Annotated in this window: 62 protein-coding genes and 1 pseudogene (2 of these 63 cut by a window edge); 29 read left to right on the top strand and 34 right to left on the bottom strand. The window is 46.6% G+C overall.

What is annotated here, in order from left to right; translation table 11 throughout:
- A protein-coding gene (locus tag ACE1OE_RS19275) for a c-type cytochrome (protein ID WP_102470923.1) crosses the window boundary here: on the bottom strand, positions 1-166 show its start. Its footprint begins 452 nt before the window's first position; only the first 166 of its 618 coding nucleotides appear in the window; the start codon lies at positions 164-166; its stop codon lies beyond the left edge, outside the window.
- A gap of 197 nt (positions 167-363) precedes the next feature.
- Here ACE1OE_RS19275 and yihA point away from each other — a divergent pair, with 197 nt between their 5' ends.
- Complete coding sequence (yihA, locus tag ACE1OE_RS19270; RefSeq protein ID WP_198593073.1) at positions 364-1044, top strand: ribosome biogenesis GTP-binding protein YihA/YsxC; 681 nt, start codon at positions 364-366, stop codon at positions 1042-1044.
- A gap of 456 nt (positions 1045-1500) precedes the next feature.
- Here yihA and ACE1OE_RS19265 read toward each other — a convergent pair whose 3' ends face one another.
- From ACE1OE_RS19265 to hemB, 4 genes are all read right to left on the bottom strand, one after another.
- Positions 1501-1548, bottom strand: coding sequence for a hypothetical protein (locus ACE1OE_RS19265; RefSeq protein WP_438356636.1), 48 nt, complete (start codon positions 1546-1548; stop codon positions 1501-1503).
- 192 nt (positions 1549-1740) lie between these two features.
- The gene (polA, locus tag ACE1OE_RS19260; protein ID WP_449211986.1) at positions 1741-4536 is read right to left on the bottom strand and encodes a DNA polymerase I; all 2796 of its coding nucleotides are present in this window, start codon (positions 4534-4536) and stop codon (positions 1741-1743) included.
- 615 nt (positions 4537-5151) lie between these two features.
- Positions 5152-5604: a GNAT family N-acetyltransferase gene (locus ACE1OE_RS19255; protein WP_449211985.1), complete on the bottom strand. Its 453-nt coding sequence runs from the start codon at positions 5602-5604 to the stop codon at positions 5152-5154.
- 60 nt (positions 5605-5664) lie between these two features.
- Positions 5665-6702 (bottom strand): porphobilinogen synthase, encoded by a 1038-nt coding sequence (gene hemB, locus ACE1OE_RS19250; RefSeq protein ID WP_449211984.1) that lies wholly within the window; start codon positions 6700-6702, stop codon positions 5665-5667.
- Between the two features lie 184 nt (positions 6703-6886).
- On the opposite strand from hemB, the gene ACE1OE_RS19245 reads away from it, so the two are divergent.
- Complete coding sequence (locus ACE1OE_RS19245; protein ID WP_449211983.1) at positions 6887-7648, top strand: TatD family hydrolase; 762 nt, start codon at positions 6887-6889, stop codon at positions 7646-7648.
- A 658-nt stretch (positions 7649-8306) separates the two neighbouring features.
- Here the strand turns inward: ACE1OE_RS19245 and tatC are convergent.
- From tatC to ACE1OE_RS19170, 15 genes and pseudogenes are all read right to left on the bottom strand, one after another.
- Positions 8307-9059 (bottom strand): twin-arginine translocase subunit TatC, encoded by a 753-nt coding sequence (gene tatC / locus ACE1OE_RS19240; protein ID WP_372062771.1) that lies wholly within the window; start codon positions 9057-9059, stop codon positions 8307-8309.
- Positions 9060-9139: 80 nt separating this feature from the next.
- The gene (tatB, locus tag ACE1OE_RS19235) at positions 9140-9523 is read right to left on the bottom strand and encodes a Sec-independent protein translocase protein TatB (protein ID WP_102470919.1); all 384 of its coding nucleotides are present in this window, start codon (positions 9521-9523) and stop codon (positions 9140-9142) included.
- 3 nt (positions 9524-9526) lie between these two features.
- The gene (tatA, locus tag ACE1OE_RS19230; protein WP_102470918.1) at positions 9527-9796 is read right to left on the bottom strand and encodes a Sec-independent protein translocase subunit TatA; all 270 of its coding nucleotides are present in this window, start codon (positions 9794-9796) and stop codon (positions 9527-9529) included.
- A 47-nt stretch (positions 9797-9843) separates the two neighbouring features.
- Positions 9844-11478 (bottom strand): ubiquinone biosynthesis regulatory protein kinase UbiB, encoded by a 1635-nt coding sequence (ubiB, locus tag ACE1OE_RS19225; protein ID WP_102470917.1) that lies wholly within the window; start codon positions 11476-11478, stop codon positions 9844-9846.
- The gene (locus ACE1OE_RS19220; RefSeq protein ID WP_449211982.1) at positions 11475-12125 is read right to left on the bottom strand and encodes a ubiquinone biosynthesis accessory factor UbiJ; all 651 of its coding nucleotides are present in this window, start codon (positions 12123-12125) and stop codon (positions 11475-11477) included. Before ACE1OE_RS19220 ends, ubiB begins: the two co-directional genes overlap by 4 nt.
- 11 nt (positions 12126-12136) lie before the next feature.
- Positions 12137-12919, bottom strand: a complete 783-nt coding sequence (gene ubiE, locus ACE1OE_RS19215; RefSeq protein ID WP_102470915.1) for a bifunctional demethylmenaquinone methyltransferase/2-methoxy-6-polyprenyl-1,4-benzoquinol methylase UbiE — start codon at positions 12917-12919, stop codon at positions 12137-12139.
- Positions 12920-12966: 47 nt separating this feature from the next.
- Positions 12967-14292, bottom strand: a pseudogene (gene rmuC / locus ACE1OE_RS19210) (DNA recombination protein RmuC); the annotation flags it as partial.
- A gap of 256 nt (positions 14293-14548) precedes the next feature.
- A complete protein-coding gene (gene fliJ, locus ACE1OE_RS19205; protein ID WP_449211981.1) occupies positions 14549-14983 on the bottom strand; it encodes a flagellar export protein FliJ in 435 nt (144 codons plus the stop codon).
- A gap of 42 nt (positions 14984-15025) precedes the next feature.
- Positions 15026-16381, bottom strand: a complete 1356-nt coding sequence (locus tag ACE1OE_RS19200; RefSeq protein WP_449211980.1) for a FliI/YscN family ATPase — start codon at positions 16379-16381, stop codon at positions 15026-15028.
- Positions 16374-17213: a flagellar assembly protein FliH gene (fliH, locus tag ACE1OE_RS19195; protein WP_449211979.1), complete on the bottom strand. Its 840-nt coding sequence runs from the start codon at positions 17211-17213 to the stop codon at positions 16374-16376. The genes ACE1OE_RS19200 and fliH overlap by 8 nt, the downstream gene beginning before the upstream one ends.
- A gap of 3 nt (positions 17214-17216) precedes the next feature.
- Positions 17217-18233 carry a flagellar motor switch protein FliG gene (locus ACE1OE_RS19190; RefSeq protein WP_449211978.1) on the bottom strand — a complete coding sequence of 339 codons (1017 nt, stop codon included), beginning with the start codon at positions 18231-18233 and terminating at the stop codon, positions 17217-17219.
- Positions 18199-19950, bottom strand: coding sequence for a flagellar basal-body MS-ring/collar protein FliF (fliF, locus tag ACE1OE_RS19185; protein WP_449211994.1), 1752 nt, complete (start codon positions 19948-19950; stop codon positions 18199-18201). The genes ACE1OE_RS19190 and fliF overlap by 35 nt, the downstream gene beginning before the upstream one ends.
- Before the next feature lie 3 nt (positions 19951-19953).
- Positions 19954-20310 carry a flagellar hook-basal body complex protein FliE gene (gene fliE / locus ACE1OE_RS19180; protein ID WP_102470909.1) on the bottom strand — a complete coding sequence of 119 codons (357 nt, stop codon included), beginning with the start codon at positions 20308-20310 and terminating at the stop codon, positions 19954-19956.
- Positions 20311-20322: 12 nt separating this feature from the next.
- Positions 20323-21678: a sigma-54-dependent transcriptional regulator gene (locus ACE1OE_RS19175; RefSeq protein WP_102470908.1), complete on the bottom strand. Its 1356-nt coding sequence runs from the start codon at positions 21676-21678 to the stop codon at positions 20323-20325.
- Entirely contained in the window at positions 21675-22562 is an 888-nt protein-coding gene (locus tag ACE1OE_RS19170; protein ID WP_449211977.1) for an OmpA family protein, read from the bottom strand. Before ACE1OE_RS19170 ends, ACE1OE_RS19175 begins: the two co-directional genes overlap by 4 nt.
- 543 nt (positions 22563-23105) lie before the next feature.
- Between ACE1OE_RS19170 and ACE1OE_RS19165 the strand changes: the two genes are divergently transcribed.
- The 19 genes from ACE1OE_RS19165 to ACE1OE_RS19075 all read left to right on the top strand — a co-directional run bounded on the left by ACE1OE_RS19165 (position 23106) and on the right by ACE1OE_RS19075 (position 39894).
- Positions 23106-23939 carry a FliM/FliN family flagellar motor switch protein gene (locus ACE1OE_RS19165; protein WP_372062782.1) on the top strand — a complete coding sequence of 278 codons (834 nt, stop codon included), beginning with the start codon at positions 23106-23108 and terminating at the stop codon, positions 23937-23939.
- Positions 23936-24304, top strand: coding sequence for a flagellar motor switch protein FliN (gene fliN, locus ACE1OE_RS19160; RefSeq protein WP_102470905.1), 369 nt, complete (start codon positions 23936-23938; stop codon positions 24302-24304). Before ACE1OE_RS19165 ends, fliN begins: the two co-directional genes overlap by 4 nt.
- A 66-nt stretch (positions 24305-24370) precedes the next feature.
- On the top strand, positions 24371-25102 hold the full coding sequence (fliP, locus tag ACE1OE_RS19155; RefSeq protein WP_449211993.1) for a flagellar type III secretion system pore protein FliP: 732 nt from the start codon (positions 24371-24373) through the stop codon (positions 25100-25102).
- 15 nt (positions 25103-25117) lie between these two features.
- Positions 25118-25387 (top strand): flagellar biosynthesis protein FliQ, encoded by a 270-nt coding sequence (gene fliQ, locus ACE1OE_RS19150; protein WP_102470903.1) that lies wholly within the window; start codon positions 25118-25120, stop codon positions 25385-25387.
- Entirely contained in the window at positions 25387-26163 is a 777-nt protein-coding gene (gene fliR / locus ACE1OE_RS19145; RefSeq protein ID WP_102470902.1) for a flagellar biosynthetic protein FliR, read from the top strand. Before fliQ ends, fliR begins: the two co-directional genes overlap by 1 nt.
- Positions 26160-27287: a flagellar biosynthesis protein FlhB gene (flhB, locus tag ACE1OE_RS19140; protein ID WP_449211976.1), complete on the top strand. Its 1128-nt coding sequence runs from the start codon at positions 26160-26162 to the stop codon at positions 27285-27287. The genes fliR and flhB overlap by 4 nt, the downstream gene beginning before the upstream one ends.
- A 70-nt stretch (positions 27288-27357) precedes the next feature.
- Positions 27358-29451 carry a flagellar biosynthesis protein FlhA gene (locus tag ACE1OE_RS19135; RefSeq protein WP_449211975.1) on the top strand — a complete coding sequence of 698 codons (2094 nt, stop codon included), beginning with the start codon at positions 27358-27360 and terminating at the stop codon, positions 29449-29451.
- On the top strand, positions 29444-30256 hold the full coding sequence (locus tag ACE1OE_RS19130) for a diguanylate phosphodiesterase (protein ID WP_449211974.1): 813 nt from the start codon (positions 29444-29446) through the stop codon (positions 30254-30256). The genes ACE1OE_RS19135 and ACE1OE_RS19130 overlap by 8 nt, the downstream gene beginning before the upstream one ends.
- Before the next feature lie 330 nt (positions 30257-30586).
- The gene (gene lafA, locus ACE1OE_RS19125; RefSeq protein WP_449211973.1) at positions 30587-31453 is read left to right on the top strand and encodes a lateral flagellin LafA; all 867 of its coding nucleotides are present in this window, start codon (positions 30587-30589) and stop codon (positions 31451-31453) included.
- Between the two features lie 424 nt (positions 31454-31877).
- Complete coding sequence (fliD, locus tag ACE1OE_RS19120) at positions 31878-33215, top strand: flagellar filament capping protein FliD (protein WP_449211972.1); 1338 nt, start codon at positions 31878-31880, stop codon at positions 33213-33215.
- A gap of 18 nt (positions 33216-33233) precedes the next feature.
- Positions 33234-33620: a flagellar export chaperone FliS gene (gene fliS / locus ACE1OE_RS19115; protein WP_102470896.1), complete on the top strand. Its 387-nt coding sequence runs from the start codon at positions 33234-33236 to the stop codon at positions 33618-33620.
- Positions 33604-33927 carry a LafD gene (locus tag ACE1OE_RS19110; protein WP_449211971.1) on the top strand — a complete coding sequence of 108 codons (324 nt, stop codon included), beginning with the start codon at positions 33604-33606 and terminating at the stop codon, positions 33925-33927. Before fliS ends, ACE1OE_RS19110 begins: the two co-directional genes overlap by 17 nt.
- 2 nt (positions 33928-33929) lie before the next feature.
- Positions 33930-35000, top strand: coding sequence for a flagellar hook-length control protein FliK (locus ACE1OE_RS19105; protein WP_449211970.1), 1071 nt, complete (start codon positions 33930-33932; stop codon positions 34998-35000).
- A 22-nt stretch (positions 35001-35022) separates the two neighbouring features.
- Entirely contained in the window at positions 35023-35499 is a 477-nt protein-coding gene (locus ACE1OE_RS19100; RefSeq protein ID WP_372060207.1) for a flagellar basal body-associated FliL family protein, read from the top strand.
- Between the two features lie 8 nt (positions 35500-35507).
- Entirely contained in the window at positions 35508-36236 is a 729-nt protein-coding gene (locus tag ACE1OE_RS19095) for a FliA/WhiG family RNA polymerase sigma factor (RefSeq protein ID WP_102470893.1), read from the top strand.
- A gap of 9 nt (positions 36237-36245) precedes the next feature.
- A complete protein-coding gene (gene motA, locus ACE1OE_RS19090) occupies positions 36246-37103 on the top strand; it encodes a flagellar motor stator protein MotA (protein WP_102470892.1) in 858 nt (285 codons plus the stop codon).
- The gene (locus tag ACE1OE_RS19085; RefSeq protein ID WP_102470891.1) at positions 37103-38092 is read left to right on the top strand and encodes a flagellar motor protein MotB; all 990 of its coding nucleotides are present in this window, start codon (positions 37103-37105) and stop codon (positions 38090-38092) included. The genes motA and ACE1OE_RS19085 overlap by 1 nt, the downstream gene beginning before the upstream one ends.
- Positions 38093-38266: 174 nt before the next feature.
- The gene (locus ACE1OE_RS19080) at positions 38267-38560 is read left to right on the top strand and encodes a hypothetical protein (protein ID WP_372060209.1); all 294 of its coding nucleotides are present in this window, start codon (positions 38267-38269) and stop codon (positions 38558-38560) included.
- Positions 38561-38853: 293 nt separating this feature from the next.
- Positions 38854-39894 carry a polysaccharide lyase family 7 protein gene (locus ACE1OE_RS19075; protein WP_102470889.1) on the top strand — a complete coding sequence of 347 codons (1041 nt, stop codon included), beginning with the start codon at positions 38854-38856 and terminating at the stop codon, positions 39892-39894.
- A 135-nt stretch (positions 39895-40029) separates the two neighbouring features.
- Here the strand turns inward: ACE1OE_RS19075 and aroQ are convergent, their stop codons facing one another.
- From aroQ to flgB, 13 genes are all read right to left on the bottom strand, one after another.
- Positions 40030-40566 carry a gamma subclass chorismate mutase AroQ gene (aroQ, locus tag ACE1OE_RS19070; protein WP_102470937.1) on the bottom strand — a complete coding sequence of 179 codons (537 nt, stop codon included), beginning with the start codon at positions 40564-40566 and terminating at the stop codon, positions 40030-40032.
- A 110-nt stretch (positions 40567-40676) separates the two neighbouring features.
- On the bottom strand, positions 40677-41723 hold the full coding sequence (locus tag ACE1OE_RS19065) for a flagellin (RefSeq protein WP_102470888.1): 1047 nt from the start codon (positions 41721-41723) through the stop codon (positions 40677-40679).
- 30 nt (positions 41724-41753) lie between these two features.
- Complete coding sequence (gene flgL / locus ACE1OE_RS19060; RefSeq protein ID WP_102470887.1) at positions 41754-42653, bottom strand: flagellar hook-associated protein FlgL; 900 nt, start codon at positions 42651-42653, stop codon at positions 41754-41756.
- Between the two features lie 9 nt (positions 42654-42662).
- On the bottom strand, positions 42663-44036 hold the full coding sequence (gene flgK, locus ACE1OE_RS19055) for a flagellar hook-associated protein FlgK (RefSeq protein WP_449211969.1): 1374 nt from the start codon (positions 44034-44036) through the stop codon (positions 42663-42665).
- A complete protein-coding gene (locus tag ACE1OE_RS19050; protein WP_102470885.1) occupies positions 44033-44578 on the bottom strand; it encodes a rod-binding protein in 546 nt (181 codons plus the stop codon). Before ACE1OE_RS19050 ends, flgK begins: the two co-directional genes overlap by 4 nt.
- Before the next feature lie 9 nt (positions 44579-44587).
- The gene (locus tag ACE1OE_RS19045) at positions 44588-45709 is read right to left on the bottom strand and encodes a flagellar basal body P-ring protein FlgI (protein WP_449211968.1); all 1122 of its coding nucleotides are present in this window, start codon (positions 45707-45709) and stop codon (positions 44588-44590) included.
- Complete coding sequence (gene flgH, locus ACE1OE_RS19040) at positions 45709-46383, bottom strand: flagellar basal body L-ring protein FlgH (RefSeq protein ID WP_102470883.1); 675 nt, start codon at positions 46381-46383, stop codon at positions 45709-45711. Before flgH ends, ACE1OE_RS19045 begins: the two co-directional genes overlap by 1 nt.
- A 29-nt stretch (positions 46384-46412) precedes the next feature.
- On the bottom strand, positions 46413-47198 hold the full coding sequence (gene flgG, locus ACE1OE_RS19035) for a flagellar basal-body rod protein FlgG (protein WP_102470882.1): 786 nt from the start codon (positions 47196-47198) through the stop codon (positions 46413-46415).
- A gap of 24 nt (positions 47199-47222) precedes the next feature.
- A complete protein-coding gene (locus tag ACE1OE_RS19030; RefSeq protein WP_102470881.1) occupies positions 47223-47954 on the bottom strand; it encodes a flagellar basal body rod protein FlgF in 732 nt (243 codons plus the stop codon).
- 10 nt (positions 47955-47964) lie between these two features.
- A complete protein-coding gene (flgE, locus tag ACE1OE_RS19025) occupies positions 47965-49167 on the bottom strand; it encodes a flagellar hook protein FlgE (protein ID WP_372060216.1) in 1203 nt (400 codons plus the stop codon).
- A 44-nt stretch (positions 49168-49211) separates the two neighbouring features.
- Positions 49212-49889: a flagellar hook assembly protein FlgD gene (gene flgD, locus ACE1OE_RS19020; RefSeq protein ID WP_449211967.1), complete on the bottom strand. Its 678-nt coding sequence runs from the start codon at positions 49887-49889 to the stop codon at positions 49212-49214.
- The gene (gene flgC / locus ACE1OE_RS19015) at positions 49889-50323 is read right to left on the bottom strand and encodes a flagellar basal body rod protein FlgC (protein ID WP_102470878.1); all 435 of its coding nucleotides are present in this window, start codon (positions 50321-50323) and stop codon (positions 49889-49891) included. Before flgC ends, flgD begins: the two co-directional genes overlap by 1 nt.
- A 2-nt stretch (positions 50324-50325) precedes the next feature.
- Complete coding sequence (gene flgB / locus ACE1OE_RS19010; RefSeq protein ID WP_449211966.1) at positions 50326-50688, bottom strand: flagellar basal body rod protein FlgB; 363 nt, start codon at positions 50686-50688, stop codon at positions 50326-50328.
- Between the two features lie 184 nt (positions 50689-50872).
- On the opposite strand from flgB, the gene flgA reads away from it, so the two are divergent.
- The 8 genes from flgA (at position 50873) to ACE1OE_RS18970 (ending at position 57192) form a co-directional block, all read left to right on the top strand.
- Positions 50873-51544: a flagellar basal body P-ring formation chaperone FlgA gene (gene flgA, locus ACE1OE_RS19005; RefSeq protein ID WP_241903157.1), complete on the top strand. Its 672-nt coding sequence runs from the start codon at positions 50873-50875 to the stop codon at positions 51542-51544.
- A gap of 184 nt (positions 51545-51728) precedes the next feature.
- The gene (gene flgM, locus ACE1OE_RS19000) at positions 51729-52010 is read left to right on the top strand and encodes a flagellar biosynthesis anti-sigma factor FlgM (protein ID WP_449211965.1); all 282 of its coding nucleotides are present in this window, start codon (positions 51729-51731) and stop codon (positions 52008-52010) included.
- Between the two features lie 75 nt (positions 52011-52085).
- Positions 52086-52541, top strand: coding sequence for a flagellar export chaperone FlgN (gene flgN, locus ACE1OE_RS18995; RefSeq protein WP_449211964.1), 456 nt, complete (start codon positions 52086-52088; stop codon positions 52539-52541).
- Positions 52504-53298 (top strand): lytic transglycosylase domain-containing protein, encoded by a 795-nt coding sequence (locus tag ACE1OE_RS18990; RefSeq protein ID WP_449211963.1) that lies wholly within the window; start codon positions 52504-52506, stop codon positions 53296-53298. Before flgN ends, ACE1OE_RS18990 begins: the two co-directional genes overlap by 38 nt.
- A 94-nt stretch (positions 53299-53392) precedes the next feature.
- A complete protein-coding gene (locus ACE1OE_RS18985; RefSeq protein ID WP_449211962.1) occupies positions 53393-54274 on the top strand; it encodes a DMT family transporter in 882 nt (293 codons plus the stop codon).
- Between the two features lie 129 nt (positions 54275-54403).
- A complete protein-coding gene (locus ACE1OE_RS18980; protein ID WP_449211961.1) occupies positions 54404-54802 on the top strand; it encodes a PPC domain-containing DNA-binding protein in 399 nt (132 codons plus the stop codon).
- A gap of 312 nt (positions 54803-55114) precedes the next feature.
- Entirely contained in the window at positions 55115-56386 is a 1272-nt protein-coding gene (locus ACE1OE_RS18975; RefSeq protein WP_449211960.1) for an NRAMP family divalent metal transporter, read from the top strand.
- 206 nt (positions 56387-56592) lie between these two features.
- On the top strand, positions 56593-57192 hold the full coding sequence (locus ACE1OE_RS18970) for a beta-phosphoglucomutase family hydrolase (RefSeq protein WP_372060225.1): 600 nt from the start codon (positions 56593-56595) through the stop codon (positions 57190-57192).
- A 21-nt stretch (positions 57193-57213) separates the two neighbouring features.
- Here the strand turns inward: ACE1OE_RS18970 and ACE1OE_RS18965 are convergent, their stop codons facing one another.
- Positions 57214-57671, bottom strand: the 3' portion of a protein-coding gene (locus tag ACE1OE_RS18965) for a mechanosensitive ion channel family protein (RefSeq protein WP_449211959.1). The gene runs 820 nt beyond the window's last position; the window shows 458 of its 1278 coding nt (coding positions 821-1278); its start codon lies beyond the right edge, outside the window; the stop codon is at positions 57214-57216.

The following is a 57671-nucleotide window of genomic DNA, read 5'->3' as shown; positions in this document are numbered from 1 at the left end:
TTGCATGCTGACCGGCGATTTTAGGGTACATCGCCAACTGACTATTACCGTCAGCACCATGACACGCAACACAGGTTTGAGATTTTGCTTTACCAGCTTCAATATTACCTTCAGCCCATACTGAACAGCTGGCTACAAGGCTCAAGATTAGCGCTAATTTTTTCATGACATTCCATTATAATTATTAAGCTTCCAGTACCACTATCCATCAGAGTTACGTCGTTATTATTATTCGTTTGACGAGCAAAATAAGGTAACTCGGGCAATTAACACCGTTCATGGTACAATGTGTGGCCATATGCCGAGCACGGTTATTTTACACAATTTCACAAAAAAGTAATCAATCGACTACACAAAGTCGAGATGGAGTTAACAGTGAGCGTAAAAATTCATTATCAAAACACGCATTTCATAACAAGTGCGCCCGATATCCGTCATTTGCCAGAAGATGAAGGTATCGAAATTGCGTTTGCAGGACGCTCCAACGCAGGTAAGTCAAGTTCGTTGAATCGACTCACCAACCAAAGAAGTTTAGCAAAAACCAGTAAAACACCTGGTCGTACTCAGCTTATTAACCTTTTCAAAGTGGATGAAGGGTGTCATATCGTCGATCTACCGGGTTATGGCTTTGCACAAGTCCCGTTGGAATTGAAAAAGAAGTGGCAGCGATCGCTAGGTGAATACTTACAAAAGCGTAAATCCCTAAAAGGATTGGTTGTACTCATGGATATTCGCCATCCAATGAAAGATCTCGACCAACAACTTATTGTTTGGGCCGTTGAGTCTAATATCCCTGTCCAAGTTTTGTTAACAAAAGCAGACAAGCTAAAAAGTGGGGCTCGCAACGCTCAGATACTTAAGATTCGAGAGCAAGCTGAAGCGACATTTGACGGCGATGTTCAGGTAGATGGATTTTCGTCATTAAAAGGCTTAGGTGTCGAACAACTACGTCGTAAGCTTGATACCTGGTTTGCGCCAGCATTTGAGGTGATAGCAGAGGATGAAGAATTAGATCAAAACGAAGCGTCGCAATCAGAAGATTGAAGCGTGTAAAAAGCACAATGCGAACAACGTATTTTGCGAAGTAAACCCATACGATAGAAACAAAACGCCCCGCCGTCCTGGCAGGGCAATGGGAGAGAGAAGATTTAGTTATTGTTTGATGCAAGAGTCCATCAAAATAGCTATTTATTCAATTCAAAGGTCTGCAAAGTGTGACCTCTTCAACTCTCCCTATTTACATCCTGCCTTTATCAAACTCAAAAAATAAAAACTTATTTCAACATATTCAATGCGTTAATAATTTAACCACTAAAAATCACGTAACTTGATTTCAATCTGAAATTATTAAAAGTGTGAAGGTTGTTTAATTACAGGAATAACTGAGCTTGTAAAAGGAGATGAATAGTAAAACAAGGTGAAGGCATGAAAGATAATGGGATTATTTTTCTTTCGCACAAGAAAAAACGCCCCAGTCAAATGCTGACTGGGGCGGCTGAATCAGCCTAATCCAATAACGTGAAACAAAAGGTCTGAAAGATAGAACATCTTACCTCTGTACCCTACGCAACCAATGTACAACAACTGATCTAAAAATGAAACTAATTTTGTAGTTTATTTTCATTATAGTTTTATTAACACACCGAATATTTTCTCTTTAAATAACTTTATTATTGATAGAAAAAAGCCAGCGTTTGTGCGCTGGCTCATGAATTACGCTAGAAATTGCTCAATAATTGACTAGTGAGCCTGATCCCAGTTATCACCATGACCACTATCCGCGACAAGAGGCACCGCTAAGTCTGCTGCAGATTCCATCAACTTTTGTATTTTACTTTCAATTTCGCCTAAGAATGACGATTCTACTTCAAATACCAGTTCATCATGAACCTGCATTAGAATTCGAACTTTACCATCACCCTCATTTTCTACCCATTCATCAACCAGTAGCATTGCCTTTTTAATGATATCGGCTGCCGTGCCTTGCATCGGTGCGTTTATCGCTGCACGCTCAGCCGCTTTACGTCGCATCGCATTACGAGATTTAATCTCGGGAAGATGCAGACGACGACCAAAAATAGTTTCAACATAACCATTCTCAGATGCAGCCGAGCGAGTGTCTTCCATATATTGCATCACACCAGGATAGCGCTCAAAGTACGTATCCATATATTCTTGGGCTTCTCGACGAGGGATACCTAACTGTTTAGATAATCCAAACGCACTCATTCCATAAATAAGGCCAAAGTTAATGGCTTTTGCTCGGCGACGCTGTTCAGTCGAGACGTTCTCAATATCCACACCAAGAATCTCAGCAGCGGTTGCAGCATGGATATCCTTACCATGTTTAAAGGCATCTAAAAGAGCCGGATCTCCAGATAAATGCGCCATAATTCTCAATTCAATTTGGGAATAATCGACCGCGAGAATTTTCCACCCATGCGGAGCCACAAATGCTTGGCGAATACGACGTCCTTCTTCATTCCTAATAGGGATATTCTGTAGATTTGGATCGGTGGAGGATAAACGCCCCGTCGCGGTGACGGCCTGATGGTATGAGGTATGAACCCTTCCCGTTTCAGCATTAATCATTTTTGGTAACTTATCGGTATAAGTCGATTTTAGTTTTGCCAGTCCACGATACTCTAAGATCAACTTTGGTAATGGATAGTCTAGGGCCAACTCTTGTAATACTTCTTCATTCGTCGAAGCGGCACCTGACGGCGTTTTCTTAATTACAGGTAACGCCATTTTTTCAAATAAAATCGCTTGCAGTTGTTTTGGCGAACTCAGGTTGAACTCTTGTCCTGCCACTTCATAGGCTTCTTTTTCTAATTCATCCAGCCTAAGCGCCAATTCTTGAGATTGAGCACCTAGCAGCATGTCATCAACCAGTACGCCGGTTCTCTCAATGCGAGACAGTACAGGGACTAATGGAACTTCTATTTCTTTATAGATACGTTGCAAGGCTTCATTTTTTTCTAGTTCAGCATTCAAACGCTGGTGAAGTCTAAGCGTTACATCAGCATCCTCTGCGGCATAAGGAGAGGCTACATCTAATTCTATTTGATTGAATGTCAGTTGGGATTTGCCTTTACCTGCCACTTGCTCGAATGAAATGCAGCTATGTTGTAGGAATCTTAATGCCAAACTATCCATGTCGTGCTTACCACCGACACTGTTGTACACATAAGACGCGAGCATCGTATCAAACTCAATGCCCTTGAGTTCAATATCGTAACGCGCTAATACACTCGCATCGTACTTTAGATTTTGACCGACTTTCTTTAGACTCTCATCCTCAAGTAACGGCTTAAGCTGGGCAAGCACCCAATCACGATCAAGTTGCTCTGGCGCACCCATATAGTCATGAGCCACAGGCAGGTAAGCGGCAACGCCTTCTTCTGTCGCAAAGGACAAGCCTATAAGATTCGCGACCATATAATTTAAGCTGTCAGTTTCGGTATCAATAGCGAATACAGGGCAGGATTTTAATTTTTCAATCCAGACTGCAAACTGCTCTTGCGTCAAAATGGTCTCGTAACGGCTACGATCGACCGTCACCGCAGACACATCCATCTCGGATTCTGCCTGAGTAGAAGACGGGTTTGAGCGATTTGCTGCGCTCCCATCCGCCACCACTTCACCTGTCCCGCCTTCCAGCAGTTCATTCAACCACGATTTAAAAGTCAACTGGGCAAAAAGCGCCGTCAACTCATCGGTATGAGGGGTCTGTTTTAATAACTCTTCCGGTTTATAGTCAAGCTCAACATCCAGCTTAATCGTGGCCAGGTCATAAGACAGCGTTGCATTTTCTTTATGTTCAATAAGCTTTTTAGCCATGGTTTTAGAGCCACGGAAGCCTAACGCTGCAATATCATCAAGGCGCTCATAAATATGCTTGATACTACCGATACCTTGCAATAAAGCCGTCGCTGTTTTATCCCCCACCCCAGGAATACCTGGTATGTTATCGACCTTATCCCCCATTAGGGCAAGGTAATCGATGATCAATTCAGGTGGAATACCAAATTTTTCGATGACACCTTCCGTATCCATCACGACATTAGTCATGGTATTGATCAACGTGACGTTTTCATCAACCAGCTGCGCCATATCTTTATCACCAGTACTTATTAATACTGGCATACCGGCTTGGGAAGCTTGGTGAGCCAACGTACCAATCACATCATCGGCCTCGACACCCGGGACACAAATTAACGGTAGGCCCATCGCTCGAATCACGTTGTGTAGGGGTTCGATCTGGCAACGAAGATCATCCGGCATTGGCGGTCGGTTAGCCTTGTACTCAGGATACATTTCATCACGAAATGTTTTACCTTTAGCATCAAACACAACAGCAATGCGATCAGAAGCAAACTGGCGCATCATGCTTCGCAGCATATTCACTACACCATAAACCGCATTCGTTGGTATCTCACCGTTACTCATGGTTTCAGGGTAAGCGTGGAATGCACGATAAAGATAAGAAGAGCCATCAATGAGAATCAGCGGGTTGTCTGGTATATGAGCCATGTCTAGTCATCCAAGATTGGGGGATTTCGTATAAGGATGCCACGTCTGTTTATACTATGCTACGACCTTTCACTGGTTAGATACACAGCGCTAGAATTTTACTCTCTCCAACGGTGCTAAGAACTGTGGATAAGTCTGTTTATAGTGTTGTTAACGTAAAAGAATAACTTTGCGAGCACTTACAAAAACACATCGTAAGTACATGTTTTAAAAGAACAATAATACAGATCAAAGCTGGTCAATATGATCCTCTGTGGATCACGTAATGTGGAAAACCATTTTGAAGGTAAACCTTAGTAGGTAGGATAATGTGCTGAGGAGCATTGCTGATAGAACGAGCAATTTTTAGATAGAAAAAAAGCGACATCATAGATGTCGCCTAGCACAATTGAAGGAGGGGTATCTCTAATTTGAGACCAACTACCCAACCAAACGCTATAAATACACTGGAAGCAATGTGAGCAATGTCGTGTCAAAAAAGAATCCAACTCATGATTTTTGAGTACTACTGCATAATGCGGTGAGGGCTCAGTAAAGCAAAAAGTGTTTCCCCTTAAGACAAGATAATAGTAATCGTTCTCATTTAAGTCGTCAAGCTTTAACTGCGAATAATTATCACTTACTGTCATTGCTCACATCGAATAGACATTTACTAAACATAATCCGCGATTCAACAAGTGGGGTTCTCTTATCAACCCCTTCAATTAGATAGCCATTTTTAAGCAATAAGCGCAGCATAGAAGGATACTGGTTGCGTGATTTAACCGTTATCTTCTTGTATTCATGCTCCTTTACCCACTTTTCCTGGTAGTCCAAGAGGGCTTGTGCGACGCCACGGTGACGAGCGTGGCGAGCGACACCACCAAACCAGCTATAAAATATCGTCGAATCAATCTCATAACCGATCTTAAATCCTAGTAATTGCCCATCATGTTCAGCGACAAGAACCAAACCACGTTTATTGCCAAGGCGAGACTGCAAACTTATCACGGTTTCCTTGTGAACAAACTCGTCCACGTTTTCAACAACCGACACAACCTCAGCTAAGCTTCCTTCACGAACTAACATTTCGACCTCGATAAAAAAAGGCCAGCAAATGCCGACCTTTTCCAGACTATTTGTCATTAACTAACGAAGATGAGAACTTGCCTCACCATTTTCTTCTGCAAGCCACTCTGCCACGTCTTTGGCAAAATAAGTTAAAATGCCATCGGCACCCGCTCGCTTAAAACACACTAAGGATTCCAGCACGGTTTCGCGCTCTTTAAGCCAACCATTTTCAATTGCCGCTTTGTGCATCGCGTACTCACCAGACACCTGATAAGCAAACGTCGGGACTTGTAATTCACTTTTCACGCGACGGACGATATCTAAGTATGGCATGCCGGGCTTCACCATTACCATATCAGCGCCTTCATTGATATCCATTGCCACTTCGTGCAACGCCTCATCACTGTTCGCGGGATCCATCTGGTAGTTTTTCTTGTCGCCACCCTTCAAATTTGAGGCTGAACCGACTGCATCACGAAATGGCCCATAATAGTTAGACGCATACTTGGCTGAGTACGCCATAATTTGGGTGTGAATATAACCGGCGTCTTCTAACGCTTCACGAATTCGTCCAATACGGCCATCCATCATATCCGATGGGGCCACAACATCCGCCCCCGCCTCAGCGTGAGACAAAGCCTGCTTAATAAGAACTTCTGTCGTTTCATCGTTCTGAACATAGCCACTTTCATCAATAATGCCATCTTGGCCATGCGTGGTGAACGGATCAAGCGCCACATCGGTAATCACCCCCATGTCAGGCACATTTTGCTTGAGCAGTTTAACGGCTCTTTGAACAAGTCCTTCTGGGTTATAAGCTTCCGCGGCGCAAATGCTTTTGGCATCTTGGTTCACAACAGGGAACAAAGCAATCGCAGGCACACCCAACTTGGCGAGGTACTCGGCCTCTTCTAGCATCAAGTCGATAGATAAACGCTCGACACCCGGCATGGATTCCACCGATTCACGACGATTTTTTCCCATTAAAATAAACATAGGATAAATTAGATCATCTACTGAAATCTGGTTTTCCGCCATCAAACGACGGCTAAAATCGTGCTTGCGCAAACGGCGCATACGTCTTGCTGGAAATTGACCTTGAATCGATACAGACACCTTGCTCTCCTTGTCTGGAAAATGCGAAAACTAAGCATATCACTCTCAACTCATCATGCTAGTAGTAAAACAGCAAAATGCTCATCCAAAACGACAACCTAACGTCCGATCCGCTCATCGATTTTTGTTAGCGTCACTTGTGTATATACTTACGCTATTATTTACACACTTAAGCAGCCTTTTAATGATCGATACCCACGCCCACATATACGCAGAAGAATTTGATGCTGATAGAGACGATGTTGTAAAGCGCGCTCTCGCAGCAGGTGTAAAACAAATATTGCTACCCAATATTGACCTCAACTCAATAAAACCGATGCTTGAAACTGAAGCCGCCTACCCATCGGTATGTCGCTCCATGATGGGATTGCACCCTTGTTATGTCGATGGCAACGTGAAAGAGACCTTGAATGAGATTCTGGGCTGGTTTGATAAACACAATTTTATCGCTGTGGGGGAGATTGGTATCGACCTATACTGGGACAAGACCTACAAGGCTGAGCAAGAATATGCTTTTATCACTCAGTTAAACTGGGCAAAAGAACGCGGCCTTCCTGTTGTGATTCACACTCGAGACTCAATTGAAGAGACCCTAACGTTATTAAAAAAAGAGCAAGACGGCACACTGCAAGGCGTCTTCCACTGTTTTGGTGGGAGCCTAGAAGAAGCCAAAGCGATCAACGCTCTCGGTTTTCATTTAGGGTTAGGGGGGGTATCAACATTTAAAAATTCTGGAATGGATAAGGTTATCCCTGAATTGGATATGGACTGGGTCATCCTTGAAACAGATTGTCCATATTTAGCGCCAGTTCCTCATCGCGGAAAACGTAATGAACCGGCTTATACGTCGTTGGTTTTAGAACGTATTGCGCAATGTCGTGATACCGATACCTCATCACTAATCGTTACAACGACAAACAATGCTAAAGCGCTTTTTAAGTTGTAACGATATCGACTAATACTGAATGTGCATTCTCTAAACCATTCGATTCACTCTAGCCAGAACACATAGGTATTAAATCAACCTGTATTCCTAAACGAACGGTCGATACAGGTTGTTTCTTTGCCAACCGATAAACAAAAATAAGTTATTTTCCCTTCGAACACACCCTATTTCCATCTCTAAGTAAAGTCATCATGTCATAGCCTTAAAACTCAAAAATGCCCTTAACTATGTGACTAGTCACACAAATATTGCAAGTTTACATTTAAGTTATATTAAATCGTGACATTGCTTCAATTTTGATATTCTCTTGATGCACTGCCATTAGTAGAATATACGTCCTAATCCAAGCCTCAAAAAGCTAAGCTTGTGCCCTATCGAAATTAAAGGAATAAATCATGTGTAAACACGGAGTTTTATTACAACGACACAAACGAACTTTGTGGCAAAGGCTAAAAGGCATCAAAGAAATTTATGTTTGTACGGCTTGTGGATACAAGATTATTATCTAGGCAGTGTCTCATCGACAGCAATCATACACAGCCTATCCAACCGTTCCTGGGTAGATACGCCACCCGAACAAACCGTAACTCACATCATGTTCTTAACGTTCTGCGGATATCGCACCAGAGAATAAAAAAACGGCCATTCGGCCGTTTTTTTATTCTTCTTCTTGCTCATCGAGGTCATCTTTTTTACGGGTATAAAATCTCGCAAAAAATAACCCAACCTCAAACAGCAGACACATAGGGATCGCGAGCAACGTTTGAGAGATCAAATCTGGAGGCGTGAGCATCATACCCACAACAAATGCCCCAACCACAATATAAGGGCGTTTCTCTTTCAGACTTTCCACATCGGTTGCGCCAGTCCAACACAATAGAATGATCGCGACAGGCACTTCAAATGCGATACCAAAGGCCAAAAAGAGCGCCAAGACAAAATCGAGGTAACTCGAAATATCCGTTGCAAAATCAACACCATCAAGAGAGATAGCGGTAAAGAAACTAAAGACAAGTGGAAAAACAACAAAATACGCAAAAGCAACGCCGCAGTAAAAAAGCAACGAGCTAGAAAACATCAGTGGCATCACCAAGCGTCTCTCATGCTTATACAAGCCAGGAGCAACAAACGACCAGACCTGATGCAAAATAAACGGGACTGCGATAAAAACAGAGGCGACTAACGTCAGTTTTAATGGCGTAAAGAATGGTGAGGCAACATCCGTAGCGATCATCGTTGCGCCAGCAGGCAAGCGCTCAACTAAAGGTTTAGACACGAAATCATAGATATCGCCAGAAAAATAAATTAAGCAGAGAAAAACAACCAATACCGATGCAATGGCACGTAACAGTCGATTTCTCAGTTCAAGTAAATGACTGATCAAAGGTTGCGTCTGTTCGACGGTAGACATGAGAACCTCAAAGAAATAGGAAGATGACTAAGTATGGGCGATCTTCGATATACAAAAAAATAAGGGCGAATCATCCGCCCCTATTCAACTTTTTTATCTGGAGACTCATTTTCCGCAGGCTTAACATCAGCAGCCACTGAAGATGCTTCCTCAGTGGTTTCCACCTTATCTTTCGCATAAGGACGAGTGACGTCTTGTGCTGCACGCTTTAATTCTTCTACAGAACTTTTAAGTTCTGGAGACAGGTCTTCCATGCCCATTTTTTCAGCTTTACGCAAATTGTCTTGTAACTCTTGAACCTTCAACTCATGTGAAAGTTCATCTTTGACATTATTTGCCATGCTCTTTGCTGAACTAATAAAGCGAGAAACACTGCGAATTGCCGTGGGTAAACGCTCAGGTCCGAGGACAACTAAACCAACCACAGATATGAGTACCAGTTCCCAAAAACCGATATCAAACACAGATTAACCCTGCTCTTTGTCTTTCTTAGTTTCCATTGGTTCTGCTTGAGCCTCTGTTTTTTGTTGCTCAAGATTCTTTGGTTCAAAATCCGCATCGTTTTCTTTGGATTTTGCTGAAGATTTCTCTGAAGACTCTTCTTCACTCATTGCTTTTTTGAAACCTTTGACTGCACCACCTAAGTCACCACCAATACCGCGTAGTTTCTTGGTGCCAAATAGCAATACAACGATGACAGCAATAATAAGAAGTTGCCAGATACTAATACCACCCATTTTCTTTACCTCGGGTCTTACTCAATAAATAAAAAGAAGTTTATCGCTTAACGTCGATAAGCACGCCAACTTAACAGCCAAAATGTGATACCGACAACACCAGAAACAATGGCGAACTGCTGGTAGGAGCCTTCAAGCAATATGGCCGAGCATACGATTAATGTTGCACCCACACCAAATAAAAACTTACCAGTCCCTTGTTGCCGTTTTGTTTCACGATAACCGTGATACAACATGTCAACACGTTGATTCATCATACGACCTTGTTTCAAGCTATCGTACAACAACTCCGGTAATTCAGGTAATTTTTCTGCCCAAAACGGCGCGCGTTCCTTAATGCCATTAATCACGGCCTGTGGCCCAACTTGATTGGCCATCCATTTTTCTAAAAATGGCATCGCGGTTTCCCACAAATCAAGTTGAGGATAAAGCTGGCGGCCTAACCCTTCAATATAAAGCAGCGTTTTTTGCAACAAGACTAACTGAGGCTGAACTTCCATATTAAAGCGGCGAGCCGTGTTGAATAGGTTCAATAACACATGGCCAAAAGAAATATCACACAATGGCTTAGCAAAAATAGGCTCGCATACCATGCGAATAGCAAACTCAAACTCATCCACATTGGTGTCGGCGGGAACCCAGCCTGAATCAACATGCAATTCAGCCACCTTGCGATAATCACGATTAAAGAAGGCTAATAGATTCTCGGCTAAATATCGCTTGTCTTCACTATTTAGTGTTCCAACGATGCCGCAATCTAGTCCAATCCACTTGGGATTCTCTGGATGTTCATAACTAACAAAAACATTTCCGGGGTGCATATCAGCATGGAAGAAACTATCGCGGAATACTTGCGTGAAGAACACCGTCACACCACGCTCAGCTAACAGCTTCATATTCGTGCCGTTTTCTTGCAGTGTAGCAATATCACTGACCTGTATGCCGTAGATCCGCTCCGAAACCATGAGGCTTTCACTGCTAAAATCAGGGAGGACCTCTGGGACATATAGCTCTTCACTGCCCTCAAAGTTACGCCTAAGTTGAATGGCATTCGCAGCCTCTCGGCGCAAATCTAACTCATCAAGCAGGGTTTTCTCATATTCTCGCACTACCTCGACCGGTTTTAATCGGCGCGCTTCAGGCAAGGCTTTGGCTACGATACCGGCCAACCGGTACATTAGCTTTATATCCGCGTCAATCACTGGGCGGATATCAGGGCGAATGACTTTAAGAACGATCTCTCGACCATTCTCTTTTAACGTCGCCGTATGTACTTGTGCGATCGAAGCAGAAGCCAGCGGCTGAATATCAAAATCACTGAACCACTGTTCAACAGGTCCACCAAGCGCTTTTTCAATGTGAGTTTTCGCAAGTTCCCCATCAAATGCCGACACCTGGTCTTGCAATAAAGCTAGCTGATCCGCGATATGAGGAGGAAATAAGTCGCGACGCGTTGACATCATCTGACCAAACTTAACCCACACAGGACCAAGCTCTTGCAGCGCCAGACGTAAACGCTCACCCAATGGCTTTTCTGGGTGCACATTCTTAATCCAAAACAAAGATTTACGAGCCAGGATTGGGGCTTTGGTTAATTGGTGAGTTGGAATGAGCTCGTCCAATCCAAATTCCAATTGAACTTTAACAATCTGATACAGGCGCTTTATTTCACTCGGAGTCATAGTGGCTCCGGGTGATTGTCTGAGGGTTCAATGACAGGCGCTGTGGTTGACTCCAGCAGACGTTCAATACGAATGGAAAATTTATCCACTGCACTGCGTACATCATCTACTTGATCACAAAATGCCGCAATTTCCAATGGTGCCGGTGCAATCTTCCACTCTTCGGTCAGTACTTGCCCAAAATGGTCTTGATGCTTACTGACCTGAGAAGAAACCAAACTCAATGCGCCCTTAGCACTTTGTACCAAGCTATGAGCAACAACATCTCCTGTGACTCGGGACAGCCATTCCTCTAAATCAGGTTTACTATCTGTCATTAACTGAGCGAATTTTTGCGCGAGCTGAATATCCCCCTCTAATTCAAGCTTATCTTGCTTAATCAGTTGGGTAATATTGGCCTGCTCTTTGAGCTCCGGTAATACCGACAAATTCAGTGACAATGAGCAATCCGCCACGCCTTCATAGTTAGCCAGGACATCGATTTGATGACTGAAAATAAAGGTCAGTGATTTATTAAACTCACGCAAATGAATTTGAATCGCTTGACCTTTCAGGCGTGATACGCGCTTAACAAGCTCATCATCATCTTGAATTAAAGTATTGAGTGTGGTTTCAACCACCGCTGTCACTAATGGATCAAATGGCATCTTGCTATCCCTTAGAATTTGTAGCCACGGTGCAAGGCAACAATACCACCGGTCAGGTTGAAGTATTTAGTATGCTCAAAACCGGCGTCTTGCATCATGCCTTCTAGGGTGACTTGATCGGGATGCATACGAATAGATTCAGCTAGGTAGCGATAGCTTTCCGCATCATTTGCCACCAAATCACCAATTTTAGGCAACAAGTGAAAGGAGTACGCGTCGTAGATTTTTGACAACGGCTCTAGAATTGGTTTAGAAAACTCGAGCACCAACAAACGGCCACCGGGCTTAAGGACACGGTACATTGAGCGCAAGGCTTTATCTTTGTCAGTCACATTACGAAGACAGAAGCTAATCGTAATACAATCAAAATAGTTATCAGGAAACGGCAACTCTTCGGCATTTGCTTGTACGTAATGTACATTGCCGACAATCCCGGTATCTCTAAGCTTATCTCGGCCGACATTTAACATTGAGTTATTAATATCAGCCAAAATCACATGGCCTTGGTCACCAACAATACGAGAGAATTTTGCAGTCAAATCCCCTGTGCCGCCACCCAAGTCAAGAATGCGCTGGCCAGGTCTTGCGCCGCTGCAATCAATCGTAAAGCGTTTCCATAAACGATGGACACCGCCCGACATCAAGTCGTTCATAATGTCGTATTTAGCCGCTACTGAATGAAAAACTTCAGCCACACGTGTGACTTTTTCACCCTTAGACACGGTTTCGAAACCAAAATGCGTGGTTTCATCTTGTTGATTTACTTGATTCGATTGCACGTTAGTATCCGTCATTATCCTTCCTCATACGCAGCGCGACATTACCCCGGCGCTGCCGACGGTCAGTTTACTTTATCCGACTCTGGTTGTCTTTCCACCAGCGCATCATTTTGTGCAATTTCTGTGACCGACGATGAAATTGAGCGTTTCACCTCCACGCCTAGTTGTTTAAAGCTTTCAGCCTGACGAATGGCATTGCCACGCCCAGTGGCTAACTTGTTCATTGCGCCTTGGTAGTTTTGGTTGGCTTTATCCAGTGCGCCACCCAAGGCTTCCATATCATCGACAAACAATCTTAGCTTGTCGTAAAGCTTGCTTGCCTTATCGGCAATGACCTGAGCATTTTGGTTTTGTCTTTCATTGCGCCAAAGGTTGTCTATCGTCCGTAACGCTACGAGCAGAGTCGTTGGACTTACCAAGATAATATTGTGCTCCATCGCGTCTTTGACTAAGCTCGGGTCTGCCTGAATTGCAAGCTGAAAAGCGGGTTCTACAGGGATGAACATCAAGACATAATCCAAAGAACGGATCCCACGCAATTGGTGATAGTCTTTTTGTGATAGACCGCGAATGTGGTTTCGCAATGCCAATAAATGGTCTCGCAACGCCTGCTCTTTTTCTTCGTCCACTTCCGCATTGAAGTAACGCTCAAAAGCAACCAGCGCCATTTTAGAATCCACGACGACCTGTTTATCTTGAGGAAGGTGCACAATGACATCGGGTTGAAAGCGTTTACCTGCTTCATTTTGCAGATTCACTTGGGTTTCATATTCATGCCCTTCTCGCAGTCCTGACTCTGCCAGTACGCGCGCAAGAACAACCTCACCCCAATTGCCTTGTTGTTTGTTGTCCCCCTTGAGCGCCTGTGTCAGGTTCATCGCTTCTCGGGTCATTTGGTCATTTAATTTCTGTAAGTTTTTGAGTTCATGGACCAGCGTATGGCGCTCTTTCGCTTCTTGGTTAAAGCTGTCATTCACTTGTTTTTTGAAGCCTTCGAGCTGCTCTTTTAGTGGCGTCAAAATACCATCAAGGCTCTGACGGTTTTGCGCATCCACTTTGTTTGTGTTCGCTTCAAGTACTTGATGGGCCAAACGCTCAAACTGCTCTTTCAGCCTTTGCTCTGACTGCTCAAGTAGATGGCGCTTTTCATTGTCTGAACGCTGTTGTTGCTGGAACGTCGCAATCTGCTCACGCAATTCTGTTTCCGAAGCAGAGCGGGCCTGACGGACACGTTCAAGCTCTTCAGCGTATTGCCGACGCTCTAATTTCACCGCCTCAAAGTAACGCAGTTTTTCTACCGCCGCCATGACCTTGCCATGAGCTTGCTTAAGCTCAAAAGCCGATTTGTCGCGCTCATCATCGAGCTCATCAAGTTCTTGTTTGGCGTCTTTCAATGCAGATTGTAAACGATCGATGTCTTGCGTCATTGCCATATGCGCCATTTGCGCTTTTTGTTCCATCATTTCCGCCATTTGACGGGCTTTAAAATGGAAAATGGCTGCCGCAGAAAACCCTAAGCAGGTTGAGACAGAAGTGATTGAAAGTAGGAGGGTTTGATGTTCAATTATCCATTGCATTGTTGGCCAGCCATCAGCATTTCTCTAACGCTAATGGTAATTTATACTGGATAAATGTCCAGTTTAATTACAGTTTTCTCAGCTTCAAGCGTGAATTAATGATGTCTTCGGTTAACTTCTGATCGCGTTTTGCCTTTTCATACTTTTGTTTGCTTTGCCAGCGCTCAAGGACCTGCTCTAAGCCATGCACCCTCTGAGATTTTTTTTGCAGCTGGTTTTGTATAGCATGACATTCAGCCTGCATAACGGCCTGCTCGTGCGTCTGGTGATGCAACATGGTTTGCAGCATTCGGTCTACCATCGTCATATTCATTAAACTCAGTCGACAAGACCTTGATGGTCCCTGTGCCTGATGAAACGACTTAAGCTCCGTGAGTGCATTGAGTCTGGCTTGCAAGGCTTCGCTTTGTTGTCGGGCACATTCTAATTGCGAACCAATCCGATCACGCTGCGCCTCTTCAACAAGCGTCAGTGTCCCTACCGCTCTAATTTTACTCTCCATGATGGCAGTCCTTATGATTAAAGCTTGGCCGCAAACGCATGATTAGTTCACCGCCTGATCGTCAGCAAACATGTGCGCTAATTGCGCTAAGCTATCGGTATAACTTACGGCTTCCTGCGCGCTCTGCAATAAATAGGTTTTTAACTGTGGATGCATTGCAACCGCACAATCAAGATCAGGGTCTTGCCCTGGTTGATACCCCCCCAAGGGCAGTAACTCTTTCACCTGAAGGTAACTTGCATAGCGTTGCCTAAATTGGTTCGATATTGTTTGATGGGCAGGTTGTGTACAAGCATTCATGCATCGGCTAATAGAGGCATTGATGTCGATGGCCGGGTAGTGTCCTTGCTCTGCCAGGGCTCGTGACAACACAACATGGCCGTCTAATATCGCACGTGCAGAATCAACAACCGGGTCTTGCTGGTCATCCCCTTCCGCCAATACAGTATAAATCGCGGTAAGACTGCCATCTGGATGTTCACTGTTACCTGCTCGTTCTAACAACTGTGGTAAGACGCTAAAGACAGAAGGTGGATAACCACGTGAGGCAGGGGGCTCGCCTAATGCTAAGGCGATCTCTCTTTGTGCCATGGCGTAGCGCGTTAATGAGTCCATCAGTAGCAAAACATCTTTTCCTTTGTCACGGAAGTATTCCGCGACACGATGGCACAATAAGGTTGCTCTGAGTCGCATCAATGGCGACTCATCCGCAGGGGCCGCAATAATAATCGCTTTACGTCTTGCCTCTGGGGTGAGATTGCGCTCTACAAACTCTCGAACCTCACGACCTCGCTCTCCGATAAGCCCAACCACAATGACGTCGGCCTGTGTATTTTGCGTAATCATCCCCATCAAGACACTTTTCCCTACGCCACTGCCTGCCATCAGTCCAATACGTTGCCCTTTACCCACCGTCAACAACCCATTTATCGCACGAACACCCACGTCTAATGGGGTATCGACTGGTCGGCGTTTTAAGGGATTAATGGGCTGCGGTTCAAGAGAAACACGATCTCCCCCAGTTAAAGGAACACCATCATCCAATACCTCACCCAAGCCATTCACAACTCTTCCAAGCCAGTGATAACCTAAATGCACATGGCTATCCCCCTCCAACGGAATCACTTTTGCGCCTGCAAATAAACCACCTAAGCGACGGATGGGCATAAGATAAGCTACGGTATGCTCAAACCCGACAACCTGCGCTTCAATCATATCGCCTTCTGCGGTTTCGACTAAGAATCGTTGTTCTAGTTTAAAACGACAACCGACCGCTTGTAGCATCAAGCCATTAACCTTGACCAGCCTCCCCGTCACCTTTGCAACTGGGACAGTCTCTAGCGACGCCATCGCATCATGCAGTCTATTGGCCAGTGGCACCGAAGAATGACTAGTCATTATCATGCTCATTGGTGGCGGGTAACGCCTCATCAAGAAGGTGAGTTTTAACGTTATCCATGCAGGTTTCTAAACGCGAATCACAGCTAGCATCCGCTTCGGCATCATCGGTAACCAAATGACATCCACCAACCGGCAGCTCTGGCTTGGCGACCAGCTTCCAATGAGCCGGTAAATCAGCATTAATATTGGTAATACGCTCTAGGTCCTGCGGGTTAAGATGTACCATCACTCGCTCTGTTTTACCCGGCATCGCCTCAAGGGTTTCATCGACTAGCGCCAATATTTGTTGTGGCATAAGCGTGAGCTCTGCGCGAATCACTTGTTGGGCAACCTTTTGTACCAACTCACAGATTACGTGTCTCTGCTGTTGTTCCTTTTCTTCTTGCCAGCGTTCTAGGTGATGGTGGATCTCATTCACGGGTTTAATCGCATCGAGAAAGGCCTGTTTCCCTGATTGCTCTCCAGAGACAAACCCTTTTTGAAAACCTTCTTTTTGCCCATCAAGTGCGCCTTGAAGACGGCCTTGCTCCATGCCTTGTACAACGCCTTCCTGGTGCCCTTGCTCAAGGCCTTGCTGAAACCCTTCCTCCAATTTTTGCTGTACATCAGCTTGTGACGGCCCGTCACCCCACGTCATGTCCGATGAAAAGTCATCGTCTTGAATGGCGGGCGCAACCGGAGGAAAGCGATGTGGTCGATAATCCGACGCCGCCAGTCTCAGTATTGGTTTACTCGTTGTTCGCCCTTGAACTGAGCATCTTTGGGTCAACTGCTCTTGAGTGGTGAAAGCACCATGCTCTTGGGTATGCATTCTGGTTTTCTGAGACATGCGTTATTCCACCGTTTGTTCTTCGTACAACAACAGCTCGATTTCTCCAGCCTCAGACATCGCCTTGACCAATTGCATGATCTCGGTGCGCGCACGCTCTACTGCACTGACAGGTACCGCGCCTCTCATCTGCATGTCGTCTTCCAAGGCCTGAATTAATCGTTGTGGCATTGAGCGTTTAATGGCTTGCTGTAAGGTAATATCGGCACCTTTCAAGGCCGCCCCCCACAATTCAAGCGGTATCTGTTGTACCAGTCGGTCCATCGTGTCTTCTCGCTGCCTGCCGAGAACCATAAAGTCGAACATATTCTCTTCTATCTCATTTACTACGTCTTCATCGTGAAGCTTAAGCATTTCCATCAGCATGGCTTTGTCACCCGAGAAACGATTAATAATATCGGCAACCTGTTTCACCCCCGACAGTGGGGCGCTTTGACTACTGGAAACATGTTCAATACAACGCTCAATTAAATCATTTAAATCGTTGGCAACATCATGCTCAATCTCTTGTAGACGGGCGATGCGATACAACAGCTCATCGTGATAGTCTGCGGGCAACTGTTCCAACACCTTCGATGACGTTTCAGCCGGTAAATAGGCCAAGAATATGGCCTGCATTTGAGGGTGCTCTTGTGAAATAAATCGCGCCAGAATTTCTGCATCGACCCACTGTAGTCGCTGCATATTATTGCGAATTTCATCGCCATACAGGTTATTGAGCAGACCTTTCGCTAAATCATTACCCAGTGCCTTGCGAAGCGTATTAGATAAATAAGCCTTAGAGGCACCACGAATCCCACTATGCTGACGAAAATCATCAAAGAAGTGCTGGATGACCTGCTTAGCGCTGTCGCTTTTGATCCCACTGAGCTTTGCCATTGCCTTCGTCACACGTTGTGTTTCATCACGAGTAAAGTGTTGGAATACTTGCGCGGCTGCATCCTCCCCCATCCCAAGAAGCACCAGTGCCGTGCGCTCTACATGACTAAGCGTTGCTGGTTTTAACTGCGCTGTTTTCATTCACATTCACCCATTGTTTAAGGACTTCGGCAACACGCTCAGGTTCTTCATTGGCGATAAGTTGCAAGTGCTTTAATTGAATCTCTAATGGCGATCCAGCTGGCGGCAGCATGTCGCTGCTGGCGTCCAGACCCGAGGAGGTTGACGTAATGCCTTTTTCAGACAATTTACGATTGAGCATCTCTTCTCGCGCTCGCTCTTCTTTAGTTTGCAGGTTTTCTTGATAATCATCTTGTGGAGGGTCGGCAAAATCGAGCATGTCATTACGCTGATCAGCGCCAGTGAGATGCATAATCAATGGCCGCAATACAAAGAAGATCATCGCCATGCCCAACAGCCCACCGATGACATATCGTAGTGGCTGCTGCACCGTTGGGTCTTGCCACCACGGCATTGTAGGCGCCGCTTCAATCTCGACCGGGGTAAAACTGAAACTCATCACATTTAAGCGATCGCCTCGTGCAGCGGATATCCCAACCGCATCCATGACCATCGCCGAAATTTGTGTTCTCTCTGCTTCCGTCCACGCGGTTCCATTTGGTGCCGCCGCTTCATTGAGCAACACTGACACACTCAGCTGTTCCACTGCACCTTGTTGATATTGCGTACGACGAATGCTACTTCCGACGGCATACTGACGATTCAACTCTCTGCGTGCATTAGTATTCTTGCTGTCTTGTGTCGCGACCTCGCCCGTTACCGGCGGTTGGTTGCTGAGCGCGCCGGGGATCCCGAGTGCAATATTATCAATGCTGTTATTTTGAATACTGTGTTCTGTTCGCACAACGGGCGCCGAGTCAAGAATCTCCTGCGTCTCTTCGACTTGACTAAAGTTGAGATCGGCAGCGACCTGCACTCGGTAATTACTTGGGCCGACAATCGGCGTTAGCATATCGGCAGCACGTTGTATCACCTGCTTCTCTACGCTTTTTTGATAATCTAAGTACTTGGCATTGACCTTACCGGCCTCCATTGAACCGATATCAGCACTGAGCAAACGACCATACTGGTCAATCACTGAGACAAATTCCGGCTTCATTGCGGTCACACTGCCTACCACAAGATTGATAATCGCTTCTACTTGTTCCGGTTTAAGATCATCGCCTGCTTTTAACTCAATCATGACCGAGGCTGATGGCTCTTCACTTTGCTGACGAACGAACAGCGTTTGACGTGGAATGGCGAGATGCACTCGTGCATTGGTAATCGCATTTAAAGAAATGATGGTGCGAACCAATTCCCCTTCTAATCCATGTCGATAGCGAGCGTTTTCCATAAACTGACTGGTGCCCAGCGAGCTGTCTTCTTTCAGTGCATCTAAACCCGTTGGCAGTTGCGCTTTTACTCCCTTTGCGGCCAAGAGCATACGAACCTTAGCCACTTGGCCTTCGGCCACCATCACCTGCCCGTTCTGCTCTTGGAGGCGATACGCAATGCCTTCTGCTTCCAATACTGAAATGATTTCACCAATATCAAAACGCTCTTGTTGGCTATACAGTGATCGGTAACTTTGTGAAGAACTCCATAGCGCTACAACAATGATGGCGGCAACAATGGCGGCTAATACTGCAGAAAGCACTAGGTTTCGCTGTGAACTCGACCACAGCTGTTTTAGCTTATGATTCATATCACCCGCATTAACAAACGTCTGTTTTTTTGCGGAAGAGGGCTCGGAAGATGCCGAAGCTGGCATCACTTGTGAGGTTAATTCTGACATCATCTACACCGGCATCTTCATGATTTCATCAAAGGAAGACACCACCTTGTTGCGAACCTGCATCAACGCGGAGAATGATAAGCTCGCTTTTTGGCTGGCAACCATCGCACCAACGAGGTCATCACTTTGCCCGGTTTCAACCGCCGACATTTTATTGCTCGCCAACGACTGGTGTTCATTCACGCGATCAAGTACCCCTTTCATTGCACCAGAAAAAGACATCGGGGCAAGGGGTTGCAATGTGTCCACCGGATTAGAAGACACGACAAAATCTGGTTGTATTTGATGCTGCATGGATTGCAGCTTAGTCAGCATGAGTTGTTCTGCTGAGACCATATTACTGATAGGTTGCATCGCCATCACACTTCTCCTTTATGCAGCCGACCCTAACGCCGACTGTAAATCAATTCCTTGCTCGCGCATCGCCGCTAGTTTGTAGCGCAGTGCTCGTGTTGACACCCCAAGGGCGTCGGCTGTTTTGGTACGATTGCCGCCAAAGTGACGCAGTTGTTCTAAGATAAATTGGAACTCTGCTTGCTTCTTCACCTCAACATGACCAAAAATGGCACTGCCTGTGCCACTTCTCACCGGCAATTCTGATTTACCCCCCTGTTTCATCATGGAGGCGTCAACTGGCAACATTAGATCATGGGCCGTAATGTAATCACCGTGACGCATCACCAGCGCACGCTGAATCACATTCTCAAGTTCACGGATATTACCGGGCCAGTGATACTGGCTTAGGGCAGACTGTGCATCTTCCGACAAGTGGCAAGACGTCTTTTCTTTGTATTTATTAATGAAGAAATGACTGATCGGCAAAATGTCATCTTTACGCTCTCGCAGCGGCGGCCAATACAAAGGCAATACATCAAGGCGATAATAAAGATCTTCACGAAAGAGGCCTTTTTGAACCTCACTTCTTAGGTCTTTATTGGTGGCAGCAATCACTCGAATATCGAGCTTTATCGCCTTATGACTGCCCACTCGCTCTACTTCTCTTTCTTGTAAAACACGCAATAGTTTGGCTTGCACAGCCGGTGACATTTCGCCGATTTCATCCAACAAAATGGTGCCACCATTGGCCTCTTCAAACTTGCCACTTTGAGAGGCTAACGCCCCAGTAAAAGCGCCTTTAACATGACCAAACAGGACCGCCTCCAACATGGATTCGGGAATCGCAGCACAATTCACCGCAACAAACGGCCCCATCGCACGAGGAGACTGATCGTGTACATAATGGGCTAATACCTCTTTGCCCGTTCCCGATTCGCCAGAGATCAACACGCTTGCGTTGGTACAGGCGGCTCGGTGGGCCAACTGCAATACCTGTTTGCTACGCCAAGACTCCGCGACGATATTCGCCATCGGCTTCTCTAACGCCTCGACTCGATGAAGCAAATTGGTCAACTGCCTATCCTCAAAAGGACGTAATAAATAGTCCGTCGCACCCGCTTTCATTGCCTCAGCCGCTAACAGGCCCTGATCTTGACCGACAATCGCGATTGCGACCCCTGAGTTAGCCTTGCGCTGCTGACAAATGATCCACTCACGAACACTCATATCCGGCAGGTTTGAACTCACCAAGTTAATGACGGCAGGCGCTTCCATTAATGCCGCACGCCCTGTTTTCACATGCCGAACAGTGAAACCCTCTTGATGCAAGACTGTCATCAAAGCGCGAGCGTCGTTGTCACAAGGCTCTACCAGTAAAATGTCCTTATTCATTTCAGCGCTACCTCTGTTTTCTCATCCTGAGAAGACATTAATGTATGTATCGATTTATCTACCGATTGACGAATAACTCTCACAGTCACTCGTCTATTCTTAGCCTGTCCAATTTGGGTTGTGTTGCTGCTGATCGGATAGCGGTCCCCGTGTGCTCTAACTTCAATTAACGGATCGGGTATCCCTAGATCGAGCAATATGCTGGCAACGTCATCGGCTCGAATTCGTGATAGTTGCAGATTGCCCATTGATGACCCCACGTTATCGGTATGCCCATCGATCAGTACGCGCTGCACCGTCTTATCTGATTGGATATAACCTGATAGAGACTTCAACACCGCGCGTTGTGAGGCATCTATCACACGCTGCCCTACTCGAAAGCTCAGCTCGATATCTCGAGCCTGCTCATAAGACATGCTAGGTAACGTACGTCGACATTGGTTGAATTGTGTATAAGCGTGATCAACTCGTGTAGAAGGGATGGTTAAGCTGTCGCTAGAGGGTTCACGAGGGGATGATTGCTTATAGTTTGATGAAGCGTTCGCTGGGTTAGACATTGCGAGAGCAGTACCGACATGACGAGATTCTATGCGCATCCACGCACCATTAGAAAATGCTTTAATGAAGGATTCTATTCCCTGTTGAAATTCCAGCATTTCTGTCTGATTACGTATTGAACTAGCAACTTCTCGTCTTTGGGCAGGGGTCTGCCATGGAGGGGATAGTTGAACTAAAACGGCCTGTGAAAAGTCACTCATTGTCACCATTAATGACATGGGGCGATTAGGTTCCGCTAGAAAGGAAATATATTCCGCATCCGATGCTGAATAACGAAGCTGACATTTAAATTCCGTGTCAATAAACTCCCACTCAACAACATCCATTGGAATAATAACATCATTAGCAAGTGAGATATTAACCCAAAAAAATGCACTTAAAAATAGCAAAAGCGGAAGTATAACTTCCGACCGGAATATGCCATACAACTTCCTAAATGAAATAGATTCATTTAAATAAACATAACACTCTCTAGTAAAGCAAATAATCATATTTATACCAATTCTGATATGTAACAATATGTATAATAACTCGCAACCAGTCATTAACATAAAAAAAAGCGATAGAATAACTTACAAAAACAATACCTTAATAATCAAAAGATTTTTTAAGCCTATTTTCAATACTGGCCTGCATTGTTTTTATATTTTTTAATATTTATTATTCCATCAAACTAACCTCATTCATTTATTATTTAAAGATGCTTTTATAAGACACAAACAAACATATGAACCAAGTTCACACATTTATATATTTCAACTAAAAATAAATAAAAAAAACAGAGTAGACTAATTAAAACACGCCTGACTAATAATTTAGATTATTGATATTTAGTCACGTCAATATCTTAATCATGTTTTGGTGAAATTATGAGTACTGTTCATTCTTCAACGTCACATCAAGCCCCATCACTCAGTGTCGAATTACTGGGTAAGCCGATTCATATTGTCAAAAACAAGTTAGAGCAAGAATGTTTACACGCCAGTCATACACTACGCCAAGCGTTACAATCTTGGCTCAATAGTTCTGACGTTTATGTCAACGTCGAAACGCTGACATTAACTGAAGAACCACCCGCGGCAACCAATCTCATCAGCTATAGTGTCCTGCAGCACAACTCTGGGGGACGGCTTTCCGTTAACCTCACTGATTCATTGCTCGTGCGTCTTGCTGATCATTTTTATGGGGCAAGTATCGAACGCACGACTCAAATACTGACCGCGAGTGACTTACGGTTACAAGAACGGATCGCACAGCTGATCAGCACTTGGGTGGCACCAACCGAGCAATGGCAAACCACCGAGACTCCTCCTCACAATGGCATGGGGATCATCGCGACTTTACGTATCCGTTATCCACACCCTACTCATCATGATGCTGAGGCCGTACTCATGATTCATGTGGATAGTGTCTTGATTCAGACGCTCATTGATGAATTGGCGCTGACGCCCAGCCCACATATTGCTAGCGACTTTCAATATGCTTTACAAAGCACACCGGTACGACTCAACGTTCAACTGAGTAAGACAGAGCTGCCTTTGACACAAGTGCTCAATCTTCAACCGAACGACATTTTACCGATTGATTTGCTGACCTCTGCCCCCGTCCATATTGGCAAAGAGCGCCTATTTACGGGCCGTGTGGCGGAGCAAGATGGACAACTGGTTTTGATTTTAAATAATGACAAGGAAAGCAACCAATGAGTGATACCCCTGACCACACTGCATTTGATGGTGATGAGCTACGATTTGATGACTTTCAATTAGAAGGGTTTGATACCGATGCGCCTATCGGTGATCCAACGCCCGCCGAGCGTGATCTGAGCTTTTTTAAGAGCATTCCAGTTACCGTGACACTTGAGGTCGCGAGTAGAGAGATCGCCCTTGGCGAATTAATGAGTGCAGGAGAAGGCAGCGTTATTGAGTTGGACAAACTGAATGGCGAACCACTGGACGTTAAGGTCAATGGCTCTTTAATGGGTCACGCTGAGGTTGTGGTTATCAATGATAAATATGGCTTGCGATTGATCGATGTTGTGGATTCAGCACTAACGACGATGGGCCAATAAGTGCGACAGTATTGCCTCATCGGTTCTAACCCCGCACGCACCTCACGCAGGCCTTCATTTTGGGGCATGCTAACGTGGTGCGTCATTGCCCTACTTTGTGCAGTGAGCCTTCCCGCTGCGGCTGATAATGGATTAACCTTTCTCACCGTCAACGATGGTCAGTCCGATCAAGCGTACAGCGTTAAGCTACAAATATTACTATTGATGACCGCGCTCAGCTTTTTGCCAGCGTTCATTTTAATGGCCACCAGCTTCACCCGCATCATTGTCGTTCTGGCCATCCTTCGACAGGCGCTAGGCTTGCAACAAAGTCCACCCAATCGTGTTTTAGTTGGCATCGCTCTCAGCTTAAGCATCCTCATCATGCGTCCTGTCTGGACTGAGGTCTACGAAGACGCTTTTCAGCCTTACGATAATGGCAAGATCACGCTGATGCAGGCTTTTTCCACCGCAGAGAAACCGGTCCGGAATTTCATGCTCGCACAGACTCAACAAAACGCTTTAGAACAGATGTTGCGTATTGCCAACGAGCCACTCGACCAAAACGTCGAAGACATTTCTTTTGCCGTCATACTGCCTGCCTTTGTGATCAGCGAGCTTAAAACGGCTTTTCAGATTGGATTTATGCTGTTCATTCCGTTTCTCATCATCGATCTTGTGGTTGCTAGTGTCCTCATGGCGATGGGGATGATGATGTTATCACCGCTCATCGTCTCACTGCCATTTAAGCTTGTGGTGTTTGTATTAGTCGATGGCTGGGCCATGACGGTTGGCACCCTCTCAGCCAGTTTTGGTTAGCATAAAGGAAGCAAAATGACCCCAGAAATGACTGTCACGCTGTTCTCCAATGCCATTTGGCTGATCATCAATATCGTGATGGTGTTGGTACTGCCCGGACTGGGAGTGGGCTTAGTGATTGCTATCTTTCAGGCGACCACTCAAATCCAAGAGCAAACCTTAAGTTTTTTACCACGACTGATTGCCACGCTATTAATGGTGATCTTTACCGGTCATTGGATGCTACGAAAAATCATGGAATTGTTTGATTATTTATTTCATAACATTCCAGGAATGATCGGCTAATGCAGCTTACTTTTGCCGATCTCTCACAATGGCTTGGACAGCTTTGGTGGCCCTTCTTTCGAATTGGTGCCGCCTTTCTTTCTATGCCATTTTTTGGTGACGCGCTGATTCCACTTTGGGTAAGAAGCCTGTTAGCACTCTCTATCGTGGTCATCACCGCGCCACTCATGCCAGTGATGCCAGCGGTTGATTTATTCTCAATGACATCCTTATTCCTAGCCTTCGAACAAGCCTTGTGGGGGCTATTTTTTGGGTTGATTCTGCATCTGTTTTTTTCCATTTTCACCATGCTAGGTCAAATTGTCTCCATGCAAATGGGACTTGGCATGGCCATTATGAATGACCCCGTCAACGGACTCTCCGTGGCCATCCTCGGGCGTATTTTTTTGTTGTTATCAACGCTGCTCTTTCTCGCCCTAGAGGGGCACTTATTGGTCATCGATATTCTCGTGCAGAGTTTTGTCATTTGGCCTGTTGGCTCAGGGCTAAGTATGAACGCGCTACATCAAGTCATTGCTTTGTTTGGTTGGATGTTTGCGTCGGCGCTGGCTTTAGCTCTACCTGCGATCGTCTCTATGCTTTTGGCGAACATCAGTTTTGGTGTGATGAACCGTGCAGCGCCTAGCCTTAATGTCTACGCGCTTGGTTTTCCAATGACCATGTTGCTTGGCTTATTTAGTATTTTACTCACCGTCAGTGGTATTCCTAGCCGCTACACGGCGCTGGTTCATGAGGTGTTGCGTCACTTAAATACCTTTGTTGTGGGGGCGATATGAGCGAACAATCGAGTCAGGATAAATCTGAAAAAGCGTCACCACAAAAAGTTAAGAAGGCCCGCCAAGAAGGACAAATCCCACGCGCCAAAGAATTCACTTCAGCGGTCATATTTGTTGCGGTTGCCTTGTATTTTAATAGCCAACTGCCACTAATATGGATGCAGATCTCTGGGGTTTTTCGTTTCAATATGAGCCTAACTCGTGAGGACCTCGACAACCCCATGCAGTCAATTGAGCACCTTGGTCATAGCCTTGGCATTATTATCGAGCTGCTGTTGCCGATGTTTGTGGTCATTGTCATTGTGGCCGTGGCGAGCAGTTTACTGTTAGGCGGCTGGATATTTCGTCCGGCCAACATTCAACCTAAATTGAGCAAAATCAGTCCGCTTGCTGGGCTAAAACGCATGTTCTCAACACGTTCTATCGCGGAGTTGCTCAAGTCGACCTTCAAGGTGGCTATCATCTTCGCCCTGCTTTATAGCTACCTCAATAGCAATATCCAAAACCTCTTAGGCATGCAGCAACTTACGCTGAATCAAGGCGTAACGCTCATTATGAGCATTTTATTTGAAGGATTACTCTTGATGGGCGTGGCGCTATTAATTTTTGGGGTTGTTGATATCCCTTACCAGCGCTGGGAGCACCTTAAACAACTTAAAATGACCAAACAAGAACTCAAAGAAGAATACAAAAGTAACGAAGGACGTCCAGAGGTCAAGCAACGCATTCGCCAAATCCAACAGCAATTTGCCCGCAGAAAAATTGAAAAAACCGTGCCAAAAGCTGATGTGGTGATCACAAACCCCACTCATTATGCTGTCGCTCTTAAGTACGACACCACTTTATCAGACGCCCCATTTGTCGTGGCAAAGGGCGTTGATGAAACCGCGATGCATATTCAACGCATTGCCCGAGAGAATCATGTGGAGATCTTACACTCACCACCACTCACGCGATCGATTTACCACACTACCGCCATCGAGCAAGCGATACCGAGTCAGCTGTACATCGCGGTTGCGCATATTCTCACCTATGTCATGCAGCTCCGGTCATTTCGCAATGGAGCCGGAGGCAAACCTTTACCCATACCGTCATTTTCAATCCCCAAGCATTTACGGCACTGACGTATGACGTTATTCACGAATTGACTGACACACTTATTAACACACGAACGAATAGAGAAAAGGAATCTTCATGTTAAACCGACTCAAGCACATTCAGCGGTCCAGCAAAGGGTACATTGCTATCCCTGTGGTGTTGCTGATGATCCTGGCGATGGTCATTTTGCCACTGCCCCCTCTATTACTCGATGCCTTATTTACCTTCAATATTGTGCTCGCCATACTGGTTCTTCTTGTCAGTACCACCGCGAAGCGCCCATTAGATTTTTCTATCTTTCCAACCATCTTGCTTATCGCGACCCTAATGCGGTTAACCTTGAACGTTGCTTCAACTCGCATTGTTTTACTCGAAGGACATCAAGGAGGCGATGCCGCGGGTAAAGTCATCCAAGCCTTTGGTGAGGTCGTAATTGGCGGCAACTACGTTGTCGGTATGGTGATTTTTGTTATCCTCATGATCATCAACTTTGTGGTGATTACCAAGGGTGGCGAGCGTATCTCCGAGGTATCAGCACGTTTCACCTTAGATGCCCTACCCGGCAAACAAATGGCGATAGACGCCGACCTTAATGCTGGCTTGATCGATCAAGAGTCAGCCAGACAACGTCGTCAAGAAGTCGCCAACGAAGCGGATTTTCACGGCTCAATGGATGGAGCCTCTAAGTTTGTGCGTGGCGATGCCATTGCCGGATTAATGATCCTATTCATCAATATCATTGGTGGTATCAGTATCGGGGTGTTTGAACACGGATTGGCCGCGTCAGAAGCCTTCAAAACCTATGCACTACTTACCATTGGTGATGGCTTAGTCGCACAGATCCCATCCCTGCTCCTCGCCACTTCTGCCGCCATTATCGTCACGAGAATCAACGACAGCGACAGTGGCATGGCCGAAACCATGCAAAAGCAACTGCTGGCCACACCCTCTACATTATTTACTGTTGCCACTGTCATGCTGATTATTGGCATGGTGCCGGGTATGCCGCATCTAGCCTTCTTCACTTTCGCCGCTGCTTTGGGTTTTGCCGGTTGGCGACAATCCAAATCCATCCCTGCCGATCCCCAACTCGATGAAGTGGCCGCGATCTCCCAAGCCATGCACGATAATCCCGATATCGCCCTAGTCTGGGAGGACATTCCTCACGTGCAAAGCCTATCGCTTGCCTTGGGTTATCGCTTAGTGCATTTGGTCAACAAAGAACAAGGGGCGCCCCTTACTCAACGTATTCGCGGCGTGCGTAAGAATCTCTCAGAGCAAGTAGGCTACCTGCTGCCCGAGGTGGCGATTCGTGACAACCTGAACTTAAAACCCAACCAGTACACCTTATCGCTGAATGGCGAGATTATTGAAGAAGGGATGATTGAACCCGACCGTTTAATGGCGATTGCGGTCGGCGAAACGTATGGTGAGATCGATGGCATCTTGGGCAGTGACCCTGCTTATCACCTTCCAGCCGTGTGGATCACCCATCAGGATAAAGCCAAGGCATTGAATATGGGCTATCAAGTCGTGGACGATGCGACCGTGATTGCCACTCACATCAGTAAAATCATGAAGACGCACCTAGCCGAGCTATTCAATCATGATGATGTGGATGCTATGAATCTACGGCTTACCCAGCAAGCCCCCAAACTTTCTGAGGCACTGAGTGCAGCATTAAGCTTGTCACAACAGTTAAAGGTGTACAGGCAACTGCTTGCCGATCAGGTTCCTCTCAAGGATATTCGCACCATTGCCAACACCATGCTGGAATCCGCCGAGAACACCAAAGACCCCATTTTATTAGCCGCTGATGTTCGTTGTGCTCTGCGCCGTACCTTGGTCAATTTGATCGCTGGCCAGCGCAAAGACCTCAACGTGTATGCCTTATCGGATGAACTAGAACAGATGCTAATGACCTCACTGCAACAAGCACAGGCCAGCGGTACCGTCATGCTTGATAGCTTTCCTATCGAGCCCAACATCCTCAATCAATTCCAACAAAACATGCCGCTTATCAAGCAACAACTTAAGCAGCAAGGGCTGGCACCGATTTTATTGGTGATGCCGCAATTAAGACCGTTGTTGGCACGCTATGCTCGCACCTTTTCCCAAGGTTTAGCTGTCCTGTCATATAACGAAATACCTGATAACAAACAAATAAATGTGGTAGGCAACCTTGGATAATCTCACTTCAAATCAAGCGCTGTATCAGTATCTCAGTGAGTTGATTGGTCAACATGTCGTCACAGAAGATGACCAACTGATTTTTTCTGCATTCAAAGCCAATGACATCCATCATGCATGTCAGGCTATTCGAGATACCAACACTGGCGATATCGTCTATCAGCACCTGACGCTTCGTTTCGGCAGCCAAAGTGAGCAAAGTGTTTACCTATTTGATCTCTCGCCTTGCATGCGATTTTGTCTTGATCTCTACAGCCTTTATCTCGCGCTGCGCCAAACCAAGTTTCAAATAGAAACCTTCCATCCCGACTTCATCAGCAATGTGGTCGTCCCCATCAGTCATGACGCGTTGATCTGGGCGCCGGGGCATTATTATTTCAATCAAATTGTCCGCTTTCATGCCGGCGCGTTTTACCACATCATCCCCTCGCTGCAACTCGGCGAGACCAGTACATTACATCCAACCACTTTAGCCATTACGAATACGATCAAAGAATTCGCCTTTGCCTTGTGGGTCGACATCGCACCATCCCAATCCATGTTCAATGACCTACTTCCCCTTTCTCCTGATGCTTTTAAGGTCGCGGTGACCATAGAAAGCAAACAAGACCGAACCGCATTATTACCACTCGTCCGTTTTTGCCGTCGCAATAACATTCAATGGATTGCAGGCCGAATCTGCAATCAAGAGGAACTCACTCAATTTAAGCGACTGGGTGCGAGTTATTATTTTGGTTATTTCAGCGACCTCCCCACGGCAATGTCATTTCGGTCATTTGGCGATGCACATAATGAAGAGATATGAGGGTCTAGGGTCTAGGGTCTAGGGTCTAGGGTCTAGGGTCTAGGGTCTAGGGTCTAGGAGATAATGTGGGGTAATCTGTTTTCATCAACAAAAAAACTCTATCCCAAGTTCCACCCTCTACCTCCTAGGCCCTAGGAGCTAGGAACCGCTCTTCTCCATTCCTCCCATTTTTCACTCTCCCCCCTTGAACCAACCTCACACATTTCCGCCCTATTTCAACAATTTGGATATTTTTTTCATTTTCGAGTTAATCCTAGAAATTAACTGACCGCCTCTTGTTAGTGAGCGGGGCGAACGTCCCAAATTGATAGTGATTCAAGGAGAACGACAATGGCTTTATCAATGCACACGAACTACGCGTCGCTAGTGACACAAAATACGCTAAGCAACACCAGTGGCCTGCTTAACACCGCAATGGAACGTTTAAGCACTGGTTACCGCATCAACTCAGCCGCCGACGATGCCGCAGGTTTGCAAATTTCAACCCGTCTAGAATCACAAACCCGTGGCATGAATGTCGCCATGCGCAATGCGCAAGATGGCATCTCGATGATGCAAACGGCCGAAGGCTCAATGGATGAAATGACGAACATCGTGTATCGCATGAATGACCTTGCAACACAGGCATCAAATGACACGTCTTCGACCGCTGATAAAACGGCGCTAAATAAAGAATTCCAACAGCTCAATGAAGAGCTTGTCAACATCATGGATTCAACCAACTTTGGCGGCCAAAAATTATTCAACACAACTGGATTTGCTGCTGGTGCAGTGAATTTACAAATTGGTACTAACGCCGGCGAGCAACTTGCTGTCGATGTTTCAACTGAGATCACCGCTCTGAACGGTTCGATAGGCGCAGCGGGTGCTTTCGCTCTCGGCGATATTTCAACGGCTGCTGGCGCTCAAACTGCATTGACGACATTGACTGGTGCGAGCGGTGATGCTGGTGTTCTTGCTGATGTCGGCACCACTCGTTCTAGCTTTGGTGCCAACATTAACCGCCTAGAGCACACCATTGCTAACCTAGGCAACATGGTTGAGAACACCTCTGCAGCGAAAGGTCGTATCACTGATGCAGACTTCGCAGTTGAGTCATCTAGCATGACGAAAAACCAAATGCTAATGCAAGCGGGTACAACGGTTCTGTCACAAACAAACCAAATGCCTAGTATGGCGATGTCGCTACTGCGATAGCCCCACTCTATCCCTGATAACGGGCGTGATGACGTCCAGCCTAGTACACCCGTTATCTTGGATTCGAAGAGTCTTCCTTTATTCGCTCTTCATCCGTCCTTTACCTCCCTCGGGAGGTTTTTTTGTTTTCTCACTGTCGCAGCACGATTCGGAACCCAGATCTCACATTCCAACCATGAGTCTTACCTACGATTAATAGCTCGAGAATTTGTGTCGCCTTCCTCTTCTAACACCGACGCCATTACTTAATTGGCAAGCGGAACCACAGTGATGGAAACAAGCCTTCCGCCACTCACACGCAACCACTTTAAGTTATTGTTTTTATTTAATTTAAATCATGGCACACATCTTGATTTAATCACTATTCACCCTCTGCGCTGTTCACGACATTAGCCATACAGCCAGCTTGATTAGGAGCACTCTAATGAGTTCGTTAGACCCCATCACTATGGCCACCCAGCTTGCCACTTACGACGTACAACCATTTCAACGTCGTTACCAGATGCAAGCCGACAGTTATCAAAGTCAGATGACCGCTTTAGGGAAAGTAGAATCGGCACTGCGCGAATTCAGAACGGCCGTCAATACGATGAACAGCAGCGATTCTAATGTCATTAAAAACAGCGCCACCGTCTCTGAAGAAGGATTCTTTGGCGCGAAAGTCGACGCCAAGGCACTGGCTGGAAGCTACCAGGTTTTTGTCGAACAAGTTGCGACGGCGCATCAACTTTCAACCGGTATGCCCGCAGACCTTGATGCCACCACCGAGGTGCCCATCACAGGCACACTGGACTTTACCGTGGATGGTGAGAGCCTTTCCCTTGACTTAGCGACGCTAGACAGCGATGGCGATGGAAAAGCGACCATGGCGGATTTGGTATCGGCGATCAACAACGACCCTGATAATCCCGGCGTGAATGCCACCTTAGTGCGCTCCAACGGTCAGACACATTTCATGCTATCGAGCACGGAAACAGGCGTCGCAAACACGATCAATGTTTCAGCCTCTGGAACCGGCGCAACCTGGTTTGAGGACGCCTTCAGCAACACCAACGATATCAGTGCCCCACAAGATGCCGTGATTTGGCTTGGAGCAGAAGGAACCGGGCTCAAGCTACAAAACAGCAGCAATACGTTCACTGGCGTAATAGATGGCGTTGATCTCACCGTAAGTAAGGCTCAAGTTTCTGGCGAGGCACCTCTCACCCTCGATATTGGCGCGGATACTGAGGCCACCAAAGAGCAAGTAACTCAGTTTATTGACGCTTATAACGCACTAATGTCGACCATCGATGAGCACACGGGTATCGGCGGTGAAGATACATCACGCGGTGTATTAGCCAGTGACCCTACCCTTCGTTCGATTGAGAGCCAACTGACCAGTTTAGTTCGTGGCGAATATGAGGGCATGCGCCTAAGCCAAGTGGGTATAGAGATAGATCGCAGCGGCACCATGACACTCGATGCCAGCAAATTTGAAGAGGCTCAAAACAATAACAGTGCCGCGCTAGAGGCCATGTTCAATGGCGACGGCAACCTTCTAGATTCTATCGATACCATGGCAAACCCCTTCTTAAAATCAACGTCAGGGTTGTTTAAAAGCCGCAAAGACACCTTACAACAAAATATTTCACGCATCGACGATAAGCAGGCCACCTTAGATCGAAAATATGACATGTCGTACAACCGCTATCTCAAACAATTTACCCAAATGAATACCTTAATGACCCAGATGAATCAAACCATGGGCATGTTTGGTTAACCCAAGGAGACAATACAAATGCTAATGGACTCAGGCTACGACTCTTACCAGCAGGTTGATTTAAACGCTCAAGCTGCTGCTGCCAGCCCTCACCAGCTCGTAGTGATGCTCATTGATGGACTCCTCGATGAAGTCGAACGTGTGCGCGGCCATATTAATGCAGGACGGCTGGCCGAAAAAGGCGATGGCATCAGTAAAAGCATGAACATTCTAGTCGGCCTCGACAGTGCATTAGATCTCGATGCTGGCGGCGACATTGCTCAGAACCTCCACCAGCTTTATGACTTTTGTCAGGTTGAACTGTATCACGCCAGTGTGAATAACGACGTCGAGAAGCTAGCGAGCGTTGAGCGCATCATGGGCACTATCAAAGAAGGGTGGTTGAATTTTGGCAAACACGCATAAGGTGTCCCCTGAGCGATTTCGACACCTAAGTCAACTCATTGAAATCGCAACAAAAACAGAAGACTGGCCGACCCTAAAACGCTACGACTTACAGCTTAGGGAGCTTTTGGTTACCCATGATCCTTTTACTCAAGGTGCCCAACAAGACCCACGGTTAACCGCTGAAATTGAACGGGCAAAACAAGCACACCTACAGGCGTTTATGGCGTTATCTCAGGCCACTGACACCCTAAAAACGCAACTCGGTATGGCCGATGAGCAAAAAGAACGTGCCCAAGCGTATCAGCTGGCTATGACTCTGGAGTAATCATGCTAAATTCACCGTCGGCGACCCAAAGCGCCACTGCGCCAAATACTGCCAGTCGTCATCGTGATGATGGCAATTCCTCGAGCGCGCACGCAATTGCCCCCTCAACACAAAACCCGATGACATCCGGCCGACCGTCATCGTTCAAGGCATTAGTGAGTGATTCAAAATCAGAATCGTCCTTAACTGAGCGCGGCGATGAGAACCTTGAAACCTCTACTGGGTCACCGCAACTCATCGGGGCCTTGCTGCTTCACCCTCAAATTAAGGGTGAGTTTGGGCTTAATGACGCTCACCCCTCCCTCGAACTCAACACTCGCCTCAACTCTAAGAATATCAACACGCCTCAACAGCTCTCACATTCCAACGAGGCGCTGACAGGGCTGCAAACCACGAGTTCAATGCCCTCTGATTTTGCTTATCGCTCTGATCGACAAAGTGTTATCACTGCACTCAACCAACACGCGCGCCTCTCCAGTCATTCACTGTCTGGCGATCTTCAATCGACCACTCAGTCTGTGTTAGGTGGGCTATCGAATACTACGCAGTCCAACCCTCTATTAAACCCTAATAATCTGCCTCTGGCAGCCGCCAACGGCAACGCCGAAAACGTGAGTGCCCACTCAACTGCACAATGGGCCAATGTTCGCGTCGATACCCAAGCAGGGAAGTGGGGCGAACAAATGCTGCAAGTGCTCAATGATCGCGTCACCTTACAAGCGCAGCAGAATCTACAAGAGGCACGAATTCGATTGGATCCACCCGATTTAGGCAAGCTTGACCTGACGGTGCGGGTTGAGGGTGACCGTCTCAGTGTACAAATTAATGCCAATGCCACCGCGACACGAGAAGCGCTCATGCAAGTCTCGGATCGACTGCGTCACGAGCTACAAAATCAAAACTTCCTACAAGTTGACGTTCAAGTGGGGTCCGGAGACAGCCACACGGCCTCATCACAATCGCAACAAGCGGAGGATGAAAAGCGTGTGTTTACTGCACGAGAGACCGCCGGTGACTCAACAAAAAATCCGTCTCACTCCGCCGCCGAGCGTTGGCTCAATATTCATGCCTAGTGCATTCATAAGGAAATAGGTTATGACCAAACAACACATTATTGCGCTTTTTATTACCATGATTATCAGCAGTGTCGTTATATCGGCAGCGACTGTTGTGGGGACAACGTGGTACATGAAGCAAGCCAATCACCATAATTCCTGGCTGTCAGAGTTACTGGCCGATCAGCCCCAAAGCCAACTATCACCAAGCTTTCAATCATTAGAAAAATTAGTGCTTAGCGTAAGGGGGAAAAAGCAAACCCATTTTGTCATGCTTGAATTAGCGATCGAGACTCGTCGCCCTGATCGCATGGAGAACATCAATGACTATATGCCCGTAGTACGTAATGCCATGCTCAACCTGTTCAGCCAGAAAACCTATGAAGACCTGCACGGTGCCAATGCCTTGGTGCAACTTCAAGACGAGGTCAAGGTCACCGTACTCGGCGCGTTTGAGAAAACCGATTTAGTCCACGATATTGATGACGTACTGCTCACTAAATATGTCGTGCAGTAGGAGCCCTTATGCTGGATATGAATCACAGGGACAGTTACGGCATTGAAGAAGAGATTCAGTCTCCCTCATTGCCCATTGATGAGCACCGCTTACTCAGCCAACATCAAATTTTGGTTAAACGAATCGTGAATCAACTACGCCACCATGCGACGACCCATTGCAGCGTTGAAGATATGCAGCAGATCGGTCTGATTGGTTTACTCGAAGCTGGGCGACGTTATGGTGATATTGATGATAGTCACTTTCCAGCGTTTGCTGTGTGTCGAATTCGTGGTTCGATATTGGACGAATTGCGCCGTTTAGATTGGCGCTCTCGTAAGACTCGTCAACAAGCCCACGAGCTCAACGACATCACTCGTGACCTCACTAAAGCTTTGGGTCGCCTACCTACCGATAAAGAAATCATACAGGCGCTGGGTACCGACCAAGCTGACTATTTATCACGGCTCAATGCCTCCATGGCAGGTGAGATGCAAAGCCTCGACCAACTCATTGATAGCGGTCTTGAAAGCCATGCTCATAGCACCTATGACGCAACCCAACATGAGCATACTCGTCGTAGTCTCGAGGTCGCATTAGGCCAACTTGCTAAGCGAGAGCAACTGCTCATGACCCTATTTTATCAGCATGATATGAACCTACACGAAATCGCGCTGGTGCTAGACTTAACCCCTCCTCGTATCTGTCAGCTTCACAAGCAAGCTCTCAAACAACTCAATCAATTGTTATCTTCTTAGGAGTCACCTATGCAAAAATTTATGGGCGTGCTGATCATATTAGTGTGTGTGTTCGGCGGTTACGTTTGGGCCGGTGGAAACCTGATGGCGATATGGCAACCTGCTGAATTTCTTATCATCATTGGGGCGACCGTAGGGTCATTGATTGTTGGTAACCCACCGCAAGTCCTCAAAGAAATGCGCAGTCAACTGCGCAGTATTGTCGCCCCTCAAAAACAAGAACAAGCATTTTATATGGAGCTTATGGCACTGCTGCAGGTCTTACTCGAGACCGTACGAAGTGGCGGATTCAAAGCCCTTGATAAGCACATTGAAAATCCAGAACAAAGCCCGATATTCAGCCGATATCCATTAGTAAACCGTGATTATCGTTTAGTTTCTTTCATTACCGACAATTTGCGTTTAATGGCAATGGGACAAATGTCGCCTCATGAATTAGAGGGACTACTAGAGCAAGAAATAGAAGCCATTGAGACCGATCTGTTACTGCCATCTCGGTCGATGCAACGCACAGCGGAGGCTCTTCCTGGGTTTGGCATTTTAGCGGCCGTGGGTGGCATCATTATTACCATGCAAGCTATTGATGGATCGATAGCCCTGATTGGTTATCACATTGCAGCGGCTCTAGTAGGCACATTTTTAGGTATTTTTGGTTGTTATTGCTGCTTAGATCCAGCCAGTAATGCCATGGCCCAGCGCGTTAAACGAGACATGTCAGCCTTTGATTGCATTCGCGCCACCCTGGTCGCGTATGTTGCAAAGAAGCCAACATTGCTTGCCATCGATGCCGGGCGAAAACACATTCAGCTAGACATCAAACCCACTTTCAATCAAATGGAGAGGTGGCTAGCTGAACAGGAGGGATAATGCAAAAACAAGAGTACGTTGTCTTTAAGCGTTCTGGGCGTCGTCATGAGCACGAACATCATGGCGGGGCGTGGAAGGTGGCATTGGCTGACTTCATGATCGCCCTAATGGCCCTATTTCTGGTGTTATGGGTCATGCAGGTGGTCGATAAAGAAGAGCGTAAAGCCATCGTTGCCCATTTGAACATGGGCAGCGTCTTTGATAAAAGCACTGGCAACCTATTTGATACCTCACAAAGTATCTCACCCATTGATCTCGCGAGTGATTCTTCGGTGCCAAGTCAGCATGACTCTGTCCATACGGTCACCTCTTTTTACAACGGTAACGGCAACGGTCCAGAGACTGATTCACTGATTCAAGGCACCTTCGATACGCAAGAGCAACTGGTTTTGCTTGCTCAGGTCATCGAAAACATGACAAGACAGATCAGCGCAGAGGGCAACGTCGATATTATCGTAACCCCACAAGGCCTGCGAATCGTCTTACAAGATGACTATAAACAAAGTATGTTTCTTCGTGGTGGCGCGACATTAACCCCATTTTTCGAAGACCTGCTATTAGCACTTGCCCCCATTTTTCACCAAGTTGAAAACCCTCTCATCATCAGCGGTCATACCGACGCCACATTGTATAAGAAAGCATTTGGTCGCCGTTCTAACTGGGATCTCTCCGCTTCACGTGCCAATAGAGCACGGCAGACCCTTGTCTCCGGTGGTATGCCCGAGCAGCGAGTACTACAGGTAACCGGGATGTCCGACAGAGCGCTGCTCAATGCCGATGAACCGAAGTCGAGTGAGAATCGACGCATCGAGTTATTTGTCCTCACCACACCCGCAGCACACGTCATCAGTACCTTATTTGGTGAACAACCAAGCAGCGCATTGAACAAGGCACGACAACAAGCCCAATTCAATCAACCGGTATTAAGGCATGACACCATCGGGTATGCGATAGATAAAACGTCAACGACCACACCACAGCCCTTATAACACGGATGTAACCAACCAAGTTCTATGCTTGGGTAGAACGTCGAGCCAATACGTGGCGATGGTGGATTACGTACCAAGGTAGTACTCACCCTTTGATGGGTGAGATCTATGTATGACGAAGCGTCAATCGCGAGCAGTACATCGTAAATTGATGAGAGTGAATTAGAGCCTGTTATGAAGCAAAGTCCGACACACATTCCCGATTCTCCGCCAGACGCACTTAAAAAAGCGTTCCTTTGGTTGGTGGTGGTTGACTATGTTTTATTGGCTTTTTTTCTCAGTCAGCTTGCAACACTGACACTTAAAGGAGGGACGGCAATTAGCCTATTGTTGGTCGTGTACAATGTTTTACTGAGCTTTCTTTGCTTTAGAAGAACCCATCAACATGATGGCTATATCATTTACCCCACACTCTCCGCCACCTTACTGGCGTTTATCTGCTTTCTTTATTTTTTCTTTTTGGTGTGATTCTTCTAGACCCTCTAGCAAGAAACACCTGATCGCTCTCTCACAGACGCGACTTAAAATCATCACCATCCTCCATTTCTGTCTCAGTGACGTCCTATCAGAAAATGTGACAAAGAACAGCCAACAGCATCACTAATGTCGATTCCTATCCGCTATTTTTTCTCATTCTTTGAAGTCGGTTGAAAGCCAAAATTATAAAGTGTGAACTATCAACCACATCTTGTTTTTTACGCTTTGTTTCAAGTCGCGATTAATTATTATGTATGACAATAATACATACAAGGAATTACAAAATGAAACAAAGTCTTGTCCTCACCGGTTCATTGTTGCTGTCGGTTTCTGCCTTCGCAAACGTGGCGAACAATGGTGTGTCATACCCTGTCCCTGCCGATAACTTTGATATGCGAAATTGGAAGATCACGATTCCATCTGATATCAATGAAGATGGTCGAGTCGACGAGATCGAGGGCGTTGCGATGATGAGCTACTCTCACTCAGATTTTTTTCACCTAGATAAAGATGGCCACCTTGTCTTTGAGGTACAAAACAAGGCGATTACGACCAAAAACTCAAAAAATGCTCGCTCAGAGCTGCGTCAAATGGCGCGTGGTGCAGACTTCTCTATCGACACTCATGACAATCTAAACAACTGGGCGCTCTCCAGCCACCCTGACGCAAAAACGTTTAGTGCTGTTGGTGGCAAACTGGAAGCGACCCTAAAGGTCAACCACGTTTCTCTGCACGCCAAATACCCTGAAAAATACCCTGCGCACTCTGTTGTTGTAGGACAGATACACGCTGAAAAAGACAAAGCACAAATCAAAGCGAAATCAGGTTATGGCCACGGTAATGAACCGATTAAGATTTTCTACAAGAAATTTCCAGGTCATAAAATGGGCTCAGTATTTTGGAACTATGAGCGCAACCTAGAAAAGAACGATCCTGATCGCGCGGACATTGCTTACCCTGTATGGGGAAATACATGGGAAAACCCAGCGGAACCTGGCGATGCTGGTATCGCATTGGGAGAAGAGTTTAGCTATAGCATTGAAGTGAAGGGCACAATGATGCACCTGATTTTTGAAACGGCTAAACACGACACCGTAAAATATGACATCGACCTAAGCAAAGGCATCGACGACAAAGATTACCCAACTGGTTACGCAAAAGATGCGTTCTACTTTAAAGCCGGTGCTTATGGTCAGTGTAGTGTCCAAGAATCTCACCCTGTATGGGGTCCGGGCTGTGAAGGTACGGGTGACTTTACGACTGACAAAAAGAATGGCGACTACAACAGCGTGACATTCACCGCTTTAAAGCTCAACGGTAAATAAGCGCACCCAACTATATCCTAGTTCAGTTTAACCATGATAAACGGCCCTTCGTTATACGCTATAGGTAGCGAAGGGCCTTATTAACAGTCATGGGCTCGTCGTAATCAGATCGTGATAGACACGACAGATTACCAATTACCTCAGTTGTATTTGGGTCAGCGAGCTAAACAACATTTCCTTGTCCGCATCCGTTAAGTAATCAGAGTCGAGCGTGGCTTTGAAGAGTGCGAAGTCACGATTAGACAACGTGCCACCTTCATGCAAATATTCCGCAATATCCGTATTAATTTTCTTACCAAGTCTCAATAAATCGGGGCGAACCACGGTGTTTAAGTCTCTTGGAGTACTTGTGACTGGCTGAGTCAACAAATCGGCTCTATACCTATATTGAATGGCTTTTGCCGCTGATATTTGCGCCTTAAAAAAACCGACAACACTTTGTTTATCTAAGCCTTCTTTTTCAGCCGATAGACTCGCCTTTTCAATCACCACCGCTTCTCGATCTAGATCCTCTATCGCTTTGCCATTATTGGCTTTATATAACGCAACGTCTTCCATGTAACTCAAGCGCAGGTGGATTGTTGAAAATAACTCATTAGGGGTTGGCGTCACAGCCGCAAAAGAATTAAAGGAAAGTAATGCGGCTGCAAATAAAATCGTCGGTTTAAACATAGGTTTCTCATCATCCATATTAAGAGCATTGATCATAAGACCTACAAACAAATATTCAAGCCGTTGCTTAATGCTATCTTGTCGAAGATGACAATATGCGCAGCAAATCTCTATTTCAACAACGCGACGACAGTGTGGCGGTGCACATTAGCTTGGGCATTCATGGCTTGATAGGTGTGAGAGAAGTCGCCGGATAACTGGTTCAGTTTCGTGACCGTCTGCTCAACTTGTGACTCAGTAGGAAGATTAGATTGGCGCTGAATACGTGACATCTGTGTACTCAATTGAGATTGGAACTGCTGGCTGTCTTGAAGGCTTATTTGTGCTTGTTGTAGGTGCTGATTCACGGTTGCTATGGATTGCTTAATCCCTTCACGACTTGCTAAATCAAAGCGCAGCTCGGCAATGCCATCTGGCTCAGCTTGTACGGTAAACGTATTGGCTTGTCCAGCAGGAAAGCGGTGGCCTTGTCCCGTGACTTTTACTTGTTGCTGCATGGCGACATAAGCCGACTCTTGCGCCTGAAATACGACCGTACCATCACGAGAAAGGCTGGCCCTCATGCCCATTGGAATCAAACTACGATCCAACTGTTTCACGGTGCGCTCGGCACTACTTTGCGAGTCTGTTTGTCCGTCAAACTGCATGATGACCGTGCCGTGCGCAGGGAAATCAAGACGCACTTGTTCACTACGATCACTTAAACGTCCGGCATTTAAGCCCGGTATTGAGAAATGTCGTACATCGGCGCTGTCTAGTTTGAGTTTCAGCTCATTATCCACAACACGTTTGTCATCAAAGCGCGCACGATTAAGTGTGGTTTCAATGACGCTTTTTGAACGAGATAAAGAAGCCGTCAGGGCATCCGAAACACCATGAGTCAGAGCCTGGGTGAGGTTGCGCTTCACTTGCGTCAGTTCTCGCCCGACGCCTTGCAACGCTTTACTGGCAATTTGTACCGACGTCGCCTGCTGTTGGCCTTGCGTAAGCAATACACCTGATAGCGAGTACGCCGACGTCATTGTCGTGGCAGGCGTGAGATAACGCTTAGACAGCGACGTCGTTGATTCAGGGGTTTGAGACGGCGCAATACTTGCTGTTTCTTGACCACCTAACTTAATACTATGTGGCCTAACTTCCACCGTACTTACCGCCATAACACTTCCCTAGTTAACGCGTGGAGCGCCTTAAATTCGGTCGAATAACGACAGATCATTGATTTTGACGTAGCTAGCTTGCGTAGCTTGCAATGCCGCCATGTAATTGCTTAGACGCACCGATGCTTCCCCGTAATCCAATGCTGAGATGTCACTGGTGACCTTATCGACAAACAGCTTATTTTCGCTGTGTGCCCCCGCCAGTAGATCAAGGTTATTGTGTCGACCACCGATCTCAGTCATCGCCCCTAATACGTTTGCCAAGCTATCATCTATGGCGGCAATACTGGCATCAACTTCAGCTCTAAAATTTGGGCTCGGGTTCTTAAATTCAACAATCAAATCATCAATTTGATTCAGTACATTACTGCCACCGCCTAAATCCAGGATGTCTTTTGCGGTCATGTTCGACGTCATGGTCACGCCTTTTGCGACAGTCACAACACGCTTATCGCTATTACCATCAATCGTGTATCCAGCGCCAGTATTCGACAACGCCGCGGTATCCGTTTTGGTGCCAGAAAAGAGAAAATGCCCTTCTTCATCCTGAGCGTTGAACGAGGATTCTACCGAATCTCTCAGGCTCTCTAACTCAGTAATCATGCCAGCACGATCCTCATCCGTCAGTGTCCCATTCGAGCCCCACAACACGAGCTCCCTCATGCTTTGCAAGCTCTCTGTTACCGAATCAAGCTGGATCTCTTGACTCGATAATATGGTTTTGACGTTATCAATATTGCGATGGTACTGATTGATTGCACTGCCTTCTCGCTCTAGATTCAACAACTGAATCGAAGCCATTGGATCGTCGGATAATTTTGTTAAACGATCACCGGTGGCCATTTGCTCTAATACCTTGCCAAGACCCGCGTTGTTCTGCTGTAGGCTTTGCAACATCATTTGGCTAAATTGAGTATCACTGATTCTCATGCGCGCTCCTTAAAACAGCTGCAACACCGAATCAAACAATTGATTCGCAGTGCTGATCACTTTCATATTGGCATTATGGGCATTAGCAAACGTCATCAGGTTTGCGGCTTCTTCATCACTGTTAACGGCGCTGACATTATCGCGAGCGGCAATCGCTTGCTCATTCATCGCATTTTTTGCCTGATAATCCGACTCGGCTTGTCGTGACTTGATCGCCGTCTCTCCGGTCATGGCGGTAAAGGCATCGTTTAACGACAACGAGCCAAACCCGGAGATCGCAACTGGTTTATTGCTGATCGCAATCAAGTCGGTCAGGTTGTCGCTGTTACCAGGTGTGCCGTCGCTAGACAATGCCAGCTCATCAGCAGTGAGGGCATTGATCGCAATACTAGAGGCTGGATTGGCAGGGTCATACGTAAACAGCGCCGCCCCGGCGTTACCATTGAGATCGAGGCCAGCCGCAAGCGTTGCATTAAATTCATTAGCAAGGTGCATCGCCATGTCATCTAAGGCGTCTTGATTTGGCTTTAACACCTCGGTTTGATAGTCGTTCAACGCACCAATCTTTCCGCCGATATCACCATTGGTTGCAAAGGTTTGCTGAGCAAATTCAATATGCAGTTCTGCTAAATAAGGGTCACTCGCATCGGGAATGGCTTTTATCTTACCTGCATCCCCTCCCAACACTAATGGCTGCCCAGAGGCAAGTGAGATTTGCACACTACCATCAGGCTGATTCGTCGTTTTGACTTCCATAATTTTAGATAGTGAACCAATTAGGTGATCGCGAGTATCGAGGAGCTGCGCCGCATTGCCTCCCGTCCCCGTGGTTTCAACTATCTGTTTATTCACTTCGGCAATATTTGCCATCACGCTATTGGCATGGGCGATGGCGGTATTTCTTTGGTCGTGCGTGTCTTTATGCTGGCCATGAAGCGATTGAGTCAGGGTATTAAAACGAAGCGCGAGAGCTTCTGATTCATTGATAATTTGCTGACGAAGCGGCGTTGACTCAGGCTTGGACGTCGCATCATTAAGGGAGGCAAACAAAGAATCGAGCCCCATATTAAGACTAAAACCATCGGCGCCGAGCATGTTTTCAAGCTGAGCCATACTGCTCATATAACTCGATGCATAATTGGCTGAGCTATTCGTCGACCACGTTTGAGACACCAAGTATTGATCCGTCACTCGGCGAATCCCCGTCACTTCCACGCCCATTCCTGGGCTGCGGGAATCGTACTTGCCACCAGATATCGAAGCCATTAATGCTTGCTGCCGGCTGTACCCTTCGGTGTTGATGTTAGCCACATTTTGCGCCGTCACATCCAATGCAACGCGGTTGGCATTCATACCTGATAGCGCAATATTAACGAGATTCATAATAGATCACGCTCCGTTGTTCTTAGAAGAGGCTGAGAGAAAGCCATCGTAGTGGCAGACTCTTGCGGTGATTGAAGAGTAAAGGCGACTTGTGAGGGGAAAGCGTTAACATCATGGACTGAATTCTTTACCGCGATAAGCTCAGGCTGTGAACTCGCTTCCAAATCATTGGCGGAGGCTAATGACAACGCACTGTTAGCCTCAAACTGCACCTCTGAATGGGAAGGGCTCAGCTGTTTAACCAACATATCGGCAATGCCTGAGTTTTGTTTTTTGGCAAGCTCTATCGCCAACTGGCCATCATGCATATCACGAAATACCCCTTGCTGCTGGGATGAAAACGGACTGTCTTCATCGGCCAATACATCGCTGCTACTGCGCATTTGTCTGAGCACCATTTGCAAAAACATCGCCTCAAACTGACCAGCGACTTCTTTAAGTGCCGCAGGTGAGTCCTGACTATGTTTAATATTGGTGAGGGCAGCATTGTCGTGGTACAGAACCTGTGTATTAATGCTCGAGTTTGTCGTCTCAATTTTCATGCTACTCTCCTAAATCACGACGAGTTCGGCGTTTAAGGCACCGGCTTCATGCAGCGCCTGCAAAATAGACATGAGGTCAGTCGGTGTCGCACCCAAACTGTTCACCGCATTAACAATCGTGTTGAGCTCAGTACCCGCGGGCCAGATGACCATCTGAGCTTGATCTTCTTGGATATCAACCTTGGATTGATCGACCACCACCGTATCACCGTCAGCAAAGGCATTGGGCTGGCTAACACGCTGTGATTCAGAAATGGTTACCGTTAGATTGCCATGACTCACTGCGGCTTCGGTGACCTTAACGTTTTTACCAACCACCACCGTCCCAGTTCGAGAATTGAACACGATTCGGGCTGGCTTCCGCCCCTCAATCACACTCATTTCTTCCAACATTGACATCATGGTGACGCGTTGCTGGGTATCTTTAGGAGCTCGCATGTCGACTCGAGCCTTATTGACGGCAATTGCCACATCAGGACCAAATGTGGCATTGATCTCACGTGCGATATTCTTTGAGGTCGTAAAACTGGCTTTGCGTAGATGCAGCGTGATCTGATCGCGGCTATTAAAATCAGAAGGGATTTCACGCTCCAAAATCGCTCCATTTGGAATACGCCCAGAGGTGGGTGTATTGACGGCAATTTTAGAGCCACTTCGCCCCTCAGCCGACACACCGCCCACCACCATATTACCTTGTGCAACGGCATATACATCGCCGTCCACTCCGCGTAACGGGGTAAGCAAAAGCGTGCCTCCTCGTAGGCTTTTCGCATCACCAATCGATGACACGACGATGTCTAAGGCCTGACCAGGCCCCGCCATCGGGTCAACCATAGCCGTCACACTGACGGAGGCTACATTTCGAAGTTTCGGATTGGCCGCATCATCAATCTGTACACCAAATTGACGCAGCATATTCATGATGGACTGAGCGGTAAATTTCACCTGATTACGATCGCCCTGGCCATCCAAGCCCACGACTAAGCCGTATCCCACCAATTGGTTATTCCTGATGCCTTGAACATCCACCAGGTCCATAATCGGAATCGGTGTTTCTGCTCGCGATGTGGTGCTCATGCCAAGTATCAGTGCCAAAAATAGCGTAGTACACGTTATCTGTTGTCGATTCATTAAAAAGGTATCCACGGGCTGGTAAAGAACTGCGTTAACCACCCTGCTGAGTTACTGTCAGCCAATGCGCCACGCCCTGAGTAAGTGATGCGGGCATCACCAATACGATGAGAAAAAACCTGGTTGTAACGGTCGACATCATCGACACGCACAATCCCTGTCACACGAATAAATTCATCCCCTTGATTAAGACGAATCCATTTTTCACCACTGATGCGTAACACGCCATTTGGCAACACATCATGCACCGTTACCGTAATGGCGCCTTCCAAGCTATTGCCCTGTGAACTGGCAGCAGAGCCATCAAAGTCACGGTCTCCACTTAAACCCACCGCGGTTTCATCGTATGTCTTTCCACCGATGCTGGCCGCACCAAAGTTGACACTCGATGACTTACCAAACTTAGTGTCTGCCTTTTTGCTGGATTGGGTTTCTTCGGCAAGTAGAATCGTCAGCATGTCGCCCACTCGATACGCACGGCGATCCTGAAACAATGTCAGGTTATAGCGGTGTCGGTACAAACTGCCACCCGCCGCTTTCGGCAAATCATAATTGAGTACCGGAGGAGCGTACTTTTGCTCATCTGGTTCGGGCGGCACGAACTCTGGACGGATCGAGCACCCGGAAATACCAAGAAGTAGCATTGCTGTGATAAAGAGTGAACGCCATGTCATGTCAAAATCCTTACGCGTGATGCGACTACTTAAATGGCTTGAGCAACAAACTTGAGCATGTCATCAGCGGCAGAGACGACCTTGGCATTCATCTCGTAGGCACGCTGAGTGGTGATCATGTCGACCATTTCCTCCACCACTTGCACATTAGAACCTTCCAGAGCACCCTGCTTAATACTGCCTGCGCCTTCTTCTCCCGGTATCAACTCTTCGGCTTGACCACTCGCCTCCGTTTCTTTGAATAAGTTCCCGCCCACCGCTTCAAGTCCGGCCGGGTTAATGAATTTCGCCAATGATATTTGACCTAAATCTTGTGGCACTGTGCTGTCTGCGGTAGTCGCGGTTACCGTGCCATCGACCCCAACAGATAAACTCAGTGCGTTGTCAGGCAACTGCACTTGTGGCTCTAGTGGGAGGCCCTGACTGTTCACCATCAACCCCTCGGAGTTGACATGAAACTGGCCATTTCGGGTATACATGATCTGCCCATCGGAGTTTTCAATTTGGAAAAACCCCTGCCCCATAACCGCGAGATCAAGTTCTTGTCCCGTGTTTTGCGCGCTGCCTTGTGTAAAGACTTTCTGCGTGCCCACGACACGAACCCCACTACCAAGTTGTACGCCCGTTGGTAGTTGATTGACTTGATCTACTTGTGCGCCCGGTTGACGTTGAATGCTGTAGAACAAATCCTCGAAGACCACTCGATCTCGTTTAAAGCCCACGGTATTCACGTTGGCGAGATTGTTTGAGATGGCTGACATCTTGGTGTCTTGCGCAGCCATACCAGTCTTACTGATCCATAGTGCTGAATGCATTGTGTTGCTCCTTTGCCGTGCGCGTTAACGCGCACTCATTAATTTATTGCCTGCTTGTGCCAGTGTTTCTGCCGTTTTCATCATGCGGATTTGCATCTCAAAATTTCGAGTGAGTGACATGACACTAAGCAGCTCATCAATGGCGGATACGTTACTGGCTTCTATGTGCTCAGGGGCGAGATTAACGGTCGCATCGGCGGCAAACGGCGCCCCCGTATTACTGTGCAGTAAGCTGTCGCTTTCTTTTTGCAGCTGTGTCGGATCAGGTTTTACCAACTTCAGTTGCCCAACCTCGACCTCGGCATTACCACCGGGTGGGATAATGGCAACCCGGCCGCGCTCACTGATTTCCACTTTTTGATAGTCAGGCAACACCATCGGCCCGTTATCACCCACAACGGCAAAGCCGTTGATGCTCATCGCCCCCAGCTCATCGACCTTGATATTCCCGGCTCGGGTGTAGGCCTCATCACCGGCAGGCGTTTGCACGGTAAAGAAACCATCGCCCATCACCGCGACATCCAAGGCTCGACTGGTTTTCACGATGTCACCCGCATCAAAACGGGTTGCCGCTGAATTGGTCACTACCATGGTGCGACCATCAAAACCAGAACCGGAAAGCGGCACGCTTTTTACCCGTTCCATGTCGGCCCGAAAACCTGCAGTGTCGGCATTCGACAAGTTATTGGAACGAACATGCTGCGCCTTAAGTACGCGGCTTGCGCCCGTTGTTGCAGTAAATAGTAAGCTGTCCATGCTCGAATCCTTACACTGCGTTGAACAGGGCTTGTGTCAGCTTATCGGAGGTCGAAATCGTCTTAGCATTAGCTTGATAATTACGCTGCGCGGTCATCAAATTCACTAGTTCAGACGTCAGGTCCACATTGGATCCTTCTAACGCGCCTGGCGTTAAGTCACCCAGAACCCCCGTCCCCGGAGTCCCCATCACTGGCGCACCAGAGCCGTAGCTTTGTGTCCAAGCAGTGCCATTGGTTTTCGCCAAGCCTTGTGGGTTAGCAAAGTTAGCTAAGACCACTTGACCTTGAAGTTGTGATTGACCATTGGTGTAGGTCGCAAACACCATCCCATTGTCTTCCACGCGCACACCCGCCAGTTCACCCGAGGTATAGCCATTCGGGCTATTGGTGCTCACACCAAATGCGGCGCCAAACTGAGTGCTGCCCGCCAAACTGATATCGATACTCATGTTGTTGGCACCGGCAGCCGGGAAGGCAACGTTAAAGCTGCCTGTCGGAGAGGCCAATGTACCATCGGTGTCAAAGGTCACGTTTTGGGTTGTTGCGGCCGGGGTCGTCGCCGAGCCATCGACTTCAACATTCACTTGCCATGTATTGTCGGCTGTCTTGGTAAAATACTGGGTGACGGTATGCGGGTTGCCGAGCGAGTCATGTACTTTGGTGGTGTAAGAGGAATTAAATGAACTAGGATCGGTTGAATCAAACGGTGTTACCGCTTGGTCAATAACCTTTGAGCTGGCATCAAAGTTGGCAACAAAATCCAGTTTATCGGTTGCTTGAGCGGCCAATGACGAGGTGCTGATTTTCACATCCCCCACCGAACCCGTCAGTAAGTTGTTTTTGCCATCCACGTTATAACCTTGCAGCTTTGCCCCTGTGTTGCCGACGACATAGTTTTCTTTATCCGTACCAAACACCCCTGCGCGGGTATACAAGGTCTGCCCCATGTGGTCTTTAGTCACAAAGAACCCGTTACCATTAATCGCTAAATCCATGGAACGTCCCGTTCCAGAAACCGAGCCGTTTTTATCAAAATTTTGAGAGATAGCGGCAACTTCAACCCCACCAGCTTGCATACCGTTATAGACCGCAGAAAACTCGGTTCTCGCTTCTTTAAAACCATACGTCGATGCGTTAGCAATATTGTGGCTAATCGTGTTCAGTTGTGTGTTGGTGGCGTCCAGGCCACTTAATGCGATATCAAAGCTCATGATGTCCTCTTCTTGGTATTTTGTGTGATGTACTCAACAAGGCGCTAGGCACCAAACTGGCTGATCTGATAAAAAGGCACGCTACCGACACCGGTAATATTGACCAGTGCTGCGCCACCTGTGCTTGGGATACGAACCTGCTCTACCTCACCGGCAAGCAAAAGATTCGGCGAGGTCTGTCCCTCTTGAACTTCCACTGACACTCGGTAGTTGCCTGGCTTCAAGCCGTGCTCTTCAGGGTCAAGGGAGAACTCAACATCACCGGCGGCATGGGCGCCAAGTGGCACTGTCGTCTTCTGCCCAAACTCATCTTCGACAATTAGGTTTACTTGGTTTGATGAATGAGCAAGCTCAATTTTCCCATTCTGAGCAGTCTCACCCATCTCAAACCCATTGCTGCTGACATACACGGTTTGTCCGACTAAGCCTGCCGTTGATAGCACCTGCATATTGTCGAGGAGCACCATACTGTTCTGCATCAGTGACGACATATTTTCAGTACTTTGAACCTGCGAGAACTGCGCAAGCTGACTAACATATTCAGTGCCATCTAACGGGTTTAAGGGATCTTGATTTTGTATCTGTGCGACCATCAAGGTGATGAATTCATTTTGCAGTGCGCTACTGCTATTCATGTCTTGCGGGTTGGCCGAAACACCTGCATCGGTTTGTGCCGGCAACGGGGTATCGCTCGACAATGCACTAAACTGAGCAATACTCATTAGCGACCCTCCCCTAAACGCAATAACCCTTGCTGCATACTTTTCACGTTAGCGAGTACCTCGACATTGGTCTCAAAGCTACGAGTCGCTGACATCATGTCAGCCATCTCTGTCACCACATCAATACCTGGGTAATACACATAGCCTTCTTGGTTCGCTAATGGGTTACTGGGTTCAAAACGCTGCTCGGCTTGTGATTGACTTTGCACCACGTCCACGATTCGCACCTCGGCATTGGGATACAATGCTTGCTCGGCCGAGAGTTGGGATTTGTTGTACACCGTCGCAAAAACGGGCTTGAGTGCTTTATAGGCATCGTCTGGGTTTGCAGAGACAGCATCCGCGTTGGCTAAGTTACTGGCGACAGTATTGAGCCGCACAGTTTGCGCCGTCATCGCCGACCCCGCGATAGAATAGATATCCGTAAATGACATGATTAACGTCCTTCAATTGCTTTTGCCAAGCCATTCAACTTCATATTGAGAAACGTTAGGCTGGTTTGAAAATCCATGTTGTTTTGCGCGAACTTGGCCTGCTCAACACCCAATTCCACCGTATTGCCATCTTTGCTGTTTTGGTAAGGCATCGAATACTGAGACTCAACCATGAGTTGAGGTACGTTAGACGACACGCTATTCGGCGTTACTTGCCCCATCACGGCCTTAAAGCTAAGGTCTCTGGCTAGGTATCCAGGGGTGTCAACATTTGCTAAGTTACTAGCCAAGACCTTGGTACGCTGAACCCGAAAGTCGAGAGCATTAGGATGAACCCCTAGTGCATTTTCAAAGCTGATTGCCATCTCACATTCCTTTCCATCGGCAAAGTACCGAGAGACGTTACAATTTACATGCCATAAATTTAATTCACTAAAAACAATGCATTACAATAATAAAAGGAAGTCAGACTTCCGTTTATCGGAAGTGTTCACCATGATATGGAAGAAACTAGGAAGCATAGTTTTGATACTGTTGAGCCATTCTGTCATGGCCCAACAATCACAAACCATGACGGCGAAAAGTATCACTCAAGACGTTGAGAAGTCGGTGAAAGATGAACTGTCACTGCTCGCAAGTCAGCAACAATGGGGCGAGTTTGAAGCCACTCTCGTGACCTTAGTTCCAGACTCAGTAAAACACCTTGAGCGTTGTTTACAGCCTCTATCAATTACAGGTCGCGATAATCATTATTTCCCCGTTGGCCACCTAAAACGCAGTGTCACTTGCCAAGACGGCCAGAATGATTGGCGCATCAACACGACGGTACGTGTCACGTTGTCGTTGCCTGTGGTGGTGGCAGCAAAAACCTTAAATCGCCACGACAACATCACCTTTAAAGATGTCAAACTCGAGCAACGCTCAATCACTCGAGATATGCCGTTTATTGTTCGTCTTGACCAAGTCATAGGGAAGAATGTGAATAGGCGTCTACGTTCTGGGCAGCTCATCAATGCACGCTTTATTAGCACCCCGCCGCTAGTGGAAAAGGGTAACGAGGTGATCATGGTCGCCACCTCTGGGAAGTTCAGCGCCAGCACCCGAGGACTCGCAATGGAAACAGGGGGAAAAGGAGAGCAAATTCGAGTGCAAAATTTGAAATCAAAAAAAATAATTCGCGCCGTCGTGACAGGATTAAATCAAGTTCAAACCCAGTTTTGAGTGCCGCATAGCCAACATAAATATTGGGCTCAAGGTATCAGATTTCATCTTATGGCCTCGTCAACACATCACGTTGTGCTGTACAAAAAAAAGAGGCGTACCCACATTTAATGATCCTCCCATGTTTGTCGCCCTATATCGTTAACAATCGATACCGTTAACAGCATGTGACAGGAGATGTGCAATGAAAATCGACAAGGTAGCGGGTGGGCATGTTCCACAAACGGCGCTTAAGCAGCCCAATACGTCCGCAACAGAAGCGCCCAGTCGTCAATCCATCAATGCCGCTGTATTCAATGCTAATACGGTCGCTCTGGATACCGCTCAAGCTGAGCTATCCCAACTGCCCGATGTCGACATGGCCAAGGTTGAGCAAGTTCGCAATGCATTGAAAAATGGTGACCTCTCTTTGGACGTTCAAGCCCTCTCTCAGGCGGTGATGCGCTTTCATACGGGGCACGACTAACGATTAATGGCAAGCACGTCGACAATAGAACAGATGACAAAGTGAACGTAAAGCGTTGAGAATAATGAGGATTCCATGACAGTAACAAAAAGTGAATTGGTGCAGAATTTTGTGGTTTCCATCTCGGATGACATTAGGCTTTATCACAAATTACTTGCACTTTTGCAGCACCAAAAAGCTTTATATCTCAAATTGGATGGCAATGCGCTCAATAAAAACATTGAGCAGCAACTTCCAGTTTTGAAACAATTAAGCCGCGGCGCGGCCACTCGTACTATGTGCTTACAACAACTGCAATTGCCAAGCTCAGAGATAGGAGTGAAAGCACTAACAAAAGCACTGCCCATTAAGTTACAAGCACACGTCGTCAAGCAATGGTCAGTATTAGAAGCTTTAATTAAGCAGTGTCAACGCTGTAACCATGATAACGGACAAAGCTCTGCGGCCTTTCATGAGCTGCTGGGAGAATTGACAGGCAAAGCCCCGAACACATATGAAGAACAAGCTGTCTATGGTGAGTATGCCCGTTAACTCGTGCCTGCAAGACCAACCGTTAGGTCGCCACACGATTAGAGTGGTGACCATAGCAGTGCTTTCTCTACTATTCATGTTTAGCAGCACAAGTTTCGCGATTAGCTCGCAACAATCCACCATCAGTCAAAGTGCGATCACGCCTCACCTAGAGATATTAAAGCCTTATCAAGCCGCTATTCTCAATAAACTCGACACGTTCAGCCCTTTAATTAACGACCTCTTCAAGCAGCTTACTCATCATTCGTTACCGGAAAGTCTAATCTTGATACCCATGCTCGAGTCTTCCTATAACCCGAAGGCTGTATCCGCCGCGAATGCGGCTGGTCTTTGGCAGCTGATCCCTGCCACGGCAACGCGTTTTGGATTGACGGTCAATGACCATAAGGATGAACGCTTTGATATTGAGGCCAGTACGTCTGCTGCCTTAAAGTACTTAGATTTTCTTTATCGTAAATTTGACGGCGATATCAATCTAACGTTAGCCGCTTACAATGCGGGTGAAGGTCGTGTACAGCGGGCAGTGAGTCGGGCAGGCACTCGACAATTTGATCACTTAATTTTACCCAGCGAGACTCGCCAATATGTATTACGTTATCACGCGCTGTTAACGCTGGTCGATCTGGATAAATTAAAGCAACCAGGTACAACAACGCAGGAAACATTTACCCCGTTATTCTTATTTGGACAACACTCAGCAAAGCAACAAGTCTCACTTATCGACCTTACCCCTCTGCCAGCATTAATTTCATTGTGACCCTTATCTAGTTACGAAAACTCTTGCTTTGCAGAATGCTTTTCGCTGGTAAGATGCTGGCATCTTTACTCCGTTTACCGTGTGCCACCTCCTCATGCAAAATGAACGAAAAGCTCTACTCTTTGCTTTATCCGCTGTCCTACTTTGGTCTACGGTTGCGACCGCATTCAAGCTCACCTTGGAAGAGTTCACGCCTGCTCAAATGGTCTTTGTCGCCTCTCTGGTTTCTGCCATTGCGCTCGTGATTGTGTGCGGGGCTCAAGGCACACTAAAACAAATCAAAACGACGTTTATTTCCAATCCTTGGTACTACGTATTGCTTGGGCTGATCAATCCGTTTGCTTATTACCTCATTTTGTTTAAAGCCTATGACTTGTTGCCCGCTTCTCAGGCGCAACCCATTAATTACAGCTGGGCGATAACCTTAACCTTAATGGCTGCCGTATTCTTGAAGCAGAAAATTCGAGGCCAAGATTGGATTGCGTGCTTATTGGGCTATTTCGGTGTGGTTGTTATTGCCACCAAAGGCGATGTGCTAGGGCTGCAATTTGATAGCCCATTGGGTGTCGGCCTTGCTCTTATTTCCACCCTGCTCTGGGCAAGCTATTGGATTCTAAATACCAAGAACACGGCTGACCCAGTGATTGGGGTTTTGCTGGGCTTCTTAGTTGCATTGCCCTTGGCATTTGGCGTCGCAATTTTTGAGGGCGCTTCTTGGGGCGGTATTAGCACGCAAGGTTGGCTCGCCGTGACTTATGTGGGTTTGTTTGAGATGGGCATTACGTTTGTCTTGTGGCTCAGCGCTCTTAAGCTCACACAAAATACGGCGCGCATCAGCAACTTAATCTTTGCTTCGCCATTCATATCTCTCATGCTCCTTGCTTATGTGATTGGAGAAGAGATTCACCCGTCAACACTGGTGGGCTTGGTGTTGATTGTCATTGGCTTAGTGGTGCAGCAGATTAAACGTCGCTAGGTTTTAGCATTTTATTTGCCTCAATAAGGCCGAGTTTAAGGTGGCCATTGAGGCAATGACACCTCATCGCGAAATGATACGAATAGAATGCTGTTTTTATTGAAGAGCACATAAGGTTAAAACATCTACATGAATGACACGATTGCGATTCGCTTAACAAAAGACCAAGACCTAAAACAGGCCATCCAGTCGCTGGTCACCGAGCATAATATTAAAGCGGGAAGTGTTGCGTCATGTGTCGGATGTCTTCAGTCGATTCATATTCGCCTTGCCGGCGCCACTCAGTCCATCATGATGCAAGCACCCTTTGAGATCGTTTCCCTGATGGCCACGCTTACGCCTTGTCATCAACATATTCATATTGCGGTGGCCGATGCCCAAGGAAAAGTGATCGGTGGCCACTTGCTCGAAGGCAGTCTCGTTGATACCACTGCAGAGCTTATCCTCCATCGATATCCTGACCTTCATTTTAGTCGAGAACATGACCAGACCACGGGCTATACCGAATTGGTGATAACACAGATTTAGACCCAATATAATTACCTGTTATTCACTCACAACGCGCCTATTCCAACGACAAATTTTATTCACTGTTTTAACGAAAAATCCCTTCTTTTTATGTGACTGTATTATTGAAAATTAATACAAATAACCAGACATCACTAATAAATCAGTTCTTAACTCCAATCGCTCATTTTTAAATCAACTCGATTGATTGCATATTGCTGTCAGTCCTGTAGAAAAAGAGCGATAGCAAAATAAATTTTTCGCGAAGTGTACATATTTTTGAACGCGAATAACTAAACCCTCATGGATAATAATTACAAAGGAATTTTAAATATGGAGAGTTCCATCTCGTCACCTGCCACTACACGTGCCGGATTGAGTCAATTAATTCGCTCCCTTGGCCCTGGTATTATGATGGCCGCTGCCGCCGTAGGAGGCTCACATCTGGTTGCCTCAACCAAAGCTGGCGCCATTTATGGCTGGCAGTTAGCTGCTCTGATTTTGCTGGTCAACCTTCTTAAATATCCATTTTTTCGAGCCGGCATCCAGTACACCATGGGAACAGGCGATAGCCTTATTCAGGGTTATGCTAATCTAGGTCGTGGTTATTTGTGGGTTTTTACGATACTCAGCGTCATTTCAGGCATCATTAATACCGCAGCATTACTGCTATTTAGTGCTAGCTTACTTGGGTATTTTTTACCCTTTGAATTACCGCTCGTCGCCTTATGCGGCATTGTTTTAGCTACGTGCCTTGCTATCTTGTTTGCGGGTCATTATCGCGCCCTCGATACCCTGTCAAAGGTCATCATGGCCGTGTTAACGGTTGCAACGGTCACCGCGGTTTGCATCGCTATCTCAAATGGCAGTGCCGCGCCAGCCGACTACCAAGCCCCGTCGCCATGGACCATTGCTTCTATTGGTTTCATTGTCGTGACCATGGGCTGGATGCCAGCCCCTATTGAGATCTCAAGCCTAACGTCGATGTGGCTAAAAACCCAATGTAAGAAACAAACCGTAACGCCAGAGTCGGCATTGTTTGATTTTAATGTTGGCTATATTGGCACCGCCTTACTGGCCATTGTTTTCTTGGCACTTGGGGCACTCGTGATTCACGGGTCTGGCACTGAGCTGTCGGCATCGGGCGTTGGCTTCTCTCATCAGCTCGTCAGCATGTACGCGTCAACCATTGGTGAATGGTCTCGCTACCTCATTGCTGTGATTGCCTTTTTCTGTATTTTTGGTAGCACCATTACCGTCATCGATGGCTATTCTCGTGCCATCGCAGAATCGCAGCGCTTGCTGCAAAAGAAAACAGCGGACAACCCCAAACACTTTCAGGCGTGGGTGGTTATTGTCGCAGTGGCGGCCATTTCGATTATTGCGTTTTTTGCTTCTGCATTAATGCCTATGCTTAACTTTGCTATGATCCTCGCATTTGTTACGACGCCAGTATTCGCGCTTTTGAACTACATATTGGTGTCACGAACTCAGCTTCCAGCCGCCCTACAATTGGGGACTAAGCTCAAAGTGCTTTCGTGGGTCGGCCTCACTTACCTATTTGGCTTCCTAGCTATTTTCATCTGGTGGAAATGGCTGATGTAATGCCTTAAAAACAAATGTATTAATAAAAGCCGAGCAAATTGCTCGGCTTTTTTTGACGCCATCGTTTTTTCCTGAATACCAGTATTGATCTCTTTAAATAGAATGGGACAATAGCTCACTTCTCCTAGTTCATCGCATTGCTATCAGTTCTGAGACTAGACGCACTCAATGAACAACCTGTAATGACATGATTTAAGGTGCTTTTCATGCTTAATCTAGATAAATACCAAGGCATCATTTTTGATCTCGACGGCACACTGGTCAATTCAATGGTGGCCCACGCAGAGGCTTGGGAAGCAACCTGTCAGGCATTTGATATTCCCTATGATAAAGAGTGGCTTGACCAATTAGGGGGGATGCCTTCAAGAAAAGTGACGCTGGAAATCCTCAAACGCTACACGCTAGATTTAGACGCCCAAGCGATTACCAAACATAAAGTTGAGGTTTTTGAAAGGATTGAGCATAAAGGCGACATTATTCCAACGATCTACAAGATCCTGAAAGAAAATTACAAAAATAAACCAATCGGCATTGGTACTGGTGCGCAGTACAAGCACGCAAAAGAGATACTTGATACCACCGATATTCTCAGTATGGTGCAGGCTTTGGTGACCTCTGATGACGTCGACAACCATAAACCCAATCCTGATACCTTTGAAAAAGTCGCCCAGCAACTCTCCCTTGCAGCCTCAGATTGTGTGGTATTTGAAGATACCTTGATCGGCCGTCAAGCGGCTAACAGGGCTGGTATGGACTGCTACTTAGTTGCTCAAGGGGAGATTGTTGATTTTTATCCTGCTATTTAGGAATAACTCACGTCCACGTTATCACTTCAGTTCTTTACTGACCCCGCTCTTTTCATAATGAAGGTCATTGCCGGCCAATCGTTGAAAAGGGCGCAAGCCAAACAACGGCATTATCGAATATATATGGTCAAACAGATCAGATTGGATATCCTCATACTGCGCCCAATCAACAATATTCGTAAAGCCATAGATCTCAAGAGGAAGGCCTTCCGGTGTCGGTTGCAACTGTCGAACCATGAGTAACATGTATTGATGGATGTCTTTATTAGCGCGCAAGTACGCATTCAAATACGCTCGAAACAATCCAACATTCGTAAATTGGCGAGAATTCCCAATGATATCGTCTTGTTTAAGGTTTTCGTTATAACTCTCTAATTCTTTCGATTTTTCATAAATATGCTGACGCAATAAACATATCTTAGTTAAGTCTTTTACTTCTTCATGAGACATAAATCGGATTGACGTAACGTCCAAGTTAA

This window comes from Vibrio sp. E150_011 (genome assembly GCF_053544015.1).
This window is presented reverse-complemented; position numbering and strand designations above follow the sequence as displayed.

Bases quoted from the DNA above. Each gene is read 5' to 3' on its own strand.
- yihA (WP_198593073.1), top strand. From the start codon at position 364: ATGGAGTTAACAGTGAGCGTAAAAATTCATTATCAAAACACGCATTTC.
- polA (WP_449211986.1), bottom strand. From the start codon at position 4,536: ATGGCTCATATACCAGACAACCCGCTGATTCTCATTGATGGCTCTTCT.
- ACE1OE_RS19255 (WP_449211985.1), bottom strand. From the start codon at position 5,604: ATGTTAGTTCGTGAAGGAAGCTTAGCTGAGGTTGTGTCGGTTGTTGAA.
- ACE1OE_RS19245 (WP_449211983.1), top strand. From the start codon at position 6,887: ATGATCGATACCCACGCCCACATATACGCAGAAGAATTTGATGCTGAT.
- tatC (WP_372062771.1), bottom strand. From the start codon at position 9,059: ATGTCTACCGTCGAACAGACGCAACCTTTGATCAGTCATTTACTTGAA.
- tatA (WP_102470918.1), bottom strand. From the start codon at position 9,796: ATGGGTGGTATTAGTATCTGGCAACTTCTTATTATTGCTGTCATCGTT.
- ubiB (WP_102470917.1), bottom strand. From the start codon at position 11,478: ATGACTCCGAGTGAAATAAAGCGCCTGTATCAGATTGTTAAAGTTCAA.
- ACE1OE_RS19220 (WP_449211982.1), bottom strand. From the start codon at position 12,125: ATGCCATTTGATCCATTAGTGACAGCGGTGGTTGAAACCACACTCAAT.
- ubiE (WP_102470915.1), bottom strand. From the start codon at position 12,919: ATGACGGATACTAACGTGCAATCGAATCAAGTAAATCAACAAGATGAA.
- fliJ (WP_449211981.1), bottom strand. From the start codon at position 14,983: ATGGAGAGTAAAATTAGAGCGGTAGGGACACTGACGCTTGTTGAAGAG.
- ACE1OE_RS19200 (WP_449211980.1), bottom strand. From the start codon at position 16,381: ATGACTAGTCATTCTTCGGTGCCACTGGCCAATAGACTGCATGATGCG.
- fliH (WP_449211979.1), bottom strand. From the start codon at position 17,213: ATGTCTCAGAAAACCAGAATGCATACCCAAGAGCATGGTGCTTTCACC.
- ACE1OE_RS19190 (WP_449211978.1), bottom strand. From the start codon at position 18,233: ATGAAAACAGCGCAGTTAAAACCAGCAACGCTTAGTCATGTAGAGCGC.
- fliF (WP_449211994.1), bottom strand. From the start codon at position 19,950: ATGTCAGAATTAACCTCACAAGTGATGCCAGCTTCGGCATCTTCCGAG.
- fliE (WP_102470909.1), bottom strand. From the start codon at position 20,310: ATGGCGATGCAACCTATCAGTAATATGGTCTCAGCAGAACAACTCATG.
- ACE1OE_RS19175 (WP_102470908.1), bottom strand. From the start codon at position 21,678: ATGAATAAGGACATTTTACTGGTAGAGCCTTGTGACAACGACGCTCGC.
- ACE1OE_RS19170 (WP_449211977.1), bottom strand. From the start codon at position 22,562: ATGGATGTTGTTGAGTGGGAGTTTATTGACACGGAATTTAAATGTCAG.
- ACE1OE_RS19165 (WP_372062782.1), top strand. From the start codon at position 23,106: ATGAGTACTGTTCATTCTTCAACGTCACATCAAGCCCCATCACTCAGT.
- fliN (WP_102470905.1), top strand. From the start codon at position 23,936: ATGAGTGATACCCCTGACCACACTGCATTTGATGGTGATGAGCTACGA.
- fliP (WP_449211993.1), top strand. From the start codon at position 24,371: ATGCTAACGTGGTGCGTCATTGCCCTACTTTGTGCAGTGAGCCTTCCC.
- fliQ (WP_102470903.1), top strand. From the start codon at position 25,118: ATGACCCCAGAAATGACTGTCACGCTGTTCTCCAATGCCATTTGGCTG.
- fliR (WP_102470902.1), top strand. From the start codon at position 25,387: ATGCAGCTTACTTTTGCCGATCTCTCACAATGGCTTGGACAGCTTTGG.
- flhB (WP_449211976.1), top strand. From the start codon at position 26,160: ATGAGCGAACAATCGAGTCAGGATAAATCTGAAAAAGCGTCACCACAA.
- ACE1OE_RS19135 (WP_449211975.1), top strand. From the start codon at position 27,358: ATGTTAAACCGACTCAAGCACATTCAGCGGTCCAGCAAAGGGTACATT.
- lafA (WP_449211973.1), top strand. From the start codon at position 30,587: ATGGCTTTATCAATGCACACGAACTACGCGTCGCTAGTGACACAAAAT.
- fliD (WP_449211972.1), top strand. From the start codon at position 31,878: ATGAGTTCGTTAGACCCCATCACTATGGCCACCCAGCTTGCCACTTAC.
- fliS (WP_102470896.1), top strand. From the start codon at position 33,234: ATGCTAATGGACTCAGGCTACGACTCTTACCAGCAGGTTGATTTAAAC.
- ACE1OE_RS19105 (WP_449211970.1), top strand. From the start codon at position 33,930: ATGCTAAATTCACCGTCGGCGACCCAAAGCGCCACTGCGCCAAATACT.
- ACE1OE_RS19100 (WP_372060207.1), top strand. From the start codon at position 35,023: ATGACCAAACAACACATTATTGCGCTTTTTATTACCATGATTATCAGC.
- ACE1OE_RS19095 (WP_102470893.1), top strand. From the start codon at position 35,508: ATGCTGGATATGAATCACAGGGACAGTTACGGCATTGAAGAAGAGATT.
- motA (WP_102470892.1), top strand. From the start codon at position 36,246: ATGCAAAAATTTATGGGCGTGCTGATCATATTAGTGTGTGTGTTCGGC.
- ACE1OE_RS19085 (WP_102470891.1), top strand. From the start codon at position 37,103: ATGCAAAAACAAGAGTACGTTGTCTTTAAGCGTTCTGGGCGTCGTCAT.
- ACE1OE_RS19080 (WP_372060209.1), top strand. From the start codon at position 38,267: ATGAAGCAAAGTCCGACACACATTCCCGATTCTCCGCCAGACGCACTT.
- ACE1OE_RS19075 (WP_102470889.1), top strand. From the start codon at position 38,854: ATGAAACAAAGTCTTGTCCTCACCGGTTCATTGTTGCTGTCGGTTTCT.
- aroQ (WP_102470937.1), bottom strand. From the start codon at position 40,566: ATGTTTAAACCGACGATTTTATTTGCAGCCGCATTACTTTCCTTTAAT.
- ACE1OE_RS19065 (WP_102470888.1), bottom strand. From the start codon at position 41,723: ATGGCGGTAAGTACGGTGGAAGTTAGGCCACATAGTATTAAGTTAGGT.
- flgL (WP_102470887.1), bottom strand. From the start codon at position 42,653: ATGAGAATCAGTGATACTCAATTTAGCCAAATGATGTTGCAAAGCCTA.
- flgK (WP_449211969.1), bottom strand. From the start codon at position 44,036: ATGAATCTCGTTAATATTGCGCTATCAGGTATGAATGCCAACCGCGTT.
- ACE1OE_RS19050 (WP_102470885.1), bottom strand. From the start codon at position 44,578: ATGAAAATTGAGACGACAAACTCGAGCATTAATACACAGGTTCTGTAC.
- ACE1OE_RS19045 (WP_449211968.1), bottom strand. From the start codon at position 45,709: ATGAATCGACAACAGATAACGTGTACTACGCTATTTTTGGCACTGATA.
- flgH (WP_102470883.1), bottom strand. From the start codon at position 46,383: ATGACATGGCGTTCACTCTTTATCACAGCAATGCTACTTCTTGGTATT.
- flgG (WP_102470882.1), bottom strand. From the start codon at position 47,198: ATGCATTCAGCACTATGGATCAGTAAGACTGGTATGGCTGCGCAAGAC.
- ACE1OE_RS19030 (WP_102470881.1), bottom strand. From the start codon at position 47,954: ATGGACAGCTTACTATTTACTGCAACAACGGGCGCAAGCCGCGTACTT.
- flgE (WP_372060216.1), bottom strand. From the start codon at position 49,167: ATGAGCTTTGATATCGCATTAAGTGGCCTGGACGCCACCAACACACAA.
- flgD (WP_449211967.1), bottom strand. From the start codon at position 49,889: ATGAGTATTGCTCAGTTTAGTGCATTGTCGAGCGATACCCCGTTGCCG.
- flgC (WP_102470878.1), bottom strand. From the start codon at position 50,323: ATGTCATTTACGGATATCTATTCTATCGCGGGGTCGGCGATGACGGCG.
- flgB (WP_449211966.1), bottom strand. From the start codon at position 50,688: ATGGCAATCAGCTTTGAAAATGCACTAGGGGTTCATCCTAATGCTCTC.
- flgA (WP_241903157.1), top strand. From the start codon at position 50,873: ATGGCCCAACAATCACAAACCATGACGGCGAAAAGTATCACTCAAGAC.
- flgM (WP_449211965.1), top strand. From the start codon at position 51,729: ATGAAAATCGACAAGGTAGCGGGTGGGCATGTTCCACAAACGGCGCTT.
- flgN (WP_449211964.1), top strand. From the start codon at position 52,086: ATGACAGTAACAAAAAGTGAATTGGTGCAGAATTTTGTGGTTTCCATC.
- ACE1OE_RS18990 (WP_449211963.1), top strand. From the start codon at position 52,504: ATGAAGAACAAGCTGTCTATGGTGAGTATGCCCGTTAACTCGTGCCTG.
- ACE1OE_RS18985 (WP_449211962.1), top strand. From the start codon at position 53,393: ATGCAAAATGAACGAAAAGCTCTACTCTTTGCTTTATCCGCTGTCCTA.
- ACE1OE_RS18980 (WP_449211961.1), top strand. From the start codon at position 54,404: ATGAATGACACGATTGCGATTCGCTTAACAAAAGACCAAGACCTAAAA.
- ACE1OE_RS18975 (WP_449211960.1), top strand. From the start codon at position 55,115: ATGGAGAGTTCCATCTCGTCACCTGCCACTACACGTGCCGGATTGAGT.
- ACE1OE_RS18970 (WP_372060225.1), top strand. From the start codon at position 56,593: ATGCTTAATCTAGATAAATACCAAGGCATCATTTTTGATCTCGACGGC.